Raw genomic sequence first — 55,965 nt, forward strand, 5'->3', positions numbered from 1 at the left:
ATCTTGGACATCACCTTCAGCAAGCCTTTGTCGATGGACTTGATGTAGCGCTTGACGATCTCGTAGTCGTCCACCTCCTCCGGGATCTCGTCGCGCATGCCCACAAGGGTCTCGAAGGCGAGATAGGGGTTGATGGCTTCCGCGCCATAGCCGGCAAGGCACGCGAAATGGTGGATCTCGCGGGCTTCGCCGGTCTCCACCACGAGGCCCACCGAAGTGCGCAGCCCCTTGCGGATCAGATGATGATGCACGGCGGCGGTGGCCAGCAGCGCCGGGATCGGGATGCGGTCCGGCCCGGTCATGCGGTCGGAGAGGATGATGATGTTGTAGCCGCCATGGACCGCCGCCTCGGCGCGCTCGCACAGGCGCTCGACGGCGCCCTCCATGCCGGCGGCGCCCTTGTCGGACGTGTAGGTGATGTCGAGCGTGCGGGTGTCGAAACGCTCCTCCATGAAGCCGATGGAGCGGATCTTCTCCAGATCCTCATTGGTGAGGATGGGCTGGCGCACTTCGAGCCGCTTGCGGCGGGCATTGCCTTCGAGATCGAAGATGTTGGGCCGCGGGCCGATGAACGAAACGAGGCTCATGACCAGTTCCTCGCGGATCGGGTCGATGGGCGGGTTCGTCACCTGGGCGAAGTTCTGCTTGAAATAGGTGTAGAGCAGCTTCGACTTGTCGGAGAGCACCGAGACCGGCGTGTCCGTGCCCATGGAGCCCACCGCCTCCTGGCCGGTGACGGCCATGGGGGGCAGAAGCAGCTTGATGTCTTCCTGGGTGTAGCCGAACGCCTGCTGGCGATCGAGGAGGGCCACGTCGGTGCGCACCTCGCGCGCCTCCACGGGGCGCAACTCCTCCAGCACCAGCTGGGTGTGCGCCAGCCATTCCTTGTAAGGGTGCGCGCGGGCGAGCGAGGTCTTCACCTCCTCGTCGGGCACGAGGCGGCCTTCCACGAGGTCCACCAGCAGCATCTTGCCGGGCTGGAGGCGCCACTTGGTGACGATCTTCTCCTCGGGGAGCGTCAGAACGCCCATCTCGGAGGCGAGCACGATGGTGTCGTCGCTGGTCACCATGTAGCGGGCGGGGCGCAGGCCGTTGCGGTCGAGGGTCGCGACGATCTGGCGCCCGTCGGTGGCGACGATGGCGGCCGGGCCGTCCCACGGCTCCATAAGGGCGGCGTGGTATTCGTAGAAGGCGCGCCGCTCCTCATCCATGAGCGGATTGCCCGCCCAGGCCTCGGGAACCAGCATCATGGCCGCGTGGGACAGCGAGTAGCCGCCCTGGGTCAGGAATTCGAGCGCATTGTCGAAGCAGGCGGTGTCCGACTGGCCTTCATAGGAGATGGGCCAGAGCTTGGAGATGTCGGCGCCGAACAGCTCCGAATCCACCGAGGCCTGCCGCGCCGCCATCCAGTTGACGTTGCCGCGCAGGGTGTTGATCTCGCCATTGTGCGCCACCATGCGATAGGGGTGCGCCAGCGGCCAGGCGGGGAAAGTGTTGGTGGAGAAGCGCTGGTGCACGAGGGCGAGCGCGCTCTCGAAGTCCGGATCGCTGAGATCAGGGTAATAGGCGCCCAGCTGGTCCGCCAGGAACATGCCCTTATAGACCAGGGTGCGGCAGGACAGGGACACCGGGTAATAGCCGGCGGTGCGCGGGTCCTTCGCGTCATAGATGGCGTTGGAGATCACCTTGCGCAGCACGAACAGGCGGCGCTCGAACGCATCCTCCTCGCACGACGTGTCGCCACAGCCGATGAAGATCTGCACGTGGTCGGGCTCGGTGGGCAGCACGCTCTCGCCGAGCGAGGAATTGTCGGTCGGCACCTCGCGCCAGCCGATGAGGACGAGGCCCTCCTCGGCCACCACCCGCTCATAGGCGGCGCGGATGATCTCCTTGCCCCCCGCATCGCGCGGCAGGAAGATGTGGCCCACCGCATAATGGCCGGGCTCCGGCAGGGTGAAGCCGAGGCCCGACGCCTCCTTGGCGAAGAAGCGGTGGGGGATCTGCACCAGCATGCCCGCGCCGTCGCCCGCGCGCGGGTCCGCACCCACGGCGCCGCGATGCTCCAGGTTGAGCAGGATCTGGATGCCGTCCTCGATGATCTTGTGGGACTTGCGGCCCTTGATGTCGGCGATGAAGCCGACGCCGCAGGCGTCACGCTCCTGGGCCGGGTCGAACAGGCCCGAGGCCGGCGGACGGCCGAAGATGGGCGCGGTTTTGGCGGCGGTGGCCCCGGCCACGTTGCGCGCGCTCACCTTGTCCATGCGATCCGTCGACATCGCTTCGCCCTTTCATCTCGCCGGGCTCACGCCCGAAATCCTTGCAAACTCTCGCCCCAAAAGCGGGGGCAGCAGGCACGCAAAAGCGCGCATCCGAAACGGAATGCACGCCCGCGAACCCCTGGAATGTGCGAATGATAGGGCAGCAGGACTGCCCTATCTCGCGGAACATGACAGAAAAGCGTCACGCCCACAAGGCCGCCGCCATGCATTCGCCGTGGGCAGACCTGCGGAAATTGCGCAGGACTGCTGTTCTGCGCAAGAACGGTACGGCGCGCGTGCCCTGCGCGCAATGGTGTTGCGGCGCGGCATGAACGGCGCAGCAGACCGGCTCCCGCCACGGGGACGCTGGCGCGCCCTTCTTTCGCCAACATACGCCGGCTGCGAGACGGCAATGTCACAGCGAACTGCACGCTCCCGCACCGGCATACCCCCGAAGGACGGCGCCTGACGCGACGACAGCCTCGGACCAGCAAGCCATGGCAAGAGCGACATTCGGCGCAAGCCTGCCGCTCAGGGTCGCACCCACGCCTCAATGGCGGGCTCTAGTCGAGGCATGTCTGTGGGAAGGTGTCCAATGCGGTTTGGATTTTCGCTGAAGGTCGCCGGCCTTGCCGCCGTCGCGAGTGCCGCCATCGGCGGACCGGCTGCTGCGCAATATATCCCCGGCGCCACCGAATATGCGCCCCCGCCTCCCCAATATGTGGTGCCCGCCGAGGGTTCCGTGCCGCCGGGCTACGGAGCGCAGGTTTACGCCCCCGCGCCCGTCTATGGACCCGGGCCCGCTTACGGACCTGGGCCTGCCTACGGACCCGGCCCTGCTTATGGCCAGCCGCCAGCCTACGGGGCTCCGCCCAATTACGGACCACCCCCGCCCCCACCGGGTGGGGGAGCGATGATGTCGCCGGGCCAGGCCCGCTCCATCGTGCTCAATCTCGGCTATTACCAGGTGGGACGGGCGGTGCTCCAGGGGAGCACCTATATGATGACCGCCAATATCGACAGCGGGCCGGTGCTGCTGGGCGTGAACGCTTTTACGGGCCGCGTGCAGCCGCTCGGCCCCGCTTATCCCCCGCCCGGCAGCGGCGCACCGGCCTATCCTCCCCCAGGCTCCGCCCAGCCGCAGCAGAGGGCCTCCCGGACGCCGCCGACGGCGCCCTTGCCGGCCCCCCGCCCGCCGGATGCCAATATGATCGATTCGGACAGCGTCCCCGATACGGGCGACGACGTGTCGGCGCCCCCGCCGCCCGGCGCCACGGTGTCCGGGCCACCGGACGCCCCGCCGCCCAGCGTCTACGCTGCCCCGCCTCCCGCCGTGCAGGCCGCGCCTTCCGCTCCGCCACCGGCGACCACGGGCGCGGGCGCCCTGACGCCCGGCGACAACGTTCCCGCCGGCTCCCCCTCGGTCATCTCCCGGGGCGCGCAGTAAGGATTGAGACGCGGTGCCATCCCCTCCCCCGCAAGCGGGGGAGGGTGTGTGCTGCGCTTTGGGACACGCCTATACCAGCCCCGCCGCCGTGAGCGCCGACGCCTGCCGCTCCGCCACGGCCTCCAGGGTGAAATCGGCGATGGCGGCCTCGAAAAGCGCGTGGAAGTTCAGCTCCGCCTTCAGGTGCAGGAACACCGCGCCGAGGCCGATGGCCGCGCGGTCCATGAAGACGAACTCGCGCGGCACGGTGACAGGGCCGAGCTGTTTCAGCGCCATGTGTACCTGATAGGCTTCGCGCCGGCCATACTGGCCCGGCGCCACGCCGTCCGCGATGGAGCGAACCCGGTCGTCCATGAGCGGGCCGTAGATGAAGCGCGCCCAGATGTTCAGCACATCGATCAGCTCCCGCTTCAGGCCGCGGAAGCCCCAGATCTCGTAGGCGTGGACCACGCGGGCCTCGTCCCCTTCGCTCAAGCCCCGATAGAGGTCCACCACCCCCGCCACGAAGACCGGAGGGAAGATCCGGATGCAGCCGTAATCCAGCAGGTTGATGCCGCCCGGCCGCCCCGCGCCATCGAGGAAGACGGTGTAATTGCCGAGATGGGGATCGCCATGGATCACGCCATGCCGACTGAAGGGCAGCCACCAGGCGGCGAACATGGCGCGGGCCAGCAGGTTCCGCTCCTCCAGCGGGTGGTCCACGAAATTGAGGATCTTCGTGCCCTCCAGCCATTCCAGCGTCAGCAGCCGGCCGGTGGAGAGGTCGTCCCGCACGCGCGGCACCCGCACCAGGGGCTCATCCCGGAGCATCGCCTGATAGAGCGCGGCGTGGCGGGCCTCGCGGCGATAATCCAGCTCCTCGCGCACCCGCGCGCCGATCTCTCCGGCGATCTCCCGCGTGTCGATGGCGGGGTCCATACGGCGGTGGAGGGAGAAGAGAAGGTCGAGCTGGTTGAGGTCCGCCTCCACGGCGGCCTGCATGTCGGGATATTGCAGCTTGCAGGCCACCACCTCGCCATCCAGCGCCACGGCCTTGTGCACCTGCCCCAGGGAGGCGGCGGCCGCCGGCGTCTGATCGAAGCTTGAGAAGCGGCTTTCCCAGTCGCGGCCCAGCTCGGCCATCATGCGCCGGCGCACGAACGCGCGGCCCATGGGCGGAGCATCGTTCTGCAGCTTTTGAAGCTCGGCGGCATATTCGGGCGGCAGCACGTCGGGGATGGTGGCCATGAGCTGGGCCACCTTCATGAGCGGCCCCTTCAGGCCGCCCAAGGCCGCGGCCAGCGCCGCCGCATTCCCCTCCCCCCGGTCGAGACCCAGGAGCCGGGAGCCGGCGATGCGCGCCGCGACCCCTCCCACATTGGCGCCCACCCGCGCATAGCGGACAGCGCGGGCGGAAAGGCGATCGCGTTCGGCATCGTCGGACATCTGGGCGCTCGGTTGGCCCGGCGGCGCCCCCGCCTCACGCCCGGGCGGTTTTCCGGGTGAGCGCGAGGAGGACGAGGAGGGCGAGAGGGGTCAGGACATCGGTATAGAGAATGGGGCCTGCATTTCCCGCCGCAAGGTTGCCGGTGGAAGAGATCTGCACCACATGGCCCACGGCCGCCCCGCCAAGGAAGCAGGCGGTCATCAACGTGACGGCGAGGCGGAAGCCCCAATTGCCGTAATAGGCCGCGATGACACCCACCACGCCGATGCCCAGGTTCGACACCCCCACCTCGAACTGGAACGGGCTGGTGGCCCAGCCGATGGCGGCGGCGGACCGGGCAGCAAAGAAGATATGCCCGATGGCCGCCCACAGGCCCATGATGCCCACGGGGAAAAGCATGATGTAGCGGATCAGCCGGTCGGCCAGGAAGCCCGGCGGCCTCGGCTTCGGCGCCCGGCCGAAGGAAACGCCCGCAAAGAATATGGCGAGCACCCACATGATGAGCGGGAACCAGAAGACCATCCCATCCCCCCGATACCATCCTCGAACGTGCGGATAACCTGTCATCATTCGGCGCGATCCGCCAGGGCGGGAACTTTCGGCGGAATGTCAGCTGTCCGCCCGTCCCCAGCCGTCATCTCTCTCCCACACAGTCATCCCCGGACTTGATCCGGGGATCTCTCGGTGCCCGGTCCTGACAGAGATGGCCGGATCAAGTCCGGCAATGACGGTGAAGAGGGCAAGGGGACGGCCGCCCAGCGCCGCTGGGGACTGGCCGTAGACCGGCCGCGACCTCGCGGCCCTTGCCTCTGGCGGGTCCCAAGCCTAAGCCATTGTCCATGCGCCTTGGAAAAGCCCGAGCCGGAGCCGTGACGAGGTGGGCCGTCCGCCTCACGCTCGCTTATGCGCTGCTGCTCCAGGCGGTGTTGGGCGCGGCGGCGGGCACCGCCCACGCGTTCTCCATTAACGACGGCATTGCGGGCGTGCTCTGCGCCCCCTCAGGCCAGGGCGATGCCGGCACGGGCGATGCCGCCCACGATCTTCTGTGCTGCACGCTGGGTTGCGCGGCCGCCCAGCCGGCGCCCGGCCACGACGGCACCGCGGGCATCACCCTTCCGTCTCCGCCGGATGCCGGCACGGCGCTCATGTCCAACGCGCCCGCAGATGCGCAGGCGGGCAGGACAGTCTTTTCCTTCGAAGCACGAGGCCCTCCGGCGCGGGCCTGACCCCGCAACGCCGTTCCCCTTTGCTTCGGAGACACTCCATGTCCAATTCGATTCTGCGCGGCGCGCTGTGCGCGGCTGCCCTCCTGTCCGCCTCCCCCGCCTTCGCCCACATCACGCTGGAGCAGCGGCAGGCCAATTCCGGCACCTATTACAAAGCCGTGCTCAAGGTGCCCCATGGCTGCGGCGACGCCGCGACCACCGGCGTCAAGGTGTCGATCCCCGAAGGCGTCGTCTCGGTGAAGCCGCAGCCCAAGCCGGGCTGGACGCTGGCCATGGAGAAAGGCCCCTACGCCAAGTCGTATGAGGTGATGCGCGGAGGGCCGGTGAAGGAGGGCGTGAAGACCATCTCCTGGAGCGGCGGCGAACTGCCCGACGCTTATTATGACGAATTCGTCTTCACCGCTTATCTCGCCCCGCAGGCGGATGTCTCGACGCTCTATTTCCCGGTGGTCCAGGCGTGCGGCGCCACCGCCGAGAACTGGACCGAGATTCCCACCACTGAAGCCCCGCGCCCGGCCAAGCCCGCCCCCGCTCTGAAGCTTGCGGCAGCAGCGACGGCAGCCCCGACCGTGAAGGTCGGCGACCTCGTCATCACCGCGCCCTGGAGCCGCGCCACGCCGGGTGGGGCGAAGGTAGCGGGGGGCTATGTGGCCATCACCAATACCGGCACGGCGCCCGACAAGCTGGTGGGCGGCTCGTTTGAGCAGGCAGGCCGGTTCGAGGTGCATGAGATGTCCATGAAGGACGGCGTCATGACCATGCGGCCGGTATCAAGCGGGCTTGAGATTGCGCCCGGCCAGACCGTGACCCTGGCGCCCGGCGGCTACCACATGATGTTCATGGACCTGAAGCAGCCGCTGAAAGAGGGCGACAAGGTGAAGGGCACCCTCACCTTCGAGAAGGCCGGCAGCGCAAGCGTGACCTTCGACGTGCGCGGCATCGGCGCGAGCGCGCCTGCGGCGGGCGGGATGGGCGGCATGGACCATCAGCATTGAGGAGGGCTGTTAAAGCGCTTCCGTAAAAGCCGTCATCCCCGGGCTTGACCCGGGGATCTCTTTCCATTGCGGGCGATAACCTTGTCCTGGACCAGCGACGGCGTAGCCGGAGTGCAGATCCGGGACCCAGCGCAGGATTCCGGCGAAGCCGGCAACGGCGCGACCAGCGCCTCACGCCTCCGCCGCGCAGCGTCGGAGGCTCATTAAAGCGCCTTCGGCGGTTCCTTGCGTTGGGTCCCGGGTCGCATTCCGCTCACGCTGCATGCGCCCAGGACAAAACCCTCACTCCGGCATCACCAGCCGCCCGCTCTCGTCGAACGGCACGAAGGGATTGAACGCCACCTCCCAGAGGTGCCCGTCCAGGTCCGCGAAATAGCCGGCATAGCCGCCCCAGAACACCTTCTGCCCCGGCTTGGTCACCCGCCCGCCCAGGGAGGCCGCGCGGGCGAGGAGCGCATCCACCTCGCCTTCGCTCACCACATTGCAGGCCAGCCCCAAGCCGGCGAAGGCGGACGGCGCCGTATCGGGGACGCAGGCGTCGGCTGCGAGGTCAGCGCGCGGGAACAGGCTGAGCACCGCCCCATTGGCATCGAAGAAGGCGACGCCCTCATAGCCCCGCGCGCGGCGCTTGAGGCCGAGCGCCTCGTAGAAGGCGATGGCGCGGGGCAGGTCCGCGACGCCCAGCGTCACGAGGGACAAAGCGAGCGGCGGCGGCTCGGCCGCAGGGATTTCGGGCATGAAACGTCCTTTCAGAACAGGGACAATTGCTCGCCTGCCCGGGCGGGCTTGCGGAAATGCTCGGTGGTCAGCTTCAGGCCCCGCCCCGTCAGACCTAGCCGCCGCGCGGCGATCTCGAAGCGGCGGCCGATGGTCCAGGCATAAGGGCCGACACCCCGGCCGCGCTTGCCCCATGTGGAATCGTAGTCCTTGCCCCCATGCATCTCGCGGATCAGCGACATCACGTGGCGCGCCTTGTCGGGGAAATGGGCCACCAGCCATTCGCGGAACAGATCGGCGATCTCCAAGGGCAGGCGCAGCGTCACATAGCCGGCCTCGCTGGCCCCCGCCGCCTTCCCCGCATCGAGGATGCGCTCCACCTCCATATCGTTGAGCGCGGGAATGAGAGGCGCGGTGAGGATGGCGGTTGGAATGCCGGCGTCCGTGAGCCGGCGGATGGTGTCGAGCCGGCGCCCCGGCGTCGAAGCGCGCGGCTCCATCAGCCGGGCGAGCTTGTGGTCCAGCGTCGTCACCGAGATGGCCACCTTCACCAGCCCCTTCTCGGCCATGTCCGAGAGGATGTCGATGTCGCGGGCGATAAGGCCGGACTTGGTGACGATGCCCACCGGATGGCCGAACTCGCGCAGCACCTCCAGGATGCGCCGCGTCACCTCGTAGCGCTTCTCGACGGGCTGGTAGGGATCGGTATTGGTGCCGATGGCGATGGTGCGCGGCTTGTAAGCGGGGTGGGACAGCTCGCGCGCCAGAAGCTCCGGTGCGTCCGGCTTCACGAACAGCTTGGTCTCGAAGTCGAGCCCCGCCGAGAGGCCGTGATAGGCATGGGTGGGCCGGGCGAAGCAATAGATGCAGCCATGCTCGCAGCCCCGATAGGCGTTGATGGAGCGGTCGAAGGCGATGTCGGGGGACTGGTTGCGGGTGATGATGGTGCGCGCCCGCTCCTCCGTCACCTCGGTCTTGAAGGGCGGCAGGTCTTCCAGCCCCTGCCAGCCATCGTCGAACAGGATGCGCGCCGCCGGCTCGTAGCGCCCCGCCGCATTGGAGGTGGCACCCCGCCCGCGCCGCCGTTCGGTCTCGACGCCGGTGCCCTGCTCGACCGCACCGCCGGGGTCTTCCAAAGGCGGCTTTGCGGGGACGACCGCCCGCCCCTCCAGCAACCGGCCAAGGATGCGCTCACCTTGCGTCTTTTTTTTCGCGTCCGGCGCGGCAGGCCCGCGCAGCCGCGCCGTTCGGTCGCGCTGAACCAAGGGCTGCGCGGCCTTGCCGGTACGGCCGAGGGAAAGCTTCGATTCGTGAGGCGCATCCATGATTTCACTTTAGCGCACCATACGAACAAAACAAGAACAAACGCATTGAACCACGTTCCGCAGCGGCCACTTGAAACCGCTTGGATTTGGTATACTGTCCACCACAGCGAGTTGCCACAGAAGCCCTTCTCAGTTAAAGGGCCAGAGCTACCGCACGCTAGGGGGATGCCGCCATGGCCGATCACGGCACGCTGGAATACGCCACCGCCGAAGGCAACGACTACGAAGAGCACGCGCGCACCTATGCGCTGTTCACCAGCCTGACCAAATGGGGCTCGATCGCAGTCGTCGTCATTCTGGTCCTCATGTGGATCTTCCTCCTCTGAGAAGTGCCCGCGGGCTTCGGAGACGTTTCAATGAAAATCGCTGTCCCCGCCGAGGTGGATCTCGGCGAGCCGCGGGTCGCTGCGACCCCGGATACGGTCAAGCGGCTGGTCGGTCTTGGCGCCACGGTGGCGGTCGAGAGCGGAGCCGGCCTGAAGTCGGGCATTGTCGACGCGGACTATGAAACCGCCGGCGCGACCATCGCCTCTTCCGCGCAGGATGCGCTGACGGGTGCGGATGTGGTGCTGAAAGTGCGCCGCCCGACCGACGCGGAAATTCCGTCCTACAAGCCTGGCGCGCTGGTGCTCGGCATCATGGACCCCTACGGCAACGAGCCCGCCTTGCAGGCGCTCGCCAATGCGGGCCTCGCCACCTTCGCCATGGAGCTGATGCCCCGCATCACCCGCGCGCAAGTGATGGACGTGCTGTCCTCCCAGGCGAACCTCGCCGGCTACCGCGCGGTGATCGACGCGGCTGCCGAATTCGGCCGGGCGCTGCCCATGATGATGACGGCGGCGGGCACGGTCCCGGCCGCGCGCTGCTTCGTGATGGGCGCGGGCGTCGCCGGCCTCCAGGCCATCGCCACCGCCCGCCGCCTCGGCGCAGTGGTGACCGCGACTGACGTTCGCCCCGCCTCCAAGGAACAGGTCGAATCCCTCGGCGCCAAGTTCATCGCCGTGGAGGACGAGGAGTTCAAGCAGGCCGAGACCTCCGGCGGCTATGCCAAGCCCATGTCGGCGGAATACCAGGCCAAGCAGGCGGCCCTGGTCGCCGAGCACATCAAGAAGCAGGACCTGGTGATCACCACGGCGCTGATCCCCGGCCGACCCGCGCCGAAGCTGATCTCCTCTGCCATGGTGGCGAGCATGAAGCCCGGCTCGGTGCTGGTGGATCTCGCGGTGGAGCGCGGCGGCAACGTGGAAGGCGCCATCGCCGGCCAGGTGACCGACGTGAACGGCGTGAAGATCGTCGGCTATCTCAATGTCGCCGGCCGCATCGCCGCCTCCGCCTCCCAGCTTTATGCGAAGAACCTCTTCGCGTTCCTCGAGACCATGATCGACAAGCAGGCCAAGGCCCTTGCCGTGAAATGGGACGACGAGCTGGTGAAGGCGACGCTGCTCACCCGCGAAAACTCCATCGTCCACCCGAGCTTCGCCCCCAAGGTTGAGGGAGCTGTCCAATGAGCACCGTCGCAGCCCAGACAGCGGCGGACGCCGCAGCCCAGGCCCGTGCCGCAGCCGAGGTCGCCCGTCAGGCGGCCGAGGTGGCGCAGATCTATGCCGACCAGGCCGCCACCGCCCTCGGCGCAGTGGCCCATGCGGCCACCGGCGGGGCCATCGACCCCTTCGTGTTCCGCCTCTCCATCTTCGTGCTGGCGGTGTTCGTCGGCTATTACGTGGTGTGGTCGGTGACCCCGGCGCTCCACACCCCGCTGATGAGCGTCACCAACGCCATCTCCTCGGTGATCGTTGTGGGCGCGCTGCTCGCGGTGGGCGTCTCCACCGTGGGTGATGACGGCCATTCCCTGTGGGCGCGCCTCTTCGGCTTCATCGCCCTCGTCTTCGCCTCGGTGAACATTTTCGGCGGGTTCCTCGTGACCAGCCGCATGCTCGCCATGTACCAAAAGAAGAAGTGAGGATCGCGCGATGAATCCCAGTATCGCCGCCCTCCTTTATCTGGTCTCGGGCATCCTCTTCATCCTGGCCCTTCGCGGCCTGTCCCATCCCACCACCTCGCGACAGGGCAACCTGTTCGGCATGGTGGGCATGACGCTGGCGGTGCTGACCACGCTCGCTTTGTCGCCCCCGTCCAACGTGTTTGGCTGGGTGCTGGTGATTGCCGGCATCGGCATCGGCGGCGGCATCGGCGCCGTGGTGGCCCGGCGCATCGCCATGACGCAGATGCCCCAGCTGGTCGCCGCCTTCCACTCGCTGGTGGGTCTTGCGGCGGTGCTGGTCGCGGCAGCGGCGCTCTATGCCCCGGCCGCCTTCGGCATCGGCACGCCGGGCGACATCCATGGCGCGAGCCTCATCGAGATGTCGCTGGGCGTGGCCATCGGCGCGATCACCTTCACCGGCTCGATCATCGCCTTCGCCAAGCTCAACGGCAACATGTCGGGCAAGCCGATCATGCTGCCCATGCGCCACTTCATCAATGCCGGCCTCGGCCTCCTGCTGCTGGTGCTGGTCGTCGCCTTCGTGATGACCGGCTCGATCCCGCTGTTCTGGATCATCACCATCGTGGCGCTGGTGCTGGGCGGGCTCTTGATCATCCCCATCGGCGGCGCGGACATGCCGGTGGTCGTCTCCATGCTCAACTCCTATTCGGGTTGGGCGGCGGCGGGCATCGGCTTCACGCTCGGCAACACGGCGCTGATCATCACCGGCGCGCTGGTGGGCTCCTCGGGCGCGATCCTGTCCTACATCATGTGTAAGGGCATGAACCGCTCCTTCATCTCGGTCATCCTCGGCGGCTTCGGCGGCGAAGTGGCCGGCGGGCCGGCAGGGGCGGCGGAGAGCCGCCCCGTGAAGCACGGCTCGGCGGAAGATGCCGCCTACATCATGAAGAACGCCCAGAAGGTCATCATCGTGCCGGGCTACGGCATGGCGGTGGCCCAGGCCCAGCACGCGCTGCGCGAGATGGCCGACAAGCTGAAGGAAGAGGGCGTCGAGGTGAAGTACGCCATCCATCCGGTGGCGGGCCGCATGCCGGGGCACATGAACGTGCTGCTGGCGGAAGCCCAGGTGCCCTATGACGAGGTGTTCGAGCTGGAGGACATCAACTCCGAGTTCGCCCAGGCCGACGTCGCCTTCGTCATCGGCGCCAATGACGTGACCAACCCGGCCGCCAAGACCGATCCCACCTCCGCCATCTACGGGATGCCGATCTTGGACGTGGAGAAGGCCAAGACCGTGCTCTTCATCAAGCGCGGCATGGGCTCGGGCTATGCGGGCGTGGAGAACGAGCTGTTCTTCCGCGACAACACCATGATGCTGTTCGGCGACGCCAAGAAGGTCACCGAAGAGGTGGTGAAGGGCTTCTGAGCCTCCTCACAGGTTGGAACTCCCCAAAGAAAGGGCCGCCGGCACCCGCCGCGCGGCCCTTTTTCTGTTGGTGAAGCGCTTTGCAGTTGTGCCGCGGCTATTTCAGGCGGACCATGGATGTATTGTTAACGAATCACCGTTTTCGTTGAGGGGGAGCTCGCGATGTCGGCCATGAAGATCCACAGCATGAGCATCGACGTTGTGCAGGACAAAGCCGTGATCTCCTTCGTGAAGCCCGGCCTGACGCCGAGCCTCCTGAAGCTCACGAACGTCCATGTCACCTGCCCCCTTCCGGCGATCGGCGAGCAGCCGGGCGCCGACCTGCGTCACGCCACCCTGGAACAGGCCCGCGCGGCGCTCCAGGAAGCCATCCGCATCCTCGACCATTCGCCGGCTTGAAATCGAGCACCTTCTCCGGAGGGTCGTCTCCCTCCACCGTGCTGTTTCCATGCGCTGTCATGGCCGGGCCTGACCCGGCCATCTCTCACAGGACCGAGTAATCACAAGATCCCCGGATCAAGTCCGGGGATGACGGCTGGAAAGGCGGCGAGCCTGCCCGTTTCTGAATGTCGGTTGGCACTCAGGCCGCCTTCAGCGTCTTCTCCACATAGCGGCTCTCCTGCGTCCGGCCGCCATAGCCGTAGGCGTCCGCCTTCACTTCGCGCACGTGGATGTAGCTCTCATGATGCAGCGGCCCCAGGAGGCCCTCCATGGCGGCGAACACGGCCGAGAGATACGCCGCCTTCTGGTCCTTGGTGTTGGTGCCGTCCACCACAACGATATCCAGCCAGAAGCTGGCGAGGCGGGCCGCGCTAAGGCTCGTCTCGCCCACGAACCACTGCTCCTGAGGCAGGAACGTGACGGCGACGGACGTGAGCGCCGGGTCCTTCTTCAAATGCTCCGCCGTGAGTTTCGACAAGGTTTCGGCAACACGGCCGGCAACCGCCGCGTCGGGCGTGCCGGAAAGGGTGACTTGCAGGATGGGCATGGCCGTTCTCCCGTTGAGGATGGCTGGACCCTATGCCCGAAGGACACTTGAGAAAAATTGATTTATCGAAATCCACGATTTCGATATCCTCATAAGATGATCCGCAATCTCGACCTCGATCTGCTCCGCAGCTTCGCTGCCGTTGCGGAGCTTGGCTCCATCTCCGCCGCCGGGCAGAGGGTCGGGCGCACCCAGTCGGCGGTGAGCCTGCAGATGGATCGCCTTGCCGAGGCGCTGGGCTTTGCGCTCCTGGAGCGCAAGGGGCGCGGCGTGGTGCTGACCGCGCGCGGTGCGTCCTTCCTGGACGATGCGCGCCGGCTCCTCGACCTCAATGACCGCATCCTCGGCCAGCACGTTCACGGCGGCTATGCCCAGCCGCTGCGGCTCGGCTTCCTTCAGGATCTGGGCGAGATCGCCATGCAGCGCATCCTGGCGCGGCTCGGCGCGCTGTTCCCGCAGGCGCCCATCACGGTGCGGGTCTGCTCCACCATCACCATGCTGGACAAGCTGCATTCCGGGGATATCGACCTTGCGGTCGGCTTCCGCATGGACACGGACCTGCCCACCACCATCATCGCCCGCGAACCCATGCAATGGATCGCCGCGCGGCATCTGCGCCTCGCATCCGAGGAGCCAGTGCCCCTGCTGCTGTTCGAGGCGCCCTGCGTGTTCCGGGCGGCGGCGATCTCCTCGCTCACCGCTGCGGGGCGCGGCTTCCGCGTGGCCTTCACCAGCCCGAGCCTTCCCGGCCTCATGGCGGCGGTGGGCGCGGGGCTCGGCGTCACCGTGCGCTCGCCCCGCGCGCTGCGGCCGGACCTTGCCATCGTCAACGACCAGAGCATGCCGCAATTGCCGGACGTGGAGTTCGCCCTCTATGGCCGCGCGGAGGCGGCGCTGCCCGCGCTCAAGCAGGCGGAAGAGGTGATCTTCGAGGAAGTGCGCCGGGAGCGGACGCTGTATGCGGCGGCGTGAGACGCGCCCACTCCCCGCCCGGATGCCCGATGCTATCTGATGGGGATCCGGTAGATGGTCCGATCCCCCCAGGCGGCGGTCAGCAGGGATGGGCGCCGGAACGGTAAAGGGGGGCGGACAAGGCGAGCATACTGCCCGCGAGAAAGGCAAGCACGCGTGTCGTCATGCCAGCCGCTCCCGTCCCGACGCCTCGGTCTCCATGTCGAGGCGGGCGAAAACCTCCTTCGCGGCAAACAGGCCATTGAGCGCAGCGGGGAAGCCGGCATAGACGGCCATCTGCATGATGATCTCGGTAATTTCCCCGCGACTGAGGCCGACATTCAGGCCCGCCTCGATATGGACCTTCAATTGTGGGGCGGCGTTGCCCATGGCCGTCAGCGCGGCGACGGTCGCGATCTCCCGGGCGCGCAGATCGAGGCCCGGGCGGGAATAGATGTCGCCGAACGGGAATTCGATCACGTAGCGGGCAAAGTCCGGGGCGATATCGGCCAGCGCGGAGATAACGGCCTCGCCGGCCTTGCCGTCGATCTCAGAGAGGGCGCGCGTCCCGCGCTCCAGCCGGCTTTCGCCGGCGGTGTGGTTCTGCGTCATGGTCTTTCATCCTCTGTTCCAGGTCGGCGTAGCCGACAATCTTGGTGTCGAGGACGAGAAGGCAGGCTTGGAGTTCGGCGACATGCGCGCGAACGCGCGCGCGATGCTCCTTGAGCAGTTCGCGCCGTTCGGTGTGCGTCACCGCGCCGGCCTCCCGAAGTTTCGCGTAGCGCAGCATGTCCCGGATCGGCATCCCGGTGGTTTTCAACCGGCCGAGGAATTCGATCCAGACCAGGATCGACGCGTCGTAGTCACGCTGTTTCGATGCGTCCCGGTCCGCATGGGGAAGCAGCCCGATCCGCTCATAGTATCGGATCGTATAGGCCGACAGCCCCGATCGCTTCGCGAGTTCACCGATCTTCATGACTGCCCTTGTCTCGTCACGACGCTCACGAGGCTAGGGGTTGGAGCGCGCTCTAAGTCAAGGGGCCAATGAAAGGGGGACGGCGGCGGTGCTAGCGCCGCACCATCCCAACGATGTCCTTCACGTCGGAAATGGTCTTGTCGGCGATGGCCCGCGCCCGGTCGGCGCCATCGCACAGGATCGCATCGATGGCGGAGACGTCGTCCATCAGGCGCTTCATCTCGCCGCCGATGGGGCCGAGCTTCTCCACCGCGAGATCCACCAGCGCACCCTTGAAGGTGGAGAACTGGCTTCCGCCATACTGGTCCAGAACGCCCTGCTTGGTGCCGTCGATGAGCGCCGCATAGATGCCCACCAGATTCTCCGCCTCGGGGCGTGCCTTCAGGCCCGCTTCCTCGGAGGGCAGCGGCTCGGGGTCGGTCTTCGCCTTGCGCACCTTGCCGGCGATGGCGTCCGCATCGTCGGTGAGGTTGATGCGCGAGAAGTCCGAGGGGTCGGACTTGGACATCTTCTTAGAGCCGTCGCGCAGGCTCATCACCCGCGTCGCCGGTCCCGCGATCAGCGGCTCGGTGAGCGGGAAATAGGTCTCCCCAAAGCCGTTGGCGGCGATGGAGGGGCCGAAGTCCACATTGAACTTCTGGGCGATGTCGCGGGTCAGCTCCAGATGCTGCTTCTGGTCCTCGCCCACCGGCACGTGGGTCGCGCGGTAGAGCAGGATGTCGGCGGCCATCAGGTCGGGATAGGCGAACAGGCCCACCGAGACGTTCTCGCGGTCCTTGCCGGCCTTCTCCTTGAACTGCGTCATGCGGTTCAGCCAGCCCATGCGGGCGACGCAGTTGAAGATCCAGGCCAGTTCCGCGTGGCCGGAGACCTGGCTCTGGTTGAACACGATGTGCTGCTTGGGATCGATGCCGCAGGCGATGAAAGCGGCGGTGACCTCGCGGGTGTGGCGCTTCAGCTCCTCGGGGTCCTGCCACACCGTTATGGCGTGCAGGTCCACCACGCAATAGAGGCAGTCATAGCTGGTCTGCAGCTCGACGAAGCGCTTGATGGCGCCGAGATAATTGCCGAGGTGCAGGTTGCCCGTGGGCTGAACACCGGAAAAGACGCGTTCCGCGACCGCCGCCATGGCGACCTCCTCACAGGCGGCCGGTTTGGATGCGGCCGCCGATACCTGAAAAAGACGGGCCGGACGGCCCAGAGACGAGGGCGCCTCATGCCATGCGGGCCGCAGGGCGGCAAGTCTGAAGCAGATTGCCGTCATCCCCGGACTTGATCCGGGGACCTTCCACGGCAGGCCCGGCCCGGTCGAGATCCCCGGGTCAAGCCCGGGGATGACGAGACGATCAGGGATCGGCCCGGTCCGCGAACGCCTCGATGACCTTCTGCGAGCGGGCATCCCACAGGAGCGGGGCGTGGCCTTGGTCGTCCACGGTGAACACCTCCATGCCCCGGTGCCGGTCCGCCATGGCCTCCACGGTCTGCTGCGACAGCACGTCGGAGAGCGCGCCGTGGATGACCATCACGGGTTGGTTCGCCATGGCGTCGAAGCCGGACCAGAATTCCGGCAGCGGCTTCGTCGGATCGAAACTCTTGAAGGCCTCCGACATGGCCGCGTCATAGGCGAGATGGGGCACGCCGGCATCGTCGCGATAGATCTGGCGCGCATAGCGCAGCCAGTCCGCATCGGAGAGGCGGGGGAAAAGGGGACCCTGCGCCTGCTTGAGGTCGGCCACCAGCGCCTCCCATGTGGGGGCCGGCGCGACACCCACATAATCGGTGATGCGGGCGATGCCGGCGGTCTCTATCACCGGCCCGATATCGTTGAGGATGGAGCCCGCCATCAGCTCCGGCCGGGTGGCGGCGAGGTGCATCATCACCAGCCCCCCGCGCGAGGTGCCCAGGAAGAGCGCGCGCTTGATGCCGAGGGAGGCGAGGCCCGCGGCCGTGTCCTCCGCCTCCTGGAGGATGTTGTAGCTGGCGAAAGGCGCATGAGCGGAGCCGCCGCGCCCGCGGAAATCGAGGGCGATCACCTGCCGGCCGCGCTCGGCTAGCGCCGTGCCCAGCGCCTCGAAGTCCGTGGAGGAGCGCGTGAGGCCCGGCAGGCACACCAGCGGGAGGTGGCCGTTCAACTCGCCCCAGCTTCGCCCGAACAAGGCGCGCGCATCCAGGCTCGGATAGGCGAAGAAGCGGCACTCGCTCATTTGCGACCTCACGTATGGCCCGGATCAATCGCCTCGGCGCGCGGCCTATTCCGCGGCCGGAACGCAAACCAGACCGCACCATAGGTCGCCATGCCGGCCGCCACCAGCACGCCGAGGCGCACCGCCAACAGGAAGGTGCCCTCCGGCTCGATCCAGATGACCAGCAGGAACAGCACCACCACCGCCAGCAGGAAGCAGCCGAGGACCATGCCGAGCACCTGCCGCTTGGCCGCGCGGTCGAAGACGAGATGGCCGCGGCTGGACAGAAGGATCCACAGGCGCGCAACGGAGACGCAGGCGGGAATGGCGATGCCGAACGCGCCGCCCCCCGGGCCGAACCCGATGCCGAACCCTACGGCGAACGCCATGGTGTTGAGCAGCGAGACGAGGGCGATCCCCTCCACCTGCCGCCCGAAGCCGTGGCTCATGGCGGCCGCGCCCAGCACCTTCTCCAGCCCCTGCGCAGGCAAGGTGAAGGCGAGCGCCGTGAGGAGGAACGCCGTGAAGTGCGCATTCTCGGCGGTGAAGCTGCCGCGCTGATAGAGCACCGTGATGATGGGATCGGCCAGCATGATGAGCCCGGTCGCCGCCGGCAAGGCGAAGCCGAGCGCGGACAGCACCGCGCGGGCCGTCTCCACGCCGCGCCCCGTGCCCCCCGCGCCGGTCGTGAGCAGCGGCACCAGGATCGCCCCCGCGCTCGCGCCCACAAGGCCGAGGGGCAGGTCGATGAGGCGCTGCGCATAATTGAGCGCCGCCACCGCGCCGGGATGGGCCGAGACCACCACCGCCAGGAGCACGATGCGCATCTGCGGCAGGCCCGCAAGGAGGAGGGCCGGCCGGGAAGCCCGCAGCACGGCACGCGCCGCAGGCCAGTCGAAGCCGGCACTGATCCGGATGGAGGCCGGCGCCTTGCGCGCGGCGGCGATCATCAAGGCAAGCTGGGCGATGCCCGCGAGCACCGCGCAGGCGGCCATGACCAAAGCGGCGGTGGGCGTCGCCACCAGCCCCTCCAGGATGATGGCGGCAATGGCGAACAGCACCACGGCATTGCCCAGCGCGGGCGCCAGAGCGGGCAGGAAGACGCGGTGGGCTGCGTTCGCGATGCCGCCCAGCACCGCCGCCGCGCCAGCAAGCGGCAGATAGAACAGCGCGATGCGCCCGCACGCGCTCGCAAGGTCCGCGCGTTCCCCATCGAAGGAGAAGCCGGGCGCCAGAACCAGCATCAGGATCGGCATGGCAAGCGCGCCGACGACCGCGAACCCGAGCAGGATCATGCAGAGCAGGACGAGGGTGGCGTTGGCACTCGCTGCCGCCCTCTCATCGTCCGGGGCTGCCGCGAGCGCCGGCAGCAGCGCCGCGTTGAAGGCACCTTCGGCCAGCAGCCGGCGGGCCAACAGCGGCAAAGAGAGCGAGGCCATGAGCGCGTCCGCCAGCGGCCCCGCGCCCAGCACGGCGGCGGTGCCCATATCCCGCGCGAAGCCGAGCAGCCGCGAGCCGAGGGTGGCGGCGCTGACAGCGGACGTCTTGGCGATCAAAGACCGAGGGGAAGACGACATGGACGGCCCGGAGCACGCGGCGGATGGCCCGCTGATAGAGCCCGGCACCCGCCGGGGCAAGGGCAGCCAGAGTGAGGGCGGCTCATGACATCCGCGCGAAGCGAAACTTCTGCCGCGCGAAGCGCCCCCTGCTCTCCTTCGCCTACCGCCCCCGCCGCGCGAGGGGCCGGCCGCTCAGCGCTCGCACTAGGCTGGTCTTCACGCTCGCCACATGCTCGCGCATGAGCATCTCGGCGCGGAAGGCGTCGCAGGCGAGGATGGCGTCATAGATGCGATGGTGGTCGTCGTGGCGGCGCCGCACGTCCATGTGCTCGAAGGAGATGACGTTGCGGTGCGAGGACTGGGGCACCGAATGGCACTGGCGGATCATGTCGCCCAGCATGCGGCAGCGGGCGGCGCTGTGGATCGCCTCATGGAAGGTACCGTTGATGGCGCTGTAGGCGATGCGCTCTTCCTCCCCGAGCTCGGGGCGGGCGAGGAGGTCGTCGCCCTCGGCCAGCACCCGCTCGATGGCCTCGCGCTCATTCTCAGGCAGTCCGCGCTCGGCGGCAAAGCGGGCGGCGAGCGCCTCCATCATGGCACGGATTTCATAGGCGTCCACGATCTCGGCGGTGGAGAAGCGGCGCACCGCATAGCCCCGGTTGGGGGCATATTCCAGCAGCCCCTCGCTCGCCAGCGACTGGAGCGCGGAGCGCACCGGCGTGCGCGAGACGCCAAGCCGCTCGGAGAGGCGCACCTCATGCAGCCGCGCCCCGGCCTCGAACTCACCGGCCAGCACTGCCGTGCGGATCCGCTCGGTCACCGACAAGGAGCGGGTGGCCGCGCGCGGCTCGGCGGCATCGTCCGGATCGGGGGGCAGAAGGGCGGATTCCGTCATGCGGGGCATGTTCCGTTGCAATCCCATTGATAAGCACCGGAAGCCGAAGGTTTCAAGCATACATTCGTGTCTTCCGCCCGTCTCCTGAGGAAGTTTGCGGCTGGCATCCCCAGCCCTTACCCAGCCTGCCTCCGCCGACATCATCGCGCCGAAAAAAGCGGCACGGCGCGCCTCATAAACAGGCCAAGTTTGTATACATTCTTGCTTGACCATGGCCAGATTGTATTCAAATGTTGCGTTGCCTGGTGGCGAGCCGAAACGGAGTTGCGCGTATGGTCGATGCGGTGGACGGGGCGATCGAGAACATCACGGAAAACCGGCTGCCCCACTATGAGCCCTATGGCTGGCATCATTGGCCCGAGCATCCCTGGCTCGCCTACCAGTTCCGGCGCGGCCTCGGCGAAACCCAGGAAGGCGGCGGCACCGTCTCCGAGATTTTCCTCGCCGCCTCGCGCATGATCCCCGGCTCGCTGGAGAGCTGGCACGAGGAATGGAAGGTCATCGCCGACCGCAACTGGAAGCGCGGCATTGAGGAAGAGGCGGTGGGCCATATCCGCACCGCCATGAACTGCTTCCTGCGCGCCGCTGATTATTACCGGCAGGCCGAGTTCCACCTGGAGCCCACCGACCCGCGCCGCCTGCCCACCTTCGAGGCCATGGAGGCGTGCTCCAAGAAGTTCATCTCCTATCTCAACCCGCCCGGCGAGGCGGTGGACATTCCCTACGAAGACGGCAAGCCGATCTGCGGCTACTTCGTGCGCGCCCCCTTCCCCGGCAAGAAGCTCCCCGTTCTCATCTGCATGGGCGGGCTGGATTCCATCAAGGACGAGATGTGGTTCATGCAGGCCCATGGCGCGCTCCAGCGCGGCATCTCGGTGCTGATGATCGACGGCCCCGGCCAGGGCGGCACGCTGCGCCGCCACGGCATTCCCGCCCGCCCCGACACCGAGGTCGCCATCGCCAAGGTGATCGACTGGCTGGAGACGAGCGAGGATGTGGACACGTCCAGGATCGCGCTCTGCGGCTCGTCCCTGGGCGGCTATTACGCCGCCCGCGCCGGCTGCTACGAGGAACGCCTCGCGGCCGTGATCTCCCACGGCGCGGTGTGGGACGTCCATGAGATGTGGGGCGACAAGGGCGAGGATTTCGGCCTCGCCATGCACATCAAATGGGTGATGGGCGCCGCCACCATGAAGGAAGCCATGGAGAAGGCGAAGGCCTTCACCCTGCGCGGCCACCTCGAGCACATGAAGTGCCCCTACCTCATCCTGCACGGCGGCTATGACGTGCTCACGGTGACCGCCGCCACCAAGGCCCGCGATTATGCGCTGGCCCATGGGGTGGACGTGAGCTTCCGCATCGTCGAGCCCGAAGAGACCGGCGCCGAGCATTGCCAGCACGATAATCCCACCATCGGCCAGGAATTGCTGGCGGACTGGCTTGCGGACATCTTCGGCATCGACCAGCGTAGCCTCCTCAAGACCTCGTTCAATCCGCTGGTCTGAGGAGAGGCCCGTGATCCCGCCATCGCGCATCTCCTCACGACGGTCCAAGATGGCGGGACGCGGCAAACCCTGCGGGCGCAAGGAACGCACGGCATGAACCGCCGCGCCAAGAATGCCATCGAAGCGGGAAAACCCGTCATCGCCGTCAATCCCGGCGGGTTCGCCCTGCCCGTCGTGGACGCGCTCGCCGCTTGCGGCACGGACTGCCTGTTCATCGATTGCGAGCGCACCGCCATCAGCGTGGAGAGCGTGCCCATGCTGGCCCGCGCCGCGCAGGCCCATGGCATGAGCGCCATCGTGCGGTCCTATTCCAAGGACGCCGCTACGCTGACCCGCTATTTCGATTGCGACATAGACGGGCTTGTCCTTCCCCAGGTGGAGGCGCCGGAGGAAGTGGCGCGTCTTCGGGCCATCGCCCGCGCCGCCACCAAGGGGCGCGAGGGCACGCTGCTGCTCATCGCCCAGATCGAGAGCGTGGAGGGCCACAGGCGGCTCGACGAGATTGCCGGCGCGCCGGGCATCGACCTGATCCTGGTGGGGCCGAACGACCTCGCCCATTCCATGGGCTATCTCGGCGACACCGCGCGCCCCGAAGTGGTGGCGGCCATGGACGACATCACCGCGCGCCTCCACGCCAAGAACATCGCCTACGGCCTGCCCGTCACCGCCGAGACGGCCGGGGGATGGGTGAAGAAGGGCGCGCGCTTCCTCTACACCTCGTTGGAATCCTTGCTCAATCCCAGCCTCAAGGCGCTGCGCACGGCGGCGACTTCCTGATCCTTTCCTTTTCATCGTCCAGATTTCGCGGAGAACCGAGAATGACAATGGAACCCAAGGACCGCGCTACGTATTCGGCCATCGTCGACCGCCCGCCGCTGAAGCTGCCGGGCAAGGCGCGCGTGGTGCTGTGGACCATCGTGAACTACGAAGTCTGGGACATCGGCCGCCCCATGGCGCGCCAGATCATCCCCGCCCCCACCGGCCAGGTGCTGCTGCCGGACGTGCCCAACTGGAGCTGGCACGAATACGGCATGCGGGTCGGCGCGTGGCGCTTCTTCAAGCTCTACGAGAAGCTCGGCATCCGCCCCACCCTCTCCATCAATGCCCGCGTGTGCGAGGACTATACCCGCGTGGCCAAGCAGGCGCTGGATCTCGGCTGGGAGTTCATGGGCCATGCCTATGACCAGATGCCCATGCACAAGCATGACGATCCGCGGGAGATGATCTTCCGCTCCATGGACATCCTGGAGAAGTTCACCGGCAAGCGCCCGCGCGGCTGGCTCGGGCCTGGCCTCACCCAATTGCTCGACACCCCCGAAATCCTGGTGGAAGCGGGCGTGAAATATATCGGCGACTGGGTGTGGGACGACGAGCCCGCCACCATCAACACCGCCAAGGGCCCGCTGGTGACCCTGCCCTATACGGTTGAGCACAACGACATCCCCATGATGGCCGTGCACCATCATGAATCGCCCTATTGGGTGACGCGCTTCAAGGACGCCATCGACCGGCTGCACGCCGAGGGCGCGGACCGGGCCAAGGTGCTGGCGGTGGCGATCCACCCCTACATTTCCGGCCAGCCCCACCGCATCAAGTATCTCGAAGAGATCTACGACTATGCCGCCAGCCTCGGCGACGTGCTGTTCTGGAACGGCGACGATCTGCTGGACTGGTACAATGCCGAGAAGGCGAAGGGCTATCCCGTATGAGCCCTGAGGCTTCCTTCGTCGTCCCCGCGCCGGAGACCGTCTCGCTGCCCGTCATCGGCAGCGCGGCGCGCTTCCCGGTGCGGCGCGTCTATTGCGTCGGCCGCAACTATCTCGCCCATATCCGCGAGATGAAGGAGGCCGAGGACGAGCGCGACCCGCCCTTCTTCTTCCAGAAGCCCCGCGATGCCATCGTGGAGGACGGCGCCACCGTCCCCTACCCGCCGGACACGGACGATTTCCAGTATGAGATCGAGCTGGTGGTGGCCGTCGGCGCCCATGCCCGCGACGTGAGCGTTGGAGAGGCTTTCGGGGCCATCTACGGCTACGGCATAGGCATCGACCTCACCCGCCGAGACCGGCAGAGGGAATGCGGCGGCAAGCGCCTGCCCTGGGAGGCGGGAAAGTCCTTCGACCGTTCCGCGCCCTGCGGGCCCATCACGCCCGCCGGCGCGGGCGGCGATCCCATGAGGGGCGCCATCACCCTGTCGGTGAACGGCGTCGAGACCCAGCGCGGCGACCTCGCGCAGATGATCTGGAACGTGCCGGAGATCGTCTCCAACCTCTCCCGCTCCTACGATCTGGAGCCGGGCGACCTCATCATGACCGGCACGCCGGCCGGCGTCGGCCCGGTGCGGCCCGGGGATTGCATCGTCGGCGCCATCGACGGCTTCGGGACCCTCACCATAACAATCGGCGACAGGGAGAAATGACCATGCTGCCCACCGAGCGCATTTCCTATTCCCCCATCTCGGAGCGGCCGCGGCTTCGCTTGCCCGGCGGCGCCCGCATGGCGGTGTGGATCATCGTCAATGTGGAGGAGTGGAACCCGCTCGAGACCATGCCGCGCACGGTGCTCACCCCGCCCGCCGGCGGCTCGCCCACGCCCGACATCCCCAACTGGGCCTGGCATGAATACGGCAACCGCGTGGGCTTCTGGCGCATGCTGGACGTGTTCGACGATTGCAACGTGCCCGCGGCGCTTGCCATCAACGGCTCGGCCATCAATGCCTATGAGCCCATCGCCCGCGCCGCTTTGGACCGGAACTGGGAGTTCATCGGCCACGGCTTCAGCCAGAAGAACATGCAGAAGGTGGAGAACGAGGCGGCCGATATCGCCCGGACCACCGACGTGATCCAGAGCTTCACCGGCAAGCGCCCGCGCGGCTGGCTGGGGCCGGGCCTCACCGAGACCTGGGAGACGCCCGACCTCCTCGTGGAGAACGGCTACGACTATGTCTGCGACTGGGTGCTGGACGACCAGCCCGTGGTGCTGAAGACCCGCACCAAGCCCATCATCAACATCCCCTACACCCAGGAATGCAACGACGTGGCGATGATGCTGATCCAGCATCACAAGGCGCGCGAATATTACGACCGCGCCATCGACCAGTTCGAGCAGATCTACAGCGACTCCCGCAAGAGCGCCCGCATCATGGCGCTGGTGGTGCATCCCTACATCATGGGCGCGCCGCACCGGGCGCGCTATTTCCGCAAGGCGGTGGAGCGCATCAGGGAGCATGACGACGTCGCGTTCATGACCGGCGGCGAGATCTACGACTGGTACCTGCGCGAGCAGCCGGATGCCCTTGGGGGAGCCAGCGCGGCATGAGCGGTCTCAACGCTTTCCAGCTCCTCAACGGGCTCACCTTCGCGGCGCTGCTGTTCATCGTGGCCTCCGGCTTCACGCTGATCTTCGGCCTGCTGCGCATCGTGAACCTCGCCCATGGGGCGCTGTATCTTCTCGGCGGCTACGCCGCCTATGCCGTCGCCTCCTCCACCGGCAGCTTTCTCGCGGGCATGCTGGCGGCCATGGCGGCGGTGGCGGTGATGGGCCTCATCCTCGACCAGGGCCTGCTGCGCTTCGTGCGCGGCTACGAGCTGCGGCAAGTGCTGCTGACCCTGGGCGTTGGGCTCGTGCTCAACGACATGATGCTGGTGATCTTCGGCGGCGACACCTACACGGTGCCGGCCCCTGAATTCCTGCGCGGAGCGGTGCGCTTCGCCGGGTTGTTCTATCCCAAGTATCGCCTGTTCGTGCTGGCGCTGGGCATCGTCATCTTCATCCTGCTCTGGGTGCTTTTGAACAAGACGCGGCTCGGCGCGCTGATCCGCGCGGGCGTGGATGATCCCGAGACCATCGAGGCCATGGGCATCAACATCCGCCGGATCTTCCTGCTCACCTTCATGCTGGGCGCGGCCTTGGCCGGCCTCGGCGGCGCGGTGGGCGGGGCCTTCCTCACCCTCTATCCCAGCGCGGATGCGGAGATCCTCGTCTTCTCCCTCGCTGTCGTCATCATCGGCGGCCGCGGCAGCCTCGTGGGCGCCGCCGTAGGCGCGCTGATGGTGGGCATGCTCAATACGGTCGGGCAGGTGATGTTCCCGGAATTCGCTTACTTCGTCATCTTCGGCCCCATGGCGGCCATCCTCGCCTTCCGCCCCCTCGGCCTGTTCGGGAGGACCGCATGACCGCCGCCGCCATGCCGCGCCTCGCACTCGCCGCCGTCCTCCTGGGGGCGCTCGCCTTCGCCGTGGTGCCGCTCCTCGTGCCCACCTACCAGGTGAGCATTCTCACCGAGGTGCTGATCTATGCGGTGCTCGCCATGGCCGTGGACGTGCTCGCCGGCTATGCCGGGCGCACGCCGCTCTGCCTCGGCGCCGTGTTCGGCGTCTCCACCTATGTGACGGTCTACTGGACCGCCACCATGGCGGGCTCGCCTTATGTGGGCATGGCGCTGGGCATCATCGCCGCCACCATCGTGGCCGCGGTCTTCGCCGTCCTCGCCATCCGCACCACGGGCGTCTACTTTCTGCTCCTCACCCTCGCCCTCGGCATGATCGTGTGGGGCGTGTGCCTGCGCTGGACTTCTGTGACCGGCGGCGAGAATGGCATCCGGGGCAGCGTGCGGCCCGCCGAGCTCGCGGCGCACCTGCCCTTCTACTACGTGGTGTTCGTGGCAGTGGCGGTGGTCACCTTCATCATGTGGCGCTTCGTGCGCTCGCCCTTCGGCCTGACGCTGCGCGGCATCCGCGACAGCGAGAGCCGCATGCGCTCGCTCGGCTACAACGTCTCGCTGCACATGTTCCTGGCCTTCACCGTGGCCGGCTTCTTCGCCGGAGTGGCGGGCGCGCTCTATGCCATGTTCAACGACTTCGTGAGCCCCTCCACGGTGGCTCTCACCCAGTCGGTGGAAGGGCTGCTCATGGCCATCACCGGCGGCATCGGCACGCTGTTCGGCGCCTTTGTCGGCGCGCTCGCCATCATCGGCCTCGAGAATGCGGTGAGCCTCTACACCGAGCGCTGGCAGACCGTGCTCGGGCTCGCCTTCATCCTCATCATGATCTTCGCCCCCGAGGGCATTCTCGGCGGCATTAGGACCCTGCTCGCACGAAAGCGGGGCTGACACGACCTTGAACCAGACCGAACCAGCAGGAGTGGGACAGATGGATCGCAGGACATTCCTTAAGACCGGCGTGGCGCTCGCCGCGGTCGGCACCGTCGCCAAGCCCTATATCGCCCGGGCGCAGGCCACCGGCCCCATCAAGATCGGCCTCATGGCGCCGCTCACGGGCGTCGTCGCCGCCGGCGGTCGCGAGATGGTGGACGGCTTCCAGATGTATCTCGACGAGCAGGGCGGCCAGATTGCGGGCCGCAAGGTCGAGGTCATCGTCGAGGATGACGGCGCCAATCCCGACATGGCGCTCCAGAAGGCCCGCCGCCTCGTGGAGCAGGCCGGCGTCTCCATGCTGTGCGGCAACCTGCTCGCGAACACGGGCCTTGCGGTGGCGAACTATGTGAAGGGCAACGGCATGCCCTATTTCATCCCCATCATCGCCGCCGACGAGCTCACCCAGCGCAACCGCATCAAGAACGTGGTGCGCGTCGCCGGCTATACCGGCAGTCAGTTCCCGCGCCCGCTTGCCGACTGGTGCCTGAAGCAGGGCTACAAGAAGGCCGCCACCATCGCCCAGGACTACACGTTCGGCCAGGAGCAGTGCGGCGGCTTCTGCCAGACCTTCACCGAGGGCGGCGGGTCGATCGCCGGCCAGTTCTGGCACCCGCTCAACACGTCCGACTTCTCGCCCTATCTCGGCCAGCTGGCCAATCTCGGCGTGGACGTGATCTTCGCCATGGAGACCGGCGCGGATGCCACGCGCTTCATGCAGCAGTACGGCAATTTCGGCCTGAAGGGTCAGATCCCGCTGGTGGGCGCCATGAACATGACCGACCAGTCGGTGATCCGCACCATGGGCTCAGAAGTGGAAGGCGTCATCGTCGCCGCGCACTTCGCCGAGGGCTCGCAGGATCCGGCCACCAAGAAGTTCGTCGAAGCCCACGTCAAGAAGTACAACAAGCTGCCGTCCCTCTACGGCTTCTCCATGTATTCCGGCGCCATGTGGATCGACGAGGCGGCCAAGACCATCAAGGGCAATGTGGAAGACCGTGACGCTTTCCTTGGGGCCGTGTCCAAGACCGAGCTGACCGGCTCGCCGCTCGGACAGACCGTGAAGCTCGACGCCTATGGCAACCCGATCTACGACGTGAAGATCCGCAAGGTGGAGAAGAACGCGGACGGCAAATATTGGAACGCGCCGATCGCCAATTATCCGCAGGTCTCGCAGTTCTGGAAGTACGACCCCGAGACCTACATGAAGCAGCCGCCCTATTCGCGCGAGTTCCAGGGCATCAAGAAGAGCTGAGGCTCCTCTCCCTTGCTCCCTGTCCCCTCTCCCGCTTGCGGGGGAGGGCTAGGGAGGGGGAAAGAGCCGGGCATAAAAGCTGGGGCGAAGATCGCTCTGCTTGAAGTGCCCCCTCCCCAACCCTCCCCCGCAAGCGGGAGAGGGGGCGTATTCCGCCAACGAGAACGGATCTTTCAGTGACCGACTTCCTCCAGCTCGACACCGTCACCGTCCAGTTCGGCGCCCTGCGCGCCGTGGACGGCGTGTCGATCCGCGTGCGCGAAGGCGAGCGGCGGGCCATCATCGGCCCCAACGGCGCCGGCAAGACCACGCTGTTCAACGCCATCACCGGCGTGGTGCGCGCCACCTCCGGCAAGGTGCTGTTCCAAGGCGCCGACGTGACCCGCACCGCCATCCACGAGCGGGCGCGGCGCGGCATGAGCCGCACCTTCCAGATCACCAACCTGTTCCCCAACCTCACGGTGGCGGAGAATATGCGCCTCGCCCTGCGGGGCCTCTCGCCGCGCAAATTCTCCATGTTCGGCTCTAGCGCGCTCGCCCCCGAAGAGGCCGAGCGCGCCACCCAAGCGCTGGAAATCTCCCGCCTTCACGCCCGGCGCGATGCCACCGTGAAGGAGATGTCCTATGGCGAGCAGCGCCAGCTCGAAATGGCCATGGCGCTCGTCGCCCAGCCCAAGCTCCTCCTGCTGGACGAGCCCGCCGCCGGCCTCTCCCCGGCCGAGCGCGTCATCGTCTCCGACATCATCCGCGCGCTGCCGCGCGAACTCACCCTCGTGCTCATCGAGCACGACATGGACCTCGTTCTCTCGCTGGTGGACTACGTGACCGTGCTCAACAACGGCAAGCTCCTGGTGGAAGCCCCGCCCTCGGAGATCCGCGTCAACAAGGACGTCCAGGACGTCTATCTCGGCAAGGCGCGCCACAATGCTTGAGGTCGCGGACATCCACTCCTTCTACGGGGAAGCCCACGTGCTCCAGGGCGCGAGCCTCAGCGTGGGCAAGAGCGAGGTGGTGGCGCTGCTCGGCCGCAACGGCATGGGCAAGACCACCCTCATCCGCTCCATCATGGGCGTCTCCCCGCCCAATGTCCGCTCCGGCAGCGTCAGCTTCAAGGGCGAGAGCATCAGGGGCCTCTCGCCCCACCTCATCGCCAGGCGCGGCGTCGGCTACGTGCCCCAGGGCCGGCGCCTGTTCGCATCGCTCACGGTCACCGAGCACCTCACCGTGCTGAAGCCGGCCAGCGCCACCCATGGCTGGACGGTGGCGAAGGCGTTCGAATTCTTCCCCCGCCTTGGCGAGCGGCGCCACCATCGCGGCAACCAGCTTTCCGGCGGCGAGCGGCAGATGCTGGCGGTGGCGCGCGCGCTGATGATCGATCCGGAGCTGATCCTCATGGATGAGCCCTCCGAGGGCCTCGCGCCGGTGATGGTGCAGCACCTGGAAGGCATCATCCAGGAGCTCAAAGCCGCCGGCCTCTCCATCCTGCTCGTGGAGCAGAACCTCTATAGCGCGCTCGCCGTCGCGGAGCGGGTCTACATCCTGGAGACGGGCCGCGTGGTGCACGAGGCCACCGCCGCCGAGATCGGCGGCGACCCTGAAACCCTCACCAAATTCCTCGGCGTTCACTGAAGGCCCGCCATGACCGAAGACCAGGCCCTCGTGCTGCTGCGCGACCTCAACGGTGTTGTGGTGGACGATGCGGAGGCCCGCGCGGCGGTCGCCGTGGCGCGGGCGGTGGATGCGGCCGTGGCGGCGGGCGCCGATGCGCATATGAGCCTCGACGAGGCGCCCTGGAGCTTCGACACGCTGCGCGCTCTTTCGACCGAGGCACGGAAATGAGCGTGTCCCTGGACAGCCTCCACGCGCTCGGCGTGATCGACACGGCGGAAGCGGTGGCAAGCGGCGCGGTCTCGGCCGAGACCGTCGCTCAAGCGGCCCTGGACCGGCTGCGGCGGCTCGGCCCGCGCTTCAATGCCGTCATCGCGCTGGACGAGGCGCGCGCCCTGGAAGGCGCCCGCGCGGTGGATGCCGCCCGCGCCAGGGGCGAAGCGCTCGGGCCGCTGGCGGGTGTGCCGCTGGCGCACAAGGACCTGTTCTATCGCGCCGGCCGCATCTGTGCCGGCGGTTCCCTCATCCGCAGGGATTTCGTGCCGGACGTCACCTCCGCCGCGCTGGAACGGCTGGACGGCGCGGGCGCGCTGGACCTGGGGCGCCTGCACCTCGCGGAATTCGCCCTCTCGCCCACCGGCTTCAACGCCCATGACGAGCACGGGCGGAACCCCTGGAAGCCGGACTATTGCTCCGGCGGCTCCTCCTCGGGTTCCGGCGCGGCAGTAGCGGGCCGGCTCGTGTGCGGCGCGCTGGGCTCGGACACGGGCGGCTCCATCCGCCATCCCGCCGCCATGTGCGGGATTACGGGCCTGAAGCCGACCCATGGCCTCGTGCCCATGTTCGGCGCCATGCCGCTGGCGCCCTCGCTCGACACGCTCGGCCCGCTCGCCCGCAGCGCGCGCGATGCGGCGCGGCTGCTCTCGGTGATCGCCGGCCCGGACCCGCGCGACGGCTCCACCCTCGCCGCGCCGGTCCGCGATTACGAAGCGGGTCTTTCCGGCGATTTGCGCGGCGTTACCATCGCAGTGCCGGACGGCTATTATCGCGAGGCCGCGACGCCGGACGTCCTCGCGCTGCTGGACGAGAGCCTCGCCGCCCTGAAGGATCGCGGCGCCCGTATCATCGAGACCGCCGTGCCGGACATGCCGCTCCTCAATGCCATGATGCAGCTCGTCATGGGCGTCGAAGGCGCGACCCTCCACCGCCGCTGGCTGGCAGAGCGCCCGCAGGATTACGGCGCGCAGATCCGGGCCCGTCTCCTGCCCGGCCTCGCCTATCCCGCCACCCGCTATGCCGAGGCGCTGATGCTGCGCGCCAAGCTCACGCAGGGCTGGCTCACCGCCGCTATGGGCGAGGCGGACATGGTGCATATTCCCACCCTGGCCGTGCCGGTGCCCACCATCGCGGAGACCACCGAGGGCGCGCCGGCCGACATCGCCGCCGCCATCGCCCGCCTGACCCATTGCACCCGGGCCATCAACTATCTCGGCCTGCCCTCCCTCAGCCTGCCCTGCGGCTTCACCGCGAACGGCATGCCGGCGGCGTTCCAGCTTGTGGGCCAGCCCTTCGGGGAAGAGGCGTTGCTGAAGGCGGGTGACGCATATCAGAGGGCGACCAGTTTCCACCTTAGGTTGCCGCCGGGATGCGCCTAAGCTAAGCTTCCGCTGCCTCTCAACGCTCGCCTCCTTTTGTGGATGCTGGCTTTATCGTATATACGATTTGAATGATCATCACGTGGGATGAGCGCAAGCGCCAAGCGAACGTCGACAAGCACGGCTTGGACTTTTCCCTGCTGAATGAAGAATTCTTCCAGCGTGCGATCATCCTGCCCGCCAAGCTCGGCCGCCGCATGGCCATCGGGCAGATGGATGACGGGACGGTCGTCGTGATTTTTCTCCGTCTCGGCACGGAAGGCCTATCCGTGATCAGCATGCGCCGGCCGAGCGCGCAGGAACGGAGGCTCCTCGATGAGCAAAGCAAAGATTAAGGAATTTCAGCCAGGGCGTGGCTACACAAAAAAGGACTGGGACGAGGTGTCCGACAGCCCTGAATTCACGGCCGAAGATTTAAAACAGGCCCGTCCCTTCGCCGAGGTCTTCCCCGACCTTGCCGAGAGCCTGCGCACCCGCGGCCTCCAGAAGCGGCCCACCAAGGTTCCCGTCTCCATCCGCCTCAGTGCCGAAGTGGTCGAGCATTTCAAGGCCGGCGGCCCCGGCTGGCAGGGACGCATCGACGAGGCACTGAAGAAGGTGGTGCGCGGCGGCTGACGCCGCATCGCGCACCCCCTGCGGCTTTATTGGGCTCCACAGGTGAGGAATGGCCCTTTAGGCTCAGCCTGCGCCGTGCGCTCAGCGCGCGGCCGATCTGCGGGGGTCATATGAAGGTCGTCATCCTGGGGTCCGGCGTCATCGGCGTCACGCTCGCTTATTATCTCGCCGAGGACGGGCACGAGGTGGAAGTGCTGGACCGCCAGAGCGGGCCCGCTTTGGAGACCAGCTTCGGCAATGCCGGGGAGGTCTCGCCCGGCTATTCCGCGCCCTGGGCCGGACCGGGCCTGCCCATCAAGGCGATCAAATGGTTGACCATGGAGCACGCGCCCCTGGTGGTGCGCTGGGGGCGAATGAACCCCGCAATGGCCATCTGGGGCCTTCAGCTGCTGCGCAACTGCACCACACACCGCTACGAGGTGAACAAGGGCCGCATGGTGCGCCTCGCGGAATACAGCCGCGACTGCCTCATGGCCCTGCGCCAGCGCACCGGCATCCATTACGACGAGCGCATGCAGGGCACGCTCCAGCTGTTCCGGACCGAGAAGCAGCTCGCCCACGTGCATGGCGACACCACCGTTCTCGACCGCTTCGGCGTGCCTTATGAAGTGCTGGACCCCATAGGCTGCATCGCAGTGGAGCCGGCGCTGGCGCGGGTGAAGGAGAAGTTCGTGGGCGGCCTGCGCCTGCCGGGCGACGAGACCGGCGACTGCTTCAAGTTCACCAATGCCCTCGCGGAAATGGCGAAAGCGAAGGGCGTCCGCTTCTCCTTCGGCCGCACCATCACCGCCATCGAGCACGAGGGCGGCAAGGTCACCGGCATCGCCACGGATGCGGGCCGCGTGACGGGCGATGCCTATGTGGCGGCGCTGGGCTCCTATTCCCCGCGCCTTTTGAAGCCCTTGGGGATCTCGGTGCCGGTCTATCCGGTGAAGGGCTATTCGCTCACCGTGCCCATCACGGACCCGGAGGGCGCGCCGGAATCCACTGTCATGGACGAGACCTTCAAAGTGGCGGTGACGCGGCTCGGGGACCGCATCCGCGTGGGCGGCACGGCAGAGCTGACCGGCTTCGACCTCACGCTGCGCGAGGAACGCCGCCAGACCCTGGAGCATGTGGTGGGCGACCTGTTCCCCGACGGCGGGAACGGCAAGGACGGCAGCTTCTGGACCGGCCTTCGCCCCATGACGCCGGACGGCCCGCCGGTGCTCGGCCAGAGCCGCTATTCCAACCTCCATCTCTCCACCGGCCACGGCACGCTGGGCTGGACCATGGCGGCGGGCACGGGGCGGGTGATGGCGGACCTGATCGGCGGCCGGAAGCCGGAGATCGACATGGAGGGGCTGACGCTGGCGCGCTACGGGTGAGAGTCATCTCCCCACGAAGCACCGCAGCATCCCCTCTCCCGCTTGCGGGGGAGGGTTAGGGAGGGGGCCTTCAAGCAGGGCAACGCCACGTATTGGAGAGGGTGCACTATTTCCCCCTCCCCAGCCAGCGGGAGAGGGAGCATCTCGCGCCTCTACTTCTTCCCCATCGTGCGCACCATGCCCCGGCTCACATGCTTCTCGGCCCATTTGGCGAGGCGCACGAAGGGCAGGCCCAGCAGCAGATACATGCCCGCCACCAGCAGGCCGGTTCCGAAATAATCGTAATAGGTGGTGGAGATCTGCTCGTAGGTCTTGGTGAGCTCCACCAGCGAGATCACGGACACCAGCGAGGAATCCTTGATCAGCGAGATGAAGTCGTTGGTGGTGGGCGGCAGCACGATGCGCGCCGCCTGGGGGATGATCACATGCCGCAGCGATTGGCGCTCGGTCATGTTGAGGGCGATGGCCGCCTCCATCTGGTGGCGGGGAATGGCGAGAAGGCCCGCGCGGTAATTCTCCGCCTCGTAGGCTGCATAGTTCAGCCCCAGCGCCAGCACGCCGGCGACGAACGGGTCGAGCTGCACGCCGATCTTCGGCAGGCCGTAATAGATGAACAGCACCTGGATCAGCAGCGGCGTGCCACGCACCACTTCGATATAGACCTGGGCGCAGGTGTCGAGGACCGAGCCGCCATAGACCCGGCACAGCGCCAGCGCGGCGCCGATACCCACCGCAAGAACCATGGCCAGGATGGAGATTTCCATGGTCATCACCGCCGCCCACAGAAGCTGCGGCAGGAAGCGCATGTAGCGCTCAAGCTGCTCCTGAAAACCCCGGGGCTGGGTCGCGTCCACGAAATGGTCGTAGGCGGTGGGCTGCGCCTGCATGGGGCGCTGATCGCCGGTCACCTGCGCCATCATGGGGGTCCAGATGGCCCATTTGTCGAGGATCTTGCGCATCTCGCCGTCCTGCATCATCTGCGACAGGCCGGAATTGATCTGGGCAAGCAGCTGCGGGTCCGCGCCCTTCTTCACCGCGATGCCGTATTCGATGCGGCCCACCGGCGCACCGGTGAACTGCAACTCGCGGTCGGGCAGCGCATAATAGACGGCGATGGGGAAATCCATGACCGTCGCATCGATGCGCTTCAGCTTGAGATCGGAATAGGCGTCGATCTCCTCCTCATAGGAGCGCACGTCGATGCCGCCGAAATTGCGCAGCACATATTCCATCTGGCTGGACTTCAGCGTGCCGACGCTCTTGCCTTTCAGCGCGGCAAGGTCGGCGATATCAGGATCGCCGCGACGGATCACGATCTGGCCGTAGGTTGTGTAATAGGGAATGGAGAAGTCCGCCGCCGCCTTGTGCTCGGCGGTGATTTCGAGGCCGTTGATCACCGCGTCGTAGAGACCGGCATTCAGGCCCGGAATGAGGTTGCTCCAGTCGTTCTGGACAAACTCCGTCTTGCGCCCGATCTCGACGCCGATCTGGTTCATGATGTCCACTTCGAACCCGACGGTGAGGTTCGGGTCGGCCGGATCCTTGAAGGTATAGGGCGCGCCGGAGGTGGCATCCCCGCCATAGCGCAGAGGCGGCCCGCTGAAGGGCGCGGCGGGCATGGTCGCACCGGGCGCCGCGCTCGGGTCGGGCGCTGCACCTTGGGCGAAGGCCGAGCCGAGGGACACGATCGTCAGCAGGGCGGCGAGGGTGAGGCGCATGGCGGTCCCCGGAAATGTCAGGACGGAAAGGGCGATCAGGCGAAGCGGCGCAGGAACTGGCGGGTGCGCGGATCTTTCGGGTGGTTGAACATCTCGTCCTCGTTGGAGATTTCGACGATGTCGCCCTTCTCCATGAAGATGATGTAGTCGGAGGCATCGCGCGCGAAGCGCATCTCGTGGGTGACGACCACCTGCGTCATCCCCTCCGCATCCAGTTCCTTCATCACGTCCAGCACCTCGTCCACGAGGCCGGGATCGAGCGCGGAGGTGGGCTCGTCATAGAGCATCACCTTGGGCGCCATGGCGAGCGCGCGGGCGATGGCACCGCGCTGCTGCTGGCCGCCGGACAGATTGATGGGGAAGCGGTCCTTCTGCTCGAGGAGGCCCACTTTCTTCAGAAGGCGCTCGGCATTCGCCTCGGCCTCGTCCTTCTTGGTGCCCTTCACCACCATGGGCGCCATCATCACGTTCTGGAGCAGCGTCTTGTGGGGGAAGAGATTGTATTGCTGGAACACCATGCCGACATTGCGGCGCAGCCGGTGCGCCACGTCGGACGGGATTTCCTGCCCTCCCGGCTTGCGCTCCATGCGCACGCCGCAGGCTTCGATCATGCCGGAATCCATGGTCTCCAGGCCGTTGAGGCAGCGCAGCAACGTGGACTTGCCGCAGCCAGAGGGGCCGATGATGGAAACGAGGTCGCCTTCCTCGATCTGGAAGCTCACCCCCTTGAGGATGTGCGTTGTATCGAAGGACTTGTGCACGTTCTCGGCGCGCAGGATCGGCAGCATGAATATCGTCCCCCCGCGGTACGGAAACCGCCAGCATCACACGGCGTAAAGACGCCGCGTGACAACGAGGTGACAATCTTCAGATACCTCCGAGGCGAGGCGAGCGCTGAATCGGCGCACGCCCGCCCGGCCTTGAGGATTACTTCGCGCCGGCAGGAACCGGCACGGTCCGCCGCGCGCTTTCGAGGCGCACCGCGCCATAGGCCACCGCCATGGCGGCGAGCGGCACGAGGCCCGCGACCCAGGGGATGGCGGAAAGGCCCGGCCCCTGGTCGATCACCACCCCGCCGAGCCACGCGCCGATGGCGTTGCCGAGGTTGAAGGCGGCGATGTTGAAGGAGGAGGCGAGGCTCTGGCCGGCGCCCATCGCCTTCTCCAGCACCCACATCTGCAGCGGCGCGACGGTGGCGAAGGCGACCGCCCCGAACAGGCCGATGGCGATGACCGCAGCCACCTGGCTGTGGATGGCGAAGGTCATGAGGCCCAGCACCACGGAGAGGGCCAGCAGCGTGCCGAAGACCGTGGGCACGAGGCTGCGGTCGGCGAGCCGCCCGCCCAGGAGGTTGCCGATGACCAGGCCGCCGCCGAACACCAGGAGGATGGGCGAGACCGCCGCTTCCGAGAAGCCGGTGATGCGGGTGAGGATGGGCGCGATATAGGTGAAGCCTGCGAACACGCCCACCCAGCTCAGCACCGTGGTGAGAAGGCCAAGCAGCAGCGCCGGACGGCCGAGGACGGCGAGGTCCTGCCTCAGGCTGCTGCTCTCCTCCTGCTGCGAGGTGTCCTTGGGCACCAGCAGCGCGATCACGGCCACCGCGATCACCCCGATGACGGTGACGGCCCAGAAGGTGGCGCGCCAGCCATAGGCCTGGCCGAGCCACGTGCCCAGCGGCACGCCGAGGATGTTCGCCACCGTGAGGCCGGTGAACATGATGGCGATGGCGCTCGCCTTGCGCTCCTTCGGCACGAGGCCGGTGGCGACCACCGAGCCGACGCCGAAGAAGGTGGCGTGGGCGAAGGCGGTGAGCACGCGGGCCGCCATGAGCGTCCAGTAGTCGGGCGCCAGGGCGCAGGCGAGGTTGCCGAGGGTGAACACCACCATGAGCCCCACCAGCACAGCCTTGCGCGGCCAGCGGCCGGTGAGCACGGTGAGCAGCGGCGCGCCGACGACCACGCCCAGCGCATAGCCGGAGATCAGCAGGCCGGCGGCGGAGATGGAGACGTGCAGATCGGCACTGACCTCCAGAAGGAGGCCCATGATGACGAATTCGGTGACGCCGATGCCGAAGGCCCCGGCGGTGAGGGCGTAAAGCGCAATGGGCATGGAATCTGGGTCCTGAGTCTGCGTGAGGCCAGGCGGCCCCTTCGCAACGCAACATGGACGTTGCGCCCCCGCTCATCTAGCCTCGCGGAATGCACAGCATTTGTGACTTGAATTCATAATGGCCCGCGTCGACGTCAACCGCTCCGGCGAACTGGAGGTGTTCGTGCGGGTGGTGGAGCTGGGAGGCTTCTCCGCCGCCGCCCGCAAGCTGCGGATGACCCCGTCCGCCGTGAGCAAGCTGGTCTCGCGCCTCGAGGCGCGGCTTGGCGCGCGGCTGGTCCAACGCTCCACCAGGCGGCTTGAGCTGACCCCGGAGGGCCGCGCCTTCTATGAGCGCGGCGTCGGCATTCTGGCGGAACTGGACGCCGCCGAGCGCGCCGCGTCCGCCAGCGAGCTGGCGGCGGGGCACCTGAAGGTGAGCGCCCATGTGCCATTCGGCGTCGACTTCCTCCTGCCCACTCTGCCCGCTTTCCTCGCGGCCCACCCCAGGGTGAGCGTCGAGGCCGTGCTGACCGACAAGGTGGTGGACCTGCTGGAGGAGCGCACCGACATCGCCGTGCGCTCCGGCCCGCTGAAAAGCTCGCAGCTCGTGGCGCGCAAATTGGGCGAGACGCGCATGGTCATCGTCGCCGCGCCCGCCTATCTCGCGCGCGCCGGCATCCCCGAGACGCCGGAGGATCTGGAGCAGCACAACCGCCTCACCCTCTGTTATGCCAGGGAGATGGACGGCTGGCCCCTGCGCACGCCGGGCGGCGAGATACGCCACGTCCCGGCCGGCAACGCCATGGTCAATGACGGCGAATCGCTCCGCCGGCTGGTGGTGGAAGGGCTGGGCCTTGCCCGGCTCGGCCTGTTCCAGGTGGCGGAGGATATTGCGGCGGGCCGGCTCGTACCGGTGCTGGAGGCCTTCAATCCCGGCGACACCGATCCGCTTCACGCGGTCTATCTGGGCCAGGGCGGCCCGCTGCCGGCGCGGGTGCGCGCCTTTCTCGACCACCTCGCAGCCCACGTCGCGCCGCGCTTTTCAGCTCTGGCGCTGGCGGACCCGGAGGCGCTGGCGCGGAAGGCTTCGGGCGACCCGACCTAGAGGCTGAGCCGAAAAACGGTCCCGCCCGAGACGAATTCGGCTCAATTGCAAGCAAACATTACCTTGCGTAAGGACAATTGCTTGCTCCGACCAGTATAAGCCCACGGCATTGCAGGTACGGAAATGATTATTACGAACGGGAAAGCCCCGCTCCTAGATTGAACGCCTGGAACTTCGGCTGCCGCATATGTGCGCGGCCGATCTCGCCGGCCAGGAAAGAGCCGGACGCCGGGTTTAGGAGGAAACGCCATGTTCAGCCGCGCCGCCTGCGCCATTCTCGCAGGCCTCAGCCTCATCGCCGCTATGCCCGCCGCACAGGCCGAGCAGCCGGTCTCCATCGTCCTCGGCTACACCGCCGGCGGCACCACCGATACCATCGCCCGCGTCATCGCCCAGCGTCTCCAGGAGAAGATCGGCAAGACCGTGATCGTCGAGGACAAGCCGGGCGCGGCGGCGCAGATCGCCTCGCGCTATGTGGCGAAGTCCGCCCCCGACGGCCTGACCCTCCAGATCGCGACCCAGACCTCCCACGCCGCCGGCCAGAGGCTCTACGCCAATCCCGGCTACGACCCGGTGAAGGACTTCACCCCCATCTCGCTGGTGGCCTACACGCCGCTGGTGCTGGTGGCGAACAAGGAGTTCCCGCCCAATTCGGTGAAGGAGCTGATCGACTATATCAAGGCGCGGCCGGGCGCCGTGAACTACGCCACCGGCGGGCGCGGCGACGGGGCGGACCTTGCCGGCCTGTTCTTCAACAAGGAGGCGGGCGTCAACGCCGTGGCCGTGCCTTACCAGGGCGACGGCGCGGCCATGCCGGCGGTCCTGGGCAACCACGTCTCCTACATGTTCGTGAGCGCCCCCACCGCCATGTCCGGCATCGGAACCGGCCTCATCAAGCCTTTGGCGGTGACGGGTACGACGCGCCTCCCGGCATTGCCCAACATCCCCACCATGCAGGAAGCGGGCATCAAGGATTTCGACGTGGAGCTGTGGTGGGGCATGTTCGGCCCGGCCGGCATGGCGCCGGACCTCGTCGCCTCGCTCAACAAGGCCGTCAATGAGGTGCTGAAGGAGCCCGACACGCTCAAGAAGCTGAATGAGCTCGGCTATGTGGTGAAGGGCACCACGGCGCAGGAATTCTCGGACTATGTGAAATCCGAGAACGTGAAATGGGCCGACATTCTGAAGAATCAGGGGATCGCGACGAAGTAGGCATCAGCTCCCCCCTCCCCGCGCGGAGAGAGCCCTTCGTTCCCTCAACACCGTCGTCCCCGGGCTTGACCCGGGGATCTCCCGCCGCCCCGTTGCGTCAGTCCTGATGGAGATGGCCGGGTCAAGCCCGGCCATGACGTGTCCTGAGACCGAGCCGGAGACTCACGCCGCCGAGGCGGCGATCAGCTCGGCAAGGGACGGCACGGCCACCTGGGCGCCAGTCGGGCTGATGAGCCCACGTGCGCCGGACAGCGCCCCGTCCTTCAGTTCCAGGCCCAGAAGCCGGTGGCGGTCATAGGCGCCGGGCATCCACAGCGCGCCGGTATAGGCCGAGGAGAAGCCGAACCGGCTGTAATAGGGCGCGTCCCCCATCAGCAGGATGGCGCCATGGCCGCGTGCCTCCGCCTGCGAGACGGCGGCGCGCATGATCGCACCGCCAAGGCCGCGCGCCCGGAACCAGGGATGCACTACCAGCGGGCCGAGCAGCAGAGCGGGCCGCCCAGGCCCCGCCGCCACGTGCCACAGGCGGACGGTCGCGACGAGGCGCCCGTCCGGACCGTGGGCGGCGAGGGACAGGCCTTCGGCCGGCAGCCGGCCTTCCCGCAGGCGCTCGGAAGACTTCTCGAAACGCGCAGGCATGCACAGGTCCAGGAGCGCCTCGCGGGCGGCTGCCTCTTCCACTTTCTCAGCGACAATTTCAGTCATCGGCATCTCCCGTGCCACAACCGAAGCCGAAGGAGGCCGGCCCGGCCGAGCGCAAGCGCTCGGCTTTCAGACGGGGCCGGTGCGGAAGGGTGATCCTCAGATCACGTAGGACTTCAGCGGCGGGAAGCCGTTGAAAGCCACCGCCGAATAGGTGGTGGTGTAGGCGCCGCAAGCCTCGATGAGGATCTTGTCGCCGATGGAGAGGGACACCGGCAGTTCCACCGGGGTCTTCTCGTACATCACGTCGGCCGAATCGCAGGTCGGGCCGGCGAGCACGCAGGGCGCGGTGTCGTCCCCGTCGCGCGGGGTGCGCAGCGGGTAGCGGATCGCCTCGTCCATGGTCTCGGCGAGGCCGCCGAACTTGCCGATGTCCAGGAACACCCAGCGCATGGTGTCGGTCTCGGCCTTCTTGGAGATCAGGACCACTTCGGTCTCGATCAGGCCCGCATTGCCCACCATGCCCCGGCCCGGCTCCATGATGGTCTCGGGAATCGCATTGCCGAAATGGCGGCGCAGCGCGTCGAAGATCGCCTCGCCATAGGCCTTCGCAGAGGGCACATCCTGGAGATACTTGGTGGGGAAGCCCCCGCCCAGGTTCACCATGGAGAGCGAGATGCCGCGCTCGGCGCACTCGGCGAAGATGCCGGCGGCGGAGGAGAGCGCCTGGTCCCAGGCGTTCACGTTCTTCTGCTGCGAGCCCACGTGGAAGGACACGCCATAGGCGGTCAGCCCCAGGCGATGGGCATGCTCCAGCACGTCCGCGGCCATTTCGGGCACGCAGCCGAACTTGCGGGAGAGCGGCCATTCGGCACCCGCGCCATCGCACAGGATGCGGCAGAAGACCTTCGCGCGGGGGGCCACGCGGGCGATCTTCTCGACCTCCTCGTAGCAGTCGACCGCGAACAGGCGCACGCCCAGCTTGAAGGCGCGCTCGATGTCGCGCTCCTTCTTGATGGTGTTGCCGAAGGAGATGCGCTCCGGGCCGGCGCCGGCGGCAAGCGCCATCTCGATCTCGCCGGTGGAGGCGGTGTCGAAGCACGAGCCCATGTCGGCCAGCGCCTTCAGAATGGCGGCGTCCGGATTAGCCTTGACGGCATAGAAGACGCGGGTGTCCGGCAACGCGCGCGAGAAAGCAGCGTAATTGGCGCGGACCACGTCCAGATCGACGACGACGCAGGGACCATCCTCACGTCGGGTCTTGAGAAATTCGCGGATGCGATCGGTCATGGAAACCTCCCCGTGACCTGAAGCCTCGTGAAGCGCGGTTGCCCGCGCGACGACAGGACGGACAAGCCTTTCGGGCCCATCCGGGGCACGCACTCGCGGGACCGGGGCGGTGTGGACGCGCCTAGATCCCAACGGGCCGTACCCGCTTCGCCGGTCACAAACCGGCCGCATCATCGAACCGAACGGCATTCGTCTCCCCGGCCCCGGCGCGAGCCAAGGCAAGGGCGTTTCAGAATGCGCGCGCTTGGAAAGGGAGATTCCCGTTCCGCACGGCCGGCAAGATGTAGTGCCTCTTCAGTGACGCCGACCTTTGGAGGGCCGACCGAGACCAAAAAAGCCCTTACGTCGTTGCTTCAAGTCACGTCCCCCGCGTGAGGAGCGGGGTGCGCCGGTTCCCTCCGGCTGTCGATCGTCCTGGTAGCTTTCCGGCCTCTTGTCCGGACTTCCACCGATCGACACGTAACCACAGGCACGTGCGAATTTGGGCAAGCGGGGATTTAGGGTATTCGCCCCGCCTTCGCAAGCGGCATTTTGATGAAATCCGCTCCACTTTGGCGCCATATTTTTTAGGCGGCTGAACGGTTTGACAGCAATCCGGCTCATCATACCGCTTCGAGGACCCGACATGCGTTTCGCGCGGTCGTGATATGCCCCTGAGGCAGAGGAAGCGCGCCCGTGTGTCGCGCGGCGGGTTTGACCCTTGATCGAGGTCAAGGGAGGAGGCAATGTGCAACCCTAAGATTGGAAGAATTCGCGTCTAAGTTAACGCCCGCGAATTCGGCCCACCCCGTGCCCCGGGACCGTGAATGAACTACGATCTGTTCTTCGCCGATGCCGTCGATGCGCTGCGCCGCGAGCGCCGCTATCGCACCTTCACGGACATCGAGCGCGACGCCAGCCGCTTCCCCCGCGCCCTGTGGCATTCGCCCGGCGGCCCGCGCGAGATCACGGTGTGGTGCTCCAACGACTATCTCGGCATGGGCCGCCATCCGGTCGTGATCGAGGCCATGCGCGCCACCGCCCTGCTGCGCGGCGCCGGCGCCGGCGGCACCCGCAACATCTCCGGCAACAGCCATGAGATCCTGGCCCTCGAGCGCGAGTTGGCGGATCTCCACGGCAAGGACCAGGGCCTTGTCTTCACCTCCGGCTACGTTTCCAACGCCACCGGCATCTCCACCATCGCCAAGCTGATTCCGGACTGCGTGGTCATCTCCGACGAGCTGAACCACAATTCCATGATCGAGGGCGTGCGCCAGGGCGGCCGGCAGAAGGCTATCTTCCGCCATAACGACCTCGTGCACCTGGAAGAGCTGCTCAAGGCTGCCGGCAACCGGCCCAAGCTGGTCGTGTTCGAGAGTGTCTATTCCATGGATGGCGACATCGCCCCCATGGCCGAGATCTGCGACCTCGCCGAGCGCTACGGCGCCATGACCTATCTCGACGAGGTGCACGCGGTGGGCATGTACGGCCCGCGCGGCGGCGGCGTCGCCGAGCGCGACGGCGTCATGGACCGAATCGATGTCATCGAGGGCACGCTGGGCAAGGCGTTCGGCGTCATCGGCGGCTATCTCACCGGCAAGCGCGTGGTGATGGACGCGGTGCGCTCCTATGCGCCGGGCTTCATCTTCACCACCGCCCTCCCTCCGGCCATCGCCGCCGCCGCCACCGCCTCGGTGAAGCACCTGAAGGCCTCGCAGGCGGAGCGGGACGGCCAGCGCGCCCAGGTGGCCAAGACCAAGGCGGCCCTCGCCGCCGCCGGCCTGCCGCAGATGGAAACGCCCACCCACATCATCCCCGTGATGGTGGGCGACGCGAAGGCCTGTAAGGCGGCGAGCGACGTGCTGCTCGCCGAGCACGGCATCTATATCCAGCCCATCAATTACCCCACCGTGCCCCGAGGCACGGAGCGGCTGCGCATCACCCCGACCCCGTTCCATACGGACAAGATGATCGCGCACCTCGCCGAATCGCTCAGCGACGTGTGGTCCCGGCTGGACCTGCCCCGCGTCACCGACGCGCCCGCCCCGCTGCGGGCCGCCATGGGTGCCGCCGCGCCCGCGCCCATCCCGGTTCCGGTGGGCGGCGGCTGAGGCTGTCATGAATGGGCGTCGCCTTGCGGCTTTCGCGGCATCAGTCGGCGCCCTTCTCTTCCTGATTTCCCATTCCACCGCGATGGCTGAGAGCGGGCCGTCCTTCGACTGCAAGGCCGCGCGCACGGGCCCCGAAAAGGCGATCTGCGCCAGCCCCTCTCTCTCGGCCCTCGACCGCCGCGTGGCGGCCGCCTACCGCAAGGCCATGGCGGCGTTCGATGCGCCCACGCAGGCGGCGCTGCGCACTGACCAGCGTTATTTCCTCGAAGCGCGCAACGCCTACTTCGGCACGCGCGATTACGAGCTGAAGAGCGATCTCGCCGACCGGGCGCAGATGCTGGAGAGCCTCGACCTCTCGCCCCGCCCCGGCTGGGACGGCAAATGGGTCAGCGTGGTGGGCCTGATCGAGATCGCGCCGAAGGGGCGGGGCCGGCAGGCCAGCATCTCCACCGTGGCGCTCACCATGAGCCACCCCGTCTGCGACCTGGAAGCCGGCGCCCTGCCCGATGGCGACGCGCTGGTGGTGGGCGGGAGCCCCGCCGAGCTGAAGGAAAATGACGGCTGGACGGTCCGCCTCACCCGCACGGGCGCCGCGCTCAATGCCGAGCTGTTGCCACCCAAGGGCGGCCCGGACGGTGAGCCACCCTTCTGTGGGCATATCCCTTCCATCGCAGGCGCATTCTTTCCCGTCCGGCCGTGATCGTCTCCCCTGTGGAGCCATCCCCTCTCCCGCTAGCGGGGGAGGGTTAGGGAGGGGGCACCTCAAGCAGAGCTACAGCTGGGATATCTGAGAGATCGCGCTCTCCCCCTCCCCAGCCCTCCCCCGCTAGCGGGAGAGGGGGGACGATCCTTCGCCCAGGGCCCGCTTTCAAACGGCAGTCGATGCCTTTAGCTTCCGCCACTGTGCAGGGGGGGCGGGCGATGTCGGAGCAGAACGCGCATTCAGGCGAGACGGCCACCATCGCCCTGTTCCGGGACGCCACCGAAATCCTGTTCGCGGTGGCCGATCGCCGGCGCGGGACGGACCCCACAGTCCCCTTGGTGCCACGCCGCCATTTCGTGAAGGACGCGGACGAAGCGCACCGCATCGCTCTCGAAGGACCAAACCCCATCGTTGGCATGTCGCTCGATGATCTTCTGGACTGCGCCGGCTCCGGCCATGCCAATGCCGGCCAGCTCGCGGCCTTCGCCGGTGTCCATCGCGGCTTCCTCACCCTCATGGCCGCACCGGGCATCGCCAGGGCTGCGGATCTGAAGGGGCGCCGCGTGGCGGTGGACACCGACACCGGCTATGCCAGCGCCCTGTTCGAGATGCTGCGCCAGGAGGGCCTGGAGCGCGGGCGCGACTATGAGGTGGTCTATGCTGGCGCCACCAATTTGCGCTTCGAGAAATTGGTGCGCGGAGAATTCGACGCCACCCTGCTGGGCGCCCCTTTTACGCGGCTCGCCTTGCTCCAAGGCTACGCTGCCCTCGGAACCGTTATCGGCGCCCTTGGCGGCTACCAGGCCATCGTGCTTGCTGCGCGCCGGCCCTGGCTGCGGGAGAATGGCGAGACCGCACACAAGGTCGCCTCCTGCCTCACCCAGACCCTGGCCTGGGCCACCGCGCCCGCCAATCGCGTGGCGCTCGAAGGCTTTCTCGGGGAGATCTTCCCGGACCTCGACAGTGCGGCGGTCCGCGCGGTCGCGGAGGACATGTTCGGCGCCGGCAGCGAATTTCTGGCCGACGGCCGTATGCGCGGGGAGGACATGAAAGTGGTCATCGACCTCTTCAACGCCTCGCGCGGCGCATCCCTCACGCTCCAGGCGGTCGCGGGATTGGTTGGATGCAAGCCATGGAGCCTGAGCGCATCCAAAAAGCGAGAACGCCCGCGCGGGTCCGAGCAGGCGCATAGCTTTGCCAGCATATCCCTCTATTGGCGGCGCGTTTCCGTCCACGAAGTGAACATCAGTTACGCCTTAGAAATTATGCCGGCAAAATAGGCCGGAAATTGCCAGGGCGCGGACATGCTATATCATTGACTATTTTTATACCTCCGATCTACCTCTCGCGAACGCTGGCGCGGGGGCGAAAGACGTGGATCCATCTCATTTTTTCTACTGGCTTGTGCTCGCAGTCGCGGGGCTTGCCTGCGGTTTCCTGAACACGCTGGCGTCTTCCGGCTCCGCCGTCAGCCTGCCATTGCTGATTGCCGTTCTCGGCATCGGCGAAGGGGTGGCCAACGCCACCAACCGTCTGCCGGTCCTGGTGGGCGCCGTCATGGCGACCTTCAGCTTCGCGCAGCGCGGGCAACTGGACTGGTCCGCCGCGATCAGGCTCGTCCCGCCGGCGGCCCTCGGCAGCATTCTGGGGGTGCACGCGGCGGAGGCGCTCACGGATCACCAGCTTTCCACCATCATCGATGGCGCGGTGCTTATCGCGCTGATCCTCGTGATGACAAAGCTCAAGGATATCCTCGTCAAGAATCACAATAAGATCCCTGAGATTCACTGGCGCGGCATGCTCCTCATCTTCGCGGTCGGATTCTGGCTGGGTTTCATCGTCCTCGATGGCGCGACCTATCTGATGATGATCCTGATGCTCTTCTTCTATTACGATCTTCCCCAGGCCAATGCGCTCAAGAGCCTTTTGATCGCCGTCACGTCGCTGCTGCCGGTCCTGATCTTCGCCCATCACGGGAAGATCCTCTGGATGGAAGGCGGCGTCCTGGCGCTTGGAAGCGTCCTCGGCGGGTATCTGGGCGTGATCCTCTCCAATGTCCCCCAGGCCCGGCAGATCGCCTTCCGCACGCTTGTGGTCGTTATTTCCATCGAACTGGTACAGCTCGTCTGGCACGCGACAGCGTCGCTGCGCGCCTGACGGCCCATGGAAAAGTGGGCTTGCGCCCACGAACCGGCGCCAAAAGCGAGAACGCCCCGCCCGGGTAACGGGCAGGGCGCATAGCTTCGCTAGGTCAGGCTATGACAGCGCTCCAGGCGGAGGCCGCTCTGCGTGACTTCGGTGCCGGGGATGCGGGCCCAAAGGGGATCTTCCTAGCCCGGCGCACGATCACAATAATCTGCATATAAGGCCGGTGCCCAACGCGCGCAATCCTCCGTATGACGGGCAGATATGTGCGCCGCGCAGATCGCTTCGTCCAAGGTGCGGTGACCCGGAATGGTCCCACTGCCGGGCAGAATGCGGCTTTCGAACAATCACTTACCCGAAGGAGGTAGTGAGGAAGACTACCGCCGCCCGCCCAGGAATGTATCCACGAACCAGCGGTCCAGCGTCATGGGTTCCTGCCCGCGCGGCGCCTGGGAGGGCGGCAGGCTGCCCACCACGGCGGGGGGCGCCTCGTCGGGCATGGCGCCGGGCGGCAGAGGCTGGCCGAGACCGAAGCCGGGAGAGCGGGCGCCACCCGGAAGGTCCGCCACCGGCACGCCCTGGAGCGCGCCTTTCATATAGCGGCTCCAGATCTCCACCGGCAGGTTGGCGCCGGAGGCCTTCTTGGTGGGCGAGGAATCATCATTTCCGAGCCACACGGCCGTCACGAGCCGGGCGGTGTAGCCCACGAACCAGGCGTCGCGATAATCCTGCGAGGTGCCGGTCTTCCCCGCCGCCTCCCAGCCCGGAAGATCGGCCCGGCGGCCGGTGCCGGTGATGAGGGTCTCCTCCATCATGCGGTTCATCATGCCCGCATATTCCGGCGCCATCACCCGGCCCGGCCCCGAGGCGGCGCGGGCATAAAGCGTCTTTCCGTCCGGCCCCTTCACGCTGTCGATCACATACGGGATCACCCCGATGCCGCCATTGGCGAAGGGTGTATAGGCCGCTGCCAGCTCCAGCACCGAGACCTCGGACGTGCCGAGCGCGATTGAGGCGTTGGGATCAAGCTGGGAGGCAATGCCGAGGCGATGCGCGGTCGCCACCACGGCCTTCGGCCCCACCTCCAGGACGAGGCGGACAGACACCGTGTTGAGGGACGCTGCCAGCGCCTGCTGCAAGGTCACCGGCCCGCGATAATCGTGGGTGGAGTTCTCCGGCCGCCAGCCCTTCAGCTGAATGGGCGCATCCTCGCGCACCGTGTCGGGGGTCAGGCCCTTCTCCAGAGCGGTGAGATAGATGAAGGGCTTGAAGGCGGAGCCGGGCTGGCGGCGCGAGGTGACGGCGCGGTTGTACTGGCTCTCCTCATAGGACCGGCCGCCGATCAGGGCCCGGACCGCGCCATCCGGCGCGAGGGAGACCAGCGCCCCCTGGCCCACGCCGAACTTGGCGCCGGATTTCGCCAGCGTCTCGGACAACGCGCTCTGGGCCTGGGCCTGCATGTTGGCGTCGATGGTGGTGCGCACCGTCACGTCGCCGGAGAGTTCGCCCACATAGGAATCCAGCTGGTCCACCACCCAGTCGGCCACATAGCCGATGGAGCCGGGCGCAGAGGGCGGCGCCACGGTGGCCGGCTTGGCGAGGGCCGCGGCCTGCATGTCCGGGGAGATCAGGCCCTGTTCGCGCATGGAGGCGAGCACCAGGGCCGCGCGCTCCTGCGAGGCTTTCAGGTTGCGCGTGGGGGCAAGGCGCGAGGGGGCGTTGACGATGCCCGCCAGCATGGCCGCCTCGGCGAGCGTGACGTTGCGCGCGGACTTGCCGAAATAGCGCTGCGCCGCCGCTTCCACCCCATAGGCGCCCGAGCCGAAATAGACCCGGTTCATATAGAGGTCGAGAATCTCGGCCTTAGAGAATTTCTGCTCCAGCCAGAGCGCCAGGATCACCTCCTGGATCTTGCGGGAGAAGGTGCGCTCCTGGGTGAGGAACAGGTTCTTGGCGAGCTGCTGGGTGAGCGTCGAGCCGCCCTGGCGCACCCGGCGCGAAACCATGTTGGTGGCGACCGCGCGGGCAAGCCCCACGGGGTCGAGGCCCCAATGGTCGTAGAAGCGCCGATCCTCGATGGCGATGAAGGCGTTGGGCAGATAAGCCGGCAACTGTTTCAGCGGCACCGCCGCCCCGCCCATGTCGCCTCGGGTTGCGAGCGGCTTTCCGTCTGCCGCCTGGATCATGATGGTGGGCGGGCGCTTGGGCACCATGAGCGTCTGCATGGGCGGCAGCTTGGAGGCCTCATAGGCGACGAGGCCCGCCACAGCGATGCCGACCCACAGCCCAAGGATAAGGCACCATTTCACGAGGCCGAGAAGCAGCGAGCCGCGCTTCCGGCGCGCGCGCCGGGGCGCGGGCTCCGCCTTGCCGCGGCGGGGCTCGGCGGTGCCGCGCTTGGGAGCGCCGGCCTTGCCCTTCGCAGGACGGCCGGAAGATGCGCTGGTGCGTTGGGAGACGCTCGCCACCTCACTCCTTTCGGTGTCGGCCGTGCGCGCGCCTGCAAGCGCGGGCTCGGCCTTGGGGCGGCGCTTCGGCCGCGCGTCCTCGCGCGGGGCTGCCGCACGGTCATTGGCATCGAGGCGGATGTCGAACAGCGTCTCCGGCCGCTCAAGCACGGGCTCGCGCCGTTCATCCTCTCCTTTTCCGCGCCACGCCATGATGCTTCCGCCCGCCATCGTCCGAGCAGACCTGAAAGACCTTCGAATGCGGCCATTTAAGGGGGGGTTAACGGCAAGAGAGGGGTTTCCCCAGCGGGGCGAAGGCATGCAGGGAAGCGTTTGTCCTGGGCGGCACGCCCGCACTGGAGGCCCTGCCTTACATTTCCGCCGCACCGCGCCGTGACGTCGCCACGGGATTGCGATAAACGAAAATGCCCGGTTTCGCGCCGGGCAAAACCCTTTCCTGAGTGGCGAACACTCTAGAAGAACAGCGACGAGCACAGCGACGCATGCCCCGGCTTCCGCGCACCATCTCCGAACCCTTCCTCGGCACCCGCCTCAAGACGGAAATCATGGAGATCGCGAGGGCCCATGCCGGGCGCGAAGCGGAGCTGAAGCGGGCGGTGGTCGCCCATATGAAGCAGGCGCTCACCGAGGCCCGCGCCGAGGCCGAACGCCTGCTTTTGGAAGAAGGCTGCGGCCGCTGCTGCTCCCAGCGCCTCTCCGCCTTCCAGGACGCCATCATCGCCAGCGCCCATGAGGTGGCCACCACCATCCTCTATCCCGTGGACAAACCTTCCCGTGCCGAGCGCATGGCGATCGCGGCAGTGGGTGGCTACGGGCGCGGGATGATGGCGCCGGGCTCGGACACCGACATCCTGTTCCTCCTGCCCTACAAGCAGACCGCCTGGGGCGAGAGCGTGGCCGAGGCCATCCTCTATCTCTTGTGGGATCTCGGCCTGAAAGTTGGCCACGCGACACGCTCGGTGGACGAGTGCGTGCGCCAGGCCCGCGCCGACATCACCATCCGCACCTCCATCCTCGAAGCCCGCTTCCTGGTGGGCGAGAAGGAGCTCTTCGAAGACCTGGAGCACCGCTTCGACAAGGAGGTGGTGGAAGGCACCGCGGCCGAGTTCGTCGCCGCCAAGATGGCGGAGCGGGAGGAGCGACTGCGCAAGGCCGGGCAATCCCGCTATCTGGTCGAGCCCAATGTGAAGGACGGCAAGGGCGGCCTGCGCGATCTCCACACGCTGTTCTGGATCGCCAAATACGTCTACCGCGTGCGCTCCACGGGCGAATTGGTGGCGAAGGGTGTGTTCACCCGCGACGAAGCGCGGCTGTTCACGCGCTGCGAGGATTTCCTGTGGTCGGTGCGCTGCCACCTGCACTTCCTCACCGGCCGGCCGGAGGAGCGGCTGTCGTTCGACGTGCAGCGCGATATGGCGGAACGGCTCGGCTATACCGAGCATCCCGGCCAGCGGGACGTCGAGCGCTTCATGAAGCACTATTTCCTGGTGGCGAAGGAGGTGGGCGACCTCACCGCCATCCTCTCCGCCGCCCTGGAGGCGCGCCACGACAAGCCCGTGCCGCGCCTGAAGGGCATGGTGGACCGGCTGCGCATCGGCTCGCGCCGCACCAAGTTGAAGGAGAGCCCCGACTTCGTCATCGACCATGACCGGCTGAACGTGGCCGACGACGAGGCGTTCGCGCGCGCGCCCATCAACCTCATCCGCATGTTCCAGATCGCGGACAAGCGGAACCTCGCCTTCCACCCGGACGCCATGCGGCTCGCCGCGCGCTCGCTGCCGCTCATCGACACCAAGCTGCGTGAGGACCCGGAAGCCAACCGCCTGTTCATGGACGTACTCTGCTCGCGGAACGATCCCGAGCCGGTGCTGCGCCGCATGAACGAGGTGGGCGTGCTCGGCCGCTTCGTCTCGGAGTTCGGGCGCGTCGTGGCCATGATGCAGTTCAACATGTACCACCACTATACGGTGGACGAGCACCTGCTGCGCTGCATCGGCATCCTCTCGGAGATCGAGCGCAAGGTGAACCCGGAGAACGGGCTCGCCAACGAGCTGATGGGCCACATCAAGCAGCGCAACCTGCTTTATGTGGCGCTGCTGCTGCACGACATCGCCAAGGGGCGGCCCGAGGACCATTCCATCGCCGGCGCGAAGATCGCCAAGCGCCTGTGCCCCCGCTTCGGCCTCTCGCCGGTGGAGACGGAGACGGTGGCGTGGCTGGTGGAGCAGCATCTCGTCATGTCCACCGTCGCCCAGTCGCGCGATCTCTCGGACCGCAAGACCATCGAGAATTTCGCGGCGGTGGTGCAGAATCTCGACCGCATGAAGCTGCTGCTCATCCTCACCACCGCCGACATCCGCGCGGTGGGGCCGGGTGTGTGGAACGGCTGGAAGTCGCAGCTCCTGAAGACGCTCTATTACGAGACCGAGCCGGTGCTAACCGGCGGCTTCTCGGAAGTGGACCGCGGCAAGCGCGTGCAGATGGCGCAGGCCCAGCTCCGCCATGCTCTGGCCGACTGGAGCGACGATGCGTTCGCCGCCTATTCGGCGCGCCATTATCCGCCCTATTGGTTGCGGGTGGACCTCGACACCAAGCTGCGCCACGCCCGCTTCATCGCCGAGGCGGAAGCGGCGGACCAGACGCTCGCCACCCGTGCCGACATGGAGGGGGAGCGCGGCATCACCGAGCTCACGGTGATGGCACCGGACCATCCCAAGCTGCTGTCGGTGATCGCCGGCGCCTGCGCGGCCACGGGGGCCAACATCGTCGATGCGCAGATCTCCACCACCACGGACGGGCTGGCCCTGGACACCATCGCGCTGCGCCGCGCCTTCGACCGGGACGAGGACGAGCAGCGCCGCGCCCAGCGCGTGTGCAATGCCATCGAGCGGGCTCTGGTGGGCGAGGTGCGCCTGCCGGAGGTGATCGCCCGCAAGGGGCCGAAGGGGCGGCGCACCTTCTCGGTGGAGCCGGAGGTCACGGTCAACAATTCCTGGTCCAACCGCCACACGGTGGTGGAAGTGTCCGGCCTCGACCGCCCCGGTCTGCTGTTCGAGCTGACGACCACCCTATCGCGGCTCAACCTCAACATCGCCTCCGCGCACGTCGCCACCTTCGGGGAGCGGGCGGTGGACGTGTTCTACGTCACCGACCTCATGGGCGCGAAGATCACCAGTGCGGCGCGCCAGTCGGCCATCCGCCGCGCGCTCATCAGCGTGTTCGAAGGCACGTTCGATGAAGAAGAGCCGCCGCGCCGCCTGGTGCGCGCGTGAGGAAATTTCACCGTCATGGCCGGACTTGATCCGGCCATCTCTCCCCGGCACGGGTGCGGCTAGGACGTCCAAAAGATCCCCAAATCAAGTCTGGGGATGATGAGGCGGCGAGCGTCATGCTCGAACCCCAGCCGGCCATGAAATTTCCCTTGCGCTATAGAACTGACGATTTATAATATTCGTCAGTTAACCGGAGAGACGCCGCCGTGCCGCCGATCACCGCCCGCACCAAGGAGACTGCCGACGAGACCCGCGAGCGCATCGCGCGGACCGCCGACGAGCTGTTCCGGCGCATGGGCTATGCCAAGACGGCGGTGGCCGACATCGCTGCCGAGCTGGGCATGTCGCCGGCCAATGTCTACCGCTTCTTCCCCTCGAAGAACGCCATCGTCGAGGCCATTTGCACCCGCTGCCTGGTGGAGATGGAAAATGAGATCCGCGTCATCTCCGCGAAGCCTCTGACCGCCCGTGAGCGCATCTTCGAGCTGTTCCGCGCCATCCTGATCTACCACCGGGACAATTTCATCTCCGAGCGGCGCCTGCACGACATGGTCCTGGTGGCCATCGAGTCCAACTGGGACGCCATATTGGCCCATAAGCTGCGCATCGCGGCCGGCATCGAGGCGCTGCTGGCGGAGGGCATCGAGGAGGGTGCGTTCGTGCCCCACGACGCCGCCGCCGCGAGCCAGATCATGCTCGGCGCCATGGTGCGCTTCTGCCATCCCATCCTTATCGCGGAATCCATCGATGAGGATCTGGAAAGCCAGCTGCAAGCCGCGCTGGCCTTCATCTTGCGCAGCGTCGAGGTGCAGCGCACCCCCTTGTGATTTCGAAGAGGCCCGGGCCGCTGCCCGGGCTTCTTCACGCGTAACTCGTGAAGAAAATCGAACTTCGTCAGTCGTGACTTATTAGTCATCAGGAGCTTAGGCCATGCCTACCGTCGCCACCGCCTTGCGTCTGCTGACCGTGGTCAGCGCTGCCGCCCTCCTCGCCGGCTGCGGCGATCCCGCCCCCGCCGAGCAGGCCGGCCCCCCGCCCCGCCCCGTCCAGGTGGTGGAAGTGGCGCTGAAGCCGCTGGAGGTGGACAAGACCTTCGTGGGCGTCATCCGCGCCCGCCGCGAGATCGACCTGTCCTTCCGCGTGGGCGGCAAGATCTCCCAGCGCCTCGTGGAGGTGGGAGACCGGGTGAAGGCGGGCGAAGTCATCGCCAAGCTGGACCCGGAAGACCTGTCGCTCCAGCTCCAGAGTGCGGAGGCCGAGCTTGCAGCCGCCACCGCCAATTTCAACCAGACCACCGCCGAGGATGGGCGCTACCGCACGCTCACCCAGCGCGGCTTCGCCTCCAACGCCGATCTCGACCGCAAGGCGGTGGCCAAGGAAGAGGCGGTGGGCCGGCTGGAGCGGGCAAAGCGCGCCCTCGACCTCGCCCGCAACCAGCTCGCTTATGCGGACCTCATCTCCGATGCCGAGGGCGTCGTGGTCTCCACCTCCGCCGAGCCGGGGCAGGTGCTGGTCTCCGGCCAGACCGTGGCCCGCATCGCCCGCCTCGACGAGAAGGAGGCCGCCGTCGCCCTTCCCGAGACCGCCCTCGCCAGCGCGCGGGCGGACGGCGCAACGGTCACCCTCTGGGCCGATCCGAACCGCTCCTACAAAGCGCGTCTGCGCGAGCTTTCCCCCCAGGCGGACGCCACCAGCCGCACCTATGCCGCCCGCTTCGCCCTTGAGAATGCCGACGACCGCGTGGCGCTGGGCATGACCGCCACGGTCACCCTCCACCCCGCCGGCCATGCGGACGTGGCCCGCCTGCCGCTCTCGGCGGTGTTCGACCGGGGCACCGGCCCGCGCGTCTATGTGGTCGATCCCAAGACCCGCATCCTCTCCGTGCGCACGGTGGAAATCGCCGGCTACACCGCCGATACGGCCCTGGTCTCGAACGGTCTTTCGGCCGGCGAGAGCGTCGTCGCCATGGGCGTCCAGACCCTCGAGGCGGGGCGCTCCGTGCGCACCGTCGCCGCGCGCTGACAGGAGGTTGAAATGGGCTTCAATCTTTCCGACTGGGCCATCCGCCACCGCGCGCTGACCCTCTTCGCCATCCTCCTGCTGGCCGCTTCGGGCGCCTATGCCTATGTCAATCTCGGCCGGGCGGAGGACCCTTCCTTCACCATCAAGGTGATGGTGGTGAGCGCCGCCTGGCCCGGCGCCACCGCCGACGAGATGCAGGAGCAGGTGGCCGACCCCATCGAGAAGAAGCTCCAGGCGCTCGGCCATCTCGACCGGGTGGAGAGCTATTCCCGTCCGGGCGTCTCCTTCATCCAGGTCTTCCTCACGGACTCCACCCCCGCCAAGGCGGTGCAGGACCTCTGGTATCAGGTGCGCAAGAAGGTGGGCGACATGCGCGGCGACCTGCCCGCAGGCGTCATCGGCCCCTTCTTCGACGACGAGTATGGCGACGTCTATTCCGCCCTCTACATGCTCTCCGGCGACAAGGTGGGCCCGGCCGAGCTGAAGCGGCAGGCGGAGATCATCCGCCAGAAGCTGCTGCGGGTGCAGGACGTGGAGAAGGTGGACCTCGTTGGCGAGCGCCCCGAGCGCATCTTCATCGAGTTCAGCCACGCCCGTCTCGCGACGCTGGGCATCTCGCCCCAGCAGATCTTCGACAGCGTGGCGCGCCAGAACGCGGTAGTCTCCGGCGGCGCCGTGGACACCAATGCCGACCGCATCAATCTGCGCTTAACGGGCGCCTTCACGGGGGCCGAGGCCATCGCCGCCGTGCCGGTCCTCGCGGGCAATGCCGTGTTCCGGCTCGGCGACATCGCCACCGTGAAGCGCGGCTATGAAGATCCGCCCGCTTTCATCATCCGCCAGAACGGGCGCGATGCGGTGGGTATCGGCGTCTCCATGGCGGCGGGCGCCAACATCATCACGCTGGGCCATAACCTGAAGATCGCCATGGACGCCGCCATCGGCGAGCTGCCCATGGGCATCGAGGTGACCCAGGTGGCCGACCAGCCGCACATCGTGGCGGATTCGGTGGGCGAGTTCCTGCGCACCTTCGCGGAAGCCCTCGTCATCGTGCTGGTGGTGAGCTTCCTCTCGCTGGGGCTGCGCACCGGCATCGTCGTGGCGCTCTCCGTGCCCCTCGTGCTCGCCATCGTGTTCGTGGTGATGTTCGCGAGCGGCATGGATCTCCACCGCATCACGCTCGGCGCCCTCATCATCGCGCTGGGCCTGCTCGTGGACGATGCCATCATCGCCATCGAGATGATGGTGGTGAAGATGGAAGAGGGCTTCGACCGCGCCAAGGCCGCGGGCTTCGCCTGGACCTCCACCGCCTTCCCCATGCTCACCGGCACGCTGGTGACGGCGGCGGGCTTCCTCCCCGTGGGCTTCGCCAAGTCGTCGGCGGGCGAATATGCCGGCGGCATCTTCTGGGTGGTGGGCATCGCGCTCATCGCCTCGTGGTTCGTGGCGGTGATCTTCACGCCCTATCTCGGCTTCATGCTGCTGCCCAACCTCAAAAAGACGGCGGCCAACGGCCATGCCACCCATGACGGACGGCTCTACCGCGCCTTCCGCCGGGTGCTGAACCTCAGCCTGCGGCATCGCTTCGCGGTCATCGGGATCACGTTCGGCCTATTTGCTGCCGCTTTGGTCTCGTTCGGCGCGGTGCAGCAGCAATTCTTCCCCACCTCCACGCGGCCCGAGCTGTTCCTGGAGATGCGGCTGCCGGAGGGCACCTCCATCGCCGTCACCCA

52 protein-coding genes (2 of these 52 cut by a window edge) are annotated in these 55,965 nt (G+C 67.2%); 34 read left to right on the forward strand and 18 right to left on the reverse strand.

The window, feature by feature from the left end:
• On the reverse strand, positions 1-2,276 hold the 5' end (the start) of the coding sequence (gltB, locus tag ABLE91_RS02345) for a glutamate synthase large subunit (RefSeq protein WP_510181892.1). It extends 2,422 nt beyond the left edge of the window; the window shows 2,276 of its 4,698 coding nt (coding positions 1-2,276); the start codon lies at positions 2,274-2,276; the stop codon falls past the left edge of the window.
• Positions 2,277-2,853: 577 nt separating this feature from the next.
• Between gltB and ABLE91_RS02350 the strand changes: the two genes are divergently transcribed.
• Entirely contained in the window at positions 2,854-3,705 is an 852-nt protein-coding gene (locus ABLE91_RS02350; RefSeq protein WP_348928045.1) for a hypothetical protein, read from the forward strand.
• A gap of 69 nt (positions 3,706-3,774) precedes the next feature.
• On the opposite strand, the gene ABLE91_RS02355 is transcribed toward ABLE91_RS02350, so the two are convergent.
• Both ABLE91_RS02355 and ABLE91_RS02360 read right to left on the reverse strand, forming a co-directional pair.
• Positions 3,775-5,130, reverse strand: a complete 1,356-nt coding sequence (locus ABLE91_RS02355; protein WP_348928046.1) for an ABC1 kinase family protein — start codon at positions 5,128-5,130, stop codon at positions 3,775-3,777.
• Positions 5,131-5,164: 34 nt separating this feature from the next.
• The gene (locus tag ABLE91_RS02360; RefSeq protein WP_348928048.1) at positions 5,165-5,653 is read right to left on the reverse strand and encodes a DUF6790 family protein; all 489 of its coding nucleotides are present in this window, start codon (positions 5,651-5,653) and stop codon (positions 5,165-5,167) included.
• A gap of 347 nt (positions 5,654-6,000) precedes the next feature.
• Between ABLE91_RS02360 and ABLE91_RS02365 the strand changes: the two genes are divergently transcribed.
• Positions 6,001-6,357: a hypothetical protein gene (locus ABLE91_RS02365; protein WP_348928050.1), complete on the forward strand. Its 357-nt coding sequence runs from the start codon at positions 6,001-6,003 to the stop codon at positions 6,355-6,357.
• A 38-nt stretch (positions 6,358-6,395) separates the two neighbouring features.
• Positions 6,396-7,352: a DUF1775 domain-containing protein gene (locus ABLE91_RS02370; RefSeq protein WP_348928051.1), complete on the forward strand. Its 957-nt coding sequence runs from the start codon at positions 6,396-6,398 to the stop codon at positions 7,350-7,352.
• A 282-nt stretch (positions 7,353-7,634) separates the two neighbouring features.
• On the opposite strand, the gene ABLE91_RS02375 is transcribed toward ABLE91_RS02370, so the two are convergent.
• Positions 7,635-8,090: a VOC family protein gene (locus ABLE91_RS02375; RefSeq protein WP_348928052.1), complete on the reverse strand. Its 456-nt coding sequence runs from the start codon at positions 8,088-8,090 to the stop codon at positions 7,635-7,637.
• 11 nt (positions 8,091-8,101) lie between these two features.
• Positions 8,102-9,394, reverse strand: a complete 1,293-nt coding sequence (locus ABLE91_RS02380) for a PA0069 family radical SAM protein (RefSeq protein WP_348928054.1) — start codon at positions 9,392-9,394, stop codon at positions 8,102-8,104.
• Between the two features lie 173 nt (positions 9,395-9,567).
• Between ABLE91_RS02380 and ABLE91_RS02385 the strand changes: the two genes are divergently transcribed.
• The 5 genes from ABLE91_RS02385 to ABLE91_RS02405 all read left to right on the forward strand — a co-directional run bounded on the left by ABLE91_RS02385 (position 9,568) and on the right by ABLE91_RS02405 (position 13,161).
• Positions 9,568-9,720 (forward strand): aa3-type cytochrome c oxidase subunit IV, encoded by a 153-nt coding sequence (locus tag ABLE91_RS02385; protein WP_348928056.1) that lies wholly within the window; start codon positions 9,568-9,570, stop codon positions 9,718-9,720.
• Between the two features lie 30 nt (positions 9,721-9,750).
• Positions 9,751-10,902 carry a Re/Si-specific NAD(P)(+) transhydrogenase subunit alpha gene (locus tag ABLE91_RS02390; protein WP_348928058.1) on the forward strand — a complete coding sequence of 384 codons (1,152 nt, stop codon included), beginning with the start codon at positions 9,751-9,753 and terminating at the stop codon, positions 10,900-10,902.
• Positions 10,899-11,354 (forward strand): proton-translocating transhydrogenase family protein, encoded by a 456-nt coding sequence (locus ABLE91_RS02395; RefSeq protein ID WP_348928060.1) that lies wholly within the window; start codon positions 10,899-10,901, stop codon positions 11,352-11,354. Before ABLE91_RS02390 ends, ABLE91_RS02395 begins: the two co-directional genes overlap by 4 nt.
• 10 nt (positions 11,355-11,364) lie before the next feature.
• Positions 11,365-12,762, forward strand: coding sequence for an NAD(P)(+) transhydrogenase (Re/Si-specific) subunit beta (locus tag ABLE91_RS02400; protein ID WP_348928062.1), 1,398 nt, complete (start codon positions 11,365-11,367; stop codon positions 12,760-12,762).
• Positions 12,763-12,948: 186 nt separating this feature from the next.
• The gene (locus tag ABLE91_RS02405) at positions 12,949-13,161 is read left to right on the forward strand and encodes a hypothetical protein (protein ID WP_348928064.1); all 213 of its coding nucleotides are present in this window, start codon (positions 12,949-12,951) and stop codon (positions 13,159-13,161) included.
• A gap of 181 nt (positions 13,162-13,342) precedes the next feature.
• On the opposite strand, the gene ABLE91_RS02410 is transcribed toward ABLE91_RS02405, so the two are convergent.
• The gene (locus tag ABLE91_RS02410) at positions 13,343-13,750 is read right to left on the reverse strand and encodes a tautomerase family protein (protein ID WP_348928066.1); all 408 of its coding nucleotides are present in this window, start codon (positions 13,748-13,750) and stop codon (positions 13,343-13,345) included.
• Positions 13,751-13,846: 96 nt separating this feature from the next.
• Between ABLE91_RS02410 and ABLE91_RS02415 the strand changes: the two genes are divergently transcribed.
• Entirely contained in the window at positions 13,847-14,722 is an 876-nt protein-coding gene (locus ABLE91_RS02415; protein WP_348928068.1) for a LysR substrate-binding domain-containing protein, read from the forward strand.
• A 162-nt stretch (positions 14,723-14,884) separates the two neighbouring features.
• Here ABLE91_RS02415 and ABLE91_RS02420 read toward each other — a convergent pair whose 3' ends face one another.
• The 6 genes from ABLE91_RS02420 to ABLE91_RS02445 all read right to left on the reverse strand — a co-directional run bounded on the left by ABLE91_RS02420 (position 14,885) and on the right by ABLE91_RS02445 (position 20,314).
• Complete coding sequence (locus tag ABLE91_RS02420) at positions 14,885-15,313, reverse strand: carboxymuconolactone decarboxylase family protein (RefSeq protein WP_348928070.1); 429 nt, start codon at positions 15,311-15,313, stop codon at positions 14,885-14,887.
• The gene (locus tag ABLE91_RS02425; RefSeq protein ID WP_348928072.1) at positions 15,252-15,677 is read right to left on the reverse strand and encodes a MerR family transcriptional regulator; all 426 of its coding nucleotides are present in this window, start codon (positions 15,675-15,677) and stop codon (positions 15,252-15,254) included. The genes ABLE91_RS02420 and ABLE91_RS02425 overlap by 62 nt, the downstream gene beginning before the upstream one ends.
• Before the next feature lie 91 nt (positions 15,678-15,768).
• Positions 15,769-16,806, reverse strand: a complete 1,038-nt coding sequence (gene trpS / locus ABLE91_RS02430; protein ID WP_348928074.1) for a tryptophan--tRNA ligase — start codon at positions 16,804-16,806, stop codon at positions 15,769-15,771.
• 217 nt (positions 16,807-17,023) lie between these two features.
• The gene (locus tag ABLE91_RS02435) at positions 17,024-17,881 is read right to left on the reverse strand and encodes an alpha/beta fold hydrolase (RefSeq protein ID WP_348928075.1); all 858 of its coding nucleotides are present in this window, start codon (positions 17,879-17,881) and stop codon (positions 17,024-17,026) included.
• An 8-nt stretch (positions 17,882-17,889) separates the two neighbouring features.
• A complete protein-coding gene (gene murJ, locus ABLE91_RS02440; RefSeq protein ID WP_348928077.1) occupies positions 17,890-19,437 on the reverse strand; it encodes a murein biosynthesis integral membrane protein MurJ in 1,548 nt (515 codons plus the stop codon).
• 142 nt (positions 19,438-19,579) lie between these two features.
• A complete protein-coding gene (locus ABLE91_RS02445; protein WP_348928079.1) occupies positions 19,580-20,314 on the reverse strand; it encodes a GntR family transcriptional regulator in 735 nt (244 codons plus the stop codon).
• Positions 20,315-20,586: 272 nt separating this feature from the next.
• Between ABLE91_RS02445 and ABLE91_RS02450 the strand changes: the two genes are divergently transcribed.
• From ABLE91_RS02450 to ABLE91_RS02520, 15 genes are all read left to right on the forward strand, one after another.
• On the forward strand, positions 20,587-21,819 hold the full coding sequence (locus ABLE91_RS02450; protein WP_348928081.1) for an alpha/beta hydrolase family protein: 1,233 nt from the start codon (positions 20,587-20,589) through the stop codon (positions 21,817-21,819).
• Between the two features lie 93 nt (positions 21,820-21,912).
• Entirely contained in the window at positions 21,913-22,596 is a 684-nt protein-coding gene (locus tag ABLE91_RS02455; RefSeq protein WP_348928082.1) for an HpcH/HpaI aldolase family protein, read from the forward strand.
• A 41-nt stretch (positions 22,597-22,637) separates the two neighbouring features.
• Positions 22,638-23,528, forward strand: a complete 891-nt coding sequence (locus ABLE91_RS02460; protein ID WP_348928084.1) for a polysaccharide deacetylase family protein — start codon at positions 22,638-22,640, stop codon at positions 23,526-23,528.
• Positions 23,525-24,238, forward strand: coding sequence for a fumarylacetoacetate hydrolase family protein (locus ABLE91_RS02465; RefSeq protein ID WP_348928086.1), 714 nt, complete (start codon positions 23,525-23,527; stop codon positions 24,236-24,238). Before ABLE91_RS02460 ends, ABLE91_RS02465 begins: the two co-directional genes overlap by 4 nt.
• Before the next feature lie 2 nt (positions 24,239-24,240).
• Positions 24,241-25,137 carry a polysaccharide deacetylase family protein gene (locus ABLE91_RS02470; protein ID WP_348928088.1) on the forward strand — a complete coding sequence of 299 codons (897 nt, stop codon included), beginning with the start codon at positions 24,241-24,243 and terminating at the stop codon, positions 25,135-25,137.
• Positions 25,134-25,994: a branched-chain amino acid ABC transporter permease gene (locus tag ABLE91_RS02475; protein WP_348928089.1), complete on the forward strand. Its 861-nt coding sequence runs from the start codon at positions 25,134-25,136 to the stop codon at positions 25,992-25,994. Before ABLE91_RS02470 ends, ABLE91_RS02475 begins: the two co-directional genes overlap by 4 nt.
• Positions 25,991-26,929: a branched-chain amino acid ABC transporter permease gene (locus ABLE91_RS02480; protein WP_348928091.1), complete on the forward strand. Its 939-nt coding sequence runs from the start codon at positions 25,991-25,993 to the stop codon at positions 26,927-26,929. The genes ABLE91_RS02475 and ABLE91_RS02480 overlap by 4 nt, the downstream gene beginning before the upstream one ends.
• 40 nt (positions 26,930-26,969) lie before the next feature.
• Positions 26,970-28,226 carry an ABC transporter substrate-binding protein gene (locus ABLE91_RS02485; protein WP_348928093.1) on the forward strand — a complete coding sequence of 419 codons (1,257 nt, stop codon included), beginning with the start codon at positions 26,970-26,972 and terminating at the stop codon, positions 28,224-28,226.
• A gap of 176 nt (positions 28,227-28,402) precedes the next feature.
• Complete coding sequence (locus ABLE91_RS02490; protein ID WP_348928095.1) at positions 28,403-29,158, forward strand: ABC transporter ATP-binding protein; 756 nt, start codon at positions 28,403-28,405, stop codon at positions 29,156-29,158.
• On the forward strand, positions 29,151-29,855 hold the full coding sequence (locus tag ABLE91_RS02495) for an ABC transporter ATP-binding protein (protein WP_348928096.1): 705 nt from the start codon (positions 29,151-29,153) through the stop codon (positions 29,853-29,855). The genes ABLE91_RS02490 and ABLE91_RS02495 overlap by 8 nt, the downstream gene beginning before the upstream one ends.
• A gap of 9 nt (positions 29,856-29,864) precedes the next feature.
• The gene (locus ABLE91_RS02500) at positions 29,865-30,065 is read left to right on the forward strand and encodes a hypothetical protein (RefSeq protein WP_348928098.1); all 201 of its coding nucleotides are present in this window, start codon (positions 29,865-29,867) and stop codon (positions 30,063-30,065) included.
• The gene (locus tag ABLE91_RS02505) at positions 30,062-31,489 is read left to right on the forward strand and encodes an amidase (RefSeq protein ID WP_348928100.1); all 1,428 of its coding nucleotides are present in this window, start codon (positions 30,062-30,064) and stop codon (positions 31,487-31,489) included. The genes ABLE91_RS02500 and ABLE91_RS02505 overlap by 4 nt, the downstream gene beginning before the upstream one ends.
• Before the next feature lie 71 nt (positions 31,490-31,560).
• A complete protein-coding gene (locus ABLE91_RS02510; protein WP_348928102.1) occupies positions 31,561-31,824 on the forward strand; it encodes a BrnT family toxin in 264 nt (87 codons plus the stop codon).
• The gene (locus ABLE91_RS02515) at positions 31,805-32,104 is read left to right on the forward strand and encodes a BrnA antitoxin family protein (protein WP_348928104.1); all 300 of its coding nucleotides are present in this window, start codon (positions 31,805-31,807) and stop codon (positions 32,102-32,104) included. Before ABLE91_RS02510 ends, ABLE91_RS02515 begins: the two co-directional genes overlap by 20 nt.
• 110 nt (positions 32,105-32,214) lie before the next feature.
• Entirely contained in the window at positions 32,215-33,471 is a 1,257-nt protein-coding gene (locus ABLE91_RS02520; protein WP_348928106.1) for a D-amino acid dehydrogenase, read from the forward strand.
• 152 nt (positions 33,472-33,623) lie between these two features.
• Here the strand turns inward: ABLE91_RS02520 and ABLE91_RS02525 are convergent, their stop codons facing one another.
• The 3 genes from ABLE91_RS02525 to ABLE91_RS02535 form a co-directional block, all read right to left on the reverse strand.
• On the reverse strand, positions 33,624-35,189 hold the full coding sequence (locus tag ABLE91_RS02525) for an ABC transporter substrate-binding protein/permease (protein ID WP_348928108.1): 1,566 nt from the start codon (positions 35,187-35,189) through the stop codon (positions 33,624-33,626).
• A gap of 35 nt (positions 35,190-35,224) precedes the next feature.
• The gene (locus ABLE91_RS02530; protein WP_348928110.1) at positions 35,225-35,977 is read right to left on the reverse strand and encodes an amino acid ABC transporter ATP-binding protein; all 753 of its coding nucleotides are present in this window, start codon (positions 35,975-35,977) and stop codon (positions 35,225-35,227) included.
• Positions 35,978-36,116: 139 nt separating this feature from the next.
• Positions 36,117-37,301 carry an MFS transporter gene (locus ABLE91_RS02535; protein WP_348928111.1) on the reverse strand — a complete coding sequence of 395 codons (1,185 nt, stop codon included), beginning with the start codon at positions 37,299-37,301 and terminating at the stop codon, positions 36,117-36,119.
• Positions 37,302-37,419: 118 nt separating this feature from the next.
• Between ABLE91_RS02535 and ABLE91_RS02540 the strand changes: the two genes are divergently transcribed.
• Both ABLE91_RS02540 and ABLE91_RS02545 read left to right on the forward strand, forming a co-directional pair.
• A complete protein-coding gene (locus tag ABLE91_RS02540) occupies positions 37,420-38,388 on the forward strand; it encodes a LysR family transcriptional regulator (RefSeq protein ID WP_348928113.1) in 969 nt (322 codons plus the stop codon).
• Positions 38,389-38,637: 249 nt separating this feature from the next.
• A complete protein-coding gene (locus ABLE91_RS02545) occupies positions 38,638-39,600 on the forward strand; it encodes a Bug family tripartite tricarboxylate transporter substrate binding protein (RefSeq protein ID WP_348928115.1) in 963 nt (320 codons plus the stop codon).
• Between the two features lie 162 nt (positions 39,601-39,762).
• Here the strand turns inward: ABLE91_RS02545 and ABLE91_RS02550 are convergent, their stop codons facing one another.
• The gene (locus ABLE91_RS02550) at positions 39,763-40,305 is read right to left on the reverse strand and encodes a GNAT family N-acetyltransferase (protein ID WP_348928116.1); all 543 of its coding nucleotides are present in this window, start codon (positions 40,303-40,305) and stop codon (positions 39,763-39,765) included.
• Positions 40,306-40,401: 96 nt separating this feature from the next.
• A complete protein-coding gene (locus ABLE91_RS02555) occupies positions 40,402-41,532 on the reverse strand; it encodes a type III PLP-dependent enzyme (RefSeq protein ID WP_348928118.1) in 1,131 nt (376 codons plus the stop codon).
• Positions 41,533-42,338: 806 nt separating this feature from the next.
• Between ABLE91_RS02555 and hemA the strand changes: the two genes are divergently transcribed.
• The 4 genes from hemA to ABLE91_RS02575 all read left to right on the forward strand — a co-directional run bounded on the left by hemA (position 42,339) and on the right by ABLE91_RS02575 (position 46,482).
• Positions 42,339-43,622 (forward strand): 5-aminolevulinate synthase, encoded by a 1,284-nt coding sequence (gene hemA / locus ABLE91_RS02560; RefSeq protein ID WP_348928119.1) that lies wholly within the window; start codon positions 42,339-42,341, stop codon positions 43,620-43,622.
• A 7-nt stretch (positions 43,623-43,629) separates the two neighbouring features.
• Entirely contained in the window at positions 43,630-44,322 is a 693-nt protein-coding gene (locus ABLE91_RS02565) for a lysozyme inhibitor LprI family protein (RefSeq protein WP_348928121.1), read from the forward strand.
• Between the two features lie 221 nt (positions 44,323-44,543).
• On the forward strand, positions 44,544-45,605 hold the full coding sequence (locus ABLE91_RS02570; protein WP_348928122.1) for an ABC transporter substrate-binding protein: 1,062 nt from the start codon (positions 44,544-44,546) through the stop codon (positions 45,603-45,605).
• A 94-nt stretch (positions 45,606-45,699) separates the two neighbouring features.
• A complete protein-coding gene (locus tag ABLE91_RS02575; RefSeq protein WP_348928124.1) occupies positions 45,700-46,482 on the forward strand; it encodes a sulfite exporter TauE/SafE family protein in 783 nt (260 codons plus the stop codon).
• 365 nt (positions 46,483-46,847) lie between these two features.
• Here the strand turns inward: ABLE91_RS02575 and ABLE91_RS02580 are convergent, their stop codons facing one another.
• Positions 46,848-49,130 carry a transglycosylase domain-containing protein gene (locus tag ABLE91_RS02580; RefSeq protein WP_348928125.1) on the reverse strand — a complete coding sequence of 761 codons (2,283 nt, stop codon included), beginning with the start codon at positions 49,128-49,130 and terminating at the stop codon, positions 46,848-46,850.
• Positions 49,131-49,420: 290 nt separating this feature from the next.
• On the opposite strand from ABLE91_RS02580, the gene ABLE91_RS02585 reads away from it, so the two are divergent.
• The 4 genes from ABLE91_RS02585 to ABLE91_RS02600 all read left to right on the forward strand — a co-directional run.
• Positions 49,421-52,210: a [protein-PII] uridylyltransferase gene (locus ABLE91_RS02585; RefSeq protein WP_348928127.1), complete on the forward strand. Its 2,790-nt coding sequence runs from the start codon at positions 49,421-49,423 to the stop codon at positions 52,208-52,210.
• Between the two features lie 206 nt (positions 52,211-52,416).
• Positions 52,417-53,037 (forward strand): TetR/AcrR family transcriptional regulator, encoded by a 621-nt coding sequence (locus ABLE91_RS02590; RefSeq protein WP_348928128.1) that lies wholly within the window; start codon positions 52,417-52,419, stop codon positions 53,035-53,037.
• Positions 53,038-53,140: 103 nt separating this feature from the next.
• Positions 53,141-54,232 carry an efflux RND transporter periplasmic adaptor subunit gene (locus tag ABLE91_RS02595; protein WP_348928130.1) on the forward strand — a complete coding sequence of 364 codons (1,092 nt, stop codon included), beginning with the start codon at positions 53,141-53,143 and terminating at the stop codon, positions 54,230-54,232.
• Between the two features lie 12 nt (positions 54,233-54,244).
• A protein-coding gene (locus ABLE91_RS02600; protein WP_348928132.1) for an efflux RND transporter permease subunit crosses the window boundary here: on the forward strand, positions 54,245-55,965 show its 5' portion. 1,390 nt of this gene lie beyond the right edge of the window; 1,721 of the gene's 3,111 nt are visible here — the first part of the coding sequence; its start codon is at positions 54,245-54,247; the stop codon falls past the right edge of the window.

It is taken from the genome of Aquabacter albus (assembly GCF_040049275.1).
GTDB lineage: Bacteria > Pseudomonadota > Alphaproteobacteria > Rhizobiales > Xanthobacteraceae > Aquabacter.

Excerpts from the sequence above, each read along its gene's own strand:
- ABLE91_RS02505 (WP_348928100.1), top strand. The coding sequence starts at position 30,062 with ATGAGCGTGTCCCTGGACAGCCTCCACGCGCTCGGCGTGATCGACACG.
- ABLE91_RS02435 (WP_348928075.1), bottom strand. The coding sequence starts at position 17,881 with ATGAGCGAGTGCCGCTTCTTCGCCTATCCGAGCCTGGATGCGCGCGCC.
- ABLE91_RS02395 (WP_348928060.1), top strand. The coding sequence starts at position 10,899 with ATGAGCACCGTCGCAGCCCAGACAGCGGCGGACGCCGCAGCCCAGGCC.
- ABLE91_RS02350 (WP_348928045.1), top strand. The coding sequence starts at position 2,854 with ATGCGGTTTGGATTTTCGCTGAAGGTCGCCGGCCTTGCCGCCGTCGCG.
- ABLE91_RS02480 (WP_348928091.1), top strand. The coding sequence starts at position 25,991 with ATGACCGCCGCCGCCATGCCGCGCCTCGCACTCGCCGCCGTCCTCCTG.
- ABLE91_RS02375 (WP_348928052.1), bottom strand. The coding sequence starts at position 8,090 with ATGCCCGAAATCCCTGCGGCCGAGCCGCCGCCGCTCGCTTTGTCCCTC.
- ABLE91_RS02420 (WP_348928070.1), bottom strand. The coding sequence starts at position 15,313 with ATGACGCAGAACCACACCGCCGGCGAAAGCCGGCTGGAGCGCGGGACG.
- ABLE91_RS02595 (WP_348928130.1), top strand. The coding sequence starts at position 53,141 with ATGCCTACCGTCGCCACCGCCTTGCGTCTGCTGACCGTGGTCAGCGCT.
- ABLE91_RS02495 (WP_348928096.1), top strand. The coding sequence starts at position 29,151 with ATGCTTGAGGTCGCGGACATCCACTCCTTCTACGGGGAAGCCCACGTG.
- ABLE91_RS02525 (WP_348928108.1), bottom strand. The coding sequence starts at position 35,189 with ATGCGCCTCACCCTCGCCGCCCTGCTGACGATCGTGTCCCTCGGCTCG.
- ABLE91_RS02585 (WP_348928127.1), top strand. The coding sequence starts at position 49,421 with ATGCCCCGGCTTCCGCGCACCATCTCCGAACCCTTCCTCGGCACCCGC.
- ABLE91_RS02360 (WP_348928048.1), bottom strand. The coding sequence starts at position 5,653 with ATGGTCTTCTGGTTCCCGCTCATCATGTGGGTGCTCGCCATATTCTTT.
- ABLE91_RS02520 (WP_348928106.1), top strand. The coding sequence starts at position 32,215 with ATGAAGGTCGTCATCCTGGGGTCCGGCGTCATCGGCGTCACGCTCGCT.
- trpS (WP_348928074.1), bottom strand. The coding sequence starts at position 16,806 with ATGGCGGCGGTCGCGGAACGCGTCTTTTCCGGTGTTCAGCCCACGGGC.
- ABLE91_RS02570 (WP_348928122.1), top strand. The coding sequence starts at position 44,544 with ATGTCGGAGCAGAACGCGCATTCAGGCGAGACGGCCACCATCGCCCTG.
- ABLE91_RS02460 (WP_348928084.1), top strand. The coding sequence starts at position 22,638 with ATGACAATGGAACCCAAGGACCGCGCTACGTATTCGGCCATCGTCGAC.
- ABLE91_RS02540 (WP_348928113.1), top strand. The coding sequence starts at position 37,420 with ATGGCCCGCGTCGACGTCAACCGCTCCGGCGAACTGGAGGTGTTCGTG.
- ABLE91_RS02555 (WP_348928118.1), bottom strand. The coding sequence starts at position 41,532 with ATGACCGATCGCATCCGCGAATTTCTCAAGACCCGACGTGAGGATGGT.
- ABLE91_RS02415 (WP_348928068.1), top strand. The coding sequence starts at position 13,847 with ATGATCCGCAATCTCGACCTCGATCTGCTCCGCAGCTTCGCTGCCGTT.
- ABLE91_RS02450 (WP_348928081.1), top strand. The coding sequence starts at position 20,587 with ATGGTCGATGCGGTGGACGGGGCGATCGAGAACATCACGGAAAACCGG.
- ABLE91_RS02390 (WP_348928058.1), top strand. The coding sequence starts at position 9,751 with ATGAAAATCGCTGTCCCCGCCGAGGTGGATCTCGGCGAGCCGCGGGTC.
- ABLE91_RS02565 (WP_348928121.1), top strand. The coding sequence starts at position 43,630 with ATGAATGGGCGTCGCCTTGCGGCTTTCGCGGCATCAGTCGGCGCCCTT.
- ABLE91_RS02410 (WP_348928066.1), bottom strand. The coding sequence starts at position 13,750 with ATGCCCATCCTGCAAGTCACCCTTTCCGGCACGCCCGACGCGGCGGTT.
- ABLE91_RS02405 (WP_348928064.1), top strand. The coding sequence starts at position 12,949 with ATGAGCATCGACGTTGTGCAGGACAAAGCCGTGATCTCCTTCGTGAAG.
- ABLE91_RS02425 (WP_348928072.1), bottom strand. The coding sequence starts at position 15,677 with ATGAAGATCGGTGAACTCGCGAAGCGATCGGGGCTGTCGGCCTATACG.
- ABLE91_RS02385 (WP_348928056.1), top strand. The coding sequence starts at position 9,568 with ATGGCCGATCACGGCACGCTGGAATACGCCACCGCCGAAGGCAACGAC.
- hemA (WP_348928119.1), top strand. The coding sequence starts at position 42,339 with ATGAACTACGATCTGTTCTTCGCCGATGCCGTCGATGCGCTGCGCCGC.
- ABLE91_RS02580 (WP_348928125.1), bottom strand. The coding sequence starts at position 49,130 with ATGGCGTGGCGCGGAAAAGGAGAGGATGAACGGCGCGAGCCCGTGCTT.
- ABLE91_RS02545 (WP_348928115.1), top strand. The coding sequence starts at position 38,638 with ATGTTCAGCCGCGCCGCCTGCGCCATTCTCGCAGGCCTCAGCCTCATC.
- ABLE91_RS02470 (WP_348928088.1), top strand. The coding sequence starts at position 24,241 with ATGCTGCCCACCGAGCGCATTTCCTATTCCCCCATCTCGGAGCGGCCG.
- ABLE91_RS02465 (WP_348928086.1), top strand. The coding sequence starts at position 23,525 with ATGAGCCCTGAGGCTTCCTTCGTCGTCCCCGCGCCGGAGACCGTCTCG.
- ABLE91_RS02510 (WP_348928102.1), top strand. The coding sequence starts at position 31,561 with ATGATCATCACGTGGGATGAGCGCAAGCGCCAAGCGAACGTCGACAAG.
- ABLE91_RS02455 (WP_348928082.1), top strand. The coding sequence starts at position 21,913 with ATGAACCGCCGCGCCAAGAATGCCATCGAAGCGGGAAAACCCGTCATC.
- ABLE91_RS02380 (WP_348928054.1), bottom strand. The coding sequence starts at position 9,394 with ATGGATGCGCCTCACGAATCGAAGCTTTCCCTCGGCCGTACCGGCAAG.
- ABLE91_RS02400 (WP_348928062.1), top strand. The coding sequence starts at position 11,365 with ATGAATCCCAGTATCGCCGCCCTCCTTTATCTGGTCTCGGGCATCCTC.
- ABLE91_RS02550 (WP_348928116.1), bottom strand. The coding sequence starts at position 40,305 with ATGACTGAAATTGTCGCTGAGAAAGTGGAAGAGGCAGCCGCCCGCGAG.
- ABLE91_RS02355 (WP_348928046.1), bottom strand. The coding sequence starts at position 5,130 with ATGTCCGACGATGCCGAACGCGATCGCCTTTCCGCCCGCGCTGTCCGC.
- ABLE91_RS02485 (WP_348928093.1), top strand. The coding sequence starts at position 26,970 with ATGGATCGCAGGACATTCCTTAAGACCGGCGTGGCGCTCGCCGCGGTC.
- ABLE91_RS02500 (WP_348928098.1), top strand. The coding sequence starts at position 29,865 with ATGACCGAAGACCAGGCCCTCGTGCTGCTGCGCGACCTCAACGGTGTT.
- ABLE91_RS02530 (WP_348928110.1), bottom strand. The coding sequence starts at position 35,977 with ATGCTGCCGATCCTGCGCGCCGAGAACGTGCACAAGTCCTTCGATACA.
- ABLE91_RS02445 (WP_348928079.1), bottom strand. The coding sequence starts at position 20,314 with ATGACGGAATCCGCCCTTCTGCCCCCCGATCCGGACGATGCCGCCGAG.
- ABLE91_RS02370 (WP_348928051.1), top strand. The coding sequence starts at position 6,396 with ATGTCCAATTCGATTCTGCGCGGCGCGCTGTGCGCGGCTGCCCTCCTG.
- murJ (WP_348928077.1), bottom strand. The coding sequence starts at position 19,437 with ATGTCGTCTTCCCCTCGGTCTTTGATCGCCAAGACGTCCGCTGTCAGC.
- ABLE91_RS02515 (WP_348928104.1), top strand. The coding sequence starts at position 31,805 with ATGAGCAAAGCAAAGATTAAGGAATTTCAGCCAGGGCGTGGCTACACA.
- ABLE91_RS02475 (WP_348928089.1), top strand. The coding sequence starts at position 25,134 with ATGAGCGGTCTCAACGCTTTCCAGCTCCTCAACGGGCTCACCTTCGCG.
- ABLE91_RS02535 (WP_348928111.1), bottom strand. The coding sequence starts at position 37,301 with ATGCCCATTGCGCTTTACGCCCTCACCGCCGGGGCCTTCGGCATCGGC.